Here is a 57671-nt window from a genome sequence, read left to right as displayed (position 1 = left end):
CAAATGTCGCGAACGCAGTACCCGTTCCCAAAACTACTAAACTGACAATTGCGAGGACAATCTTGTTAAAGCTTAGTTTTGCGGATAACAGCTTTTTCATATTATTTATCACTATGAAAAACGCCTCCTTCTCCTCCGAGGATTATATAGAGTATCGATCTTGCTGTCAACCCTCACCCACTTCTTTCAAATTTTTCTAATCGTAATCACTATTATGCTAAAAAACTATCAAAAAGTGAAGCAATTCTTGTCGACAAATATATCCTATGAGGAAAAGGAGACTTGTAGAACTTCTTTAAAACCTGTACTTTCGGACAAGCTCCAGCAAAATTCTACAAATTCCTTTAGCGAGAAATGCCGAATATTCTTTTTGCATTGTCGGAAGTTTGTCTAACAAATTCCGCATAATCCATCTCTCTAAGCTCAGCAATTTGCTCTGCTACATATTTCACATAGCTCGGTTCATTCCGTTTTCCTCTAAACGGATGAGGTGTTAAATATGGACAGTCAGTTTCAATCAACAGACGTTCCATTGGTATCTCCGCCGCAACTTCCTTCGGCTTTTTAGCATTTTTAAATGTAACCGGCCCGCCAAATGAAATATAAAAATTCATATCCATGCATTGTTTCGCCACTTCAAGGCTTCCTGTAAAACAATGCATAACGCCGCCCACTTCACTCGCATTTTCCTCCTGCAGAATCTCAACTACATCAGAGGTCGCATCCCGATTATGAATAATTATTGGAAGCTGAACTTCTTTCGCAAGGGCAATCTGCTTGCGGAATACTTCCTTTTGAATTTCCTTCGGAGATTTATCCCAATAATAATCGAGCCCCATCTCACCAATCGCCACTACTTTAGGATGTGATGCAAGCTCTTTAATCCACTGGAGATCTTCATCTTTCATATCAATAGCATCGACTGGATGCCAGCCAACTGCTGCATAAATAAAATCATACTTTTCGGCAAGTTCGATGGCCCGTGTAATGGTCTCTGTGTCAAATCCGACTACAACCGTATGGGTTACTCCTTCTTCCAGCGCTCTTTCAATGACTTCTTCTAAGTCATCTTCGTATTGGATTGCATTTAAATGAGCATGTGTATCAAATAACATGTTTCGACATCCTTTCTATAGGTGTAAACAAAAGAAAAAAGAGGCGTCATTCCCGATTGTTACACGTGAAACACCTCTTTCTTCTCTTTTTTTATTTAATAATTGTACCGTTCGGAAGACTTGAATCGACAGTAGCAAGCGACAAATTGCCTTCTTCTTCGCCAGCCAGGATCATGCCTTGAGACAGTTCTCCGCGCAGTTTTACTGGTTTAAGATTTGTAATGCAGATGACTTTCTTTCCAACAAGCTGTTCAGGCTGATAGCTCTTCGCAATTCCTGATACAACCTGTCTTTTTTCAGAACCAAGATCCAGCTGAAGTTTTAATAAACGATCGGCTTTTTTTACAGGCTCTGCATGGATGACTTCTGCAACACGCATTTCCACTTTCATGAATTCATCAAATGTAATTTCGCCTGATGTGTCTTCTTTTTGTTCTTTCTTTTCTTCCTCGGCTGCTGGTGCAGTTCCCTGCATCTGCTCTTTTATATATTGAACTTCTTCCTCTACTTCTAAACGAGGGAAAATCGGCACTCCTTTAGAAACTTTAACTTCAGACAGCTGCCCAAATTCTGATAAGCTTGCCCACTCTTTTAAGGAAGCGTCCTGAATGCCAAGCTGTTCAAACATCTTGTCGGGTGTTTTCGTAAGAAATGGTTTCAGCAGGATCCCTGAAATGCGAAGCGACTCAGCAAGATGATACATAACTGAACCAAGCTTTTCACGATTTTCCTCATCCTTTGCAAGATTCCATGGCTGTGTTTCATCAATGTATTTATTCGTTCGGCTGATGAATTGCCACAGAGCATTCAAAGCAATAGAAAACTCCATTTTCTCCATCGCTTCTTCGTATTTTACGATGGTATCTTTGCTGAAAGCTGTTAATTCTCCGTCAAACTCTGTTTTAGGTCCGCTGTACGCAGGGATTTCACCGTCAAAATACTTTTGAATCATAGCGATTGTACGGTTCAGCAGGTTTCCAAGGTCATTGGCGAGATCAAAATTAAGTCTTTCGATAAACCCTTCCGGTGTAAAGACGCCGTCTGAACCAAACGGTACCTCTCTTAATAAATAGTAACGAAGAGCATCAAGGCCGTAACGGTCAATCAACGTAACAGGATCTACTACATTCCCTTTTGATTTGGACATTTTTCCGTCCTTCATCAATAGCCATCCATGCGCAAACACTTTTTTCGGCAGCGGCAAATCAAGCGCCATCAGCATAATTGGCCAATAGATGGTGTGGAACCGTACAATTTCTTTTCCTACTAGATGAACATCTGCAGGCCAGTATTTTTTGTACTTTTCATCGTTCTCTGATCCATATCCAAGAGCTGTAATATAATTGGACAGTGCATCAATCCATACATATATAACATGCTTTGGATCTCCAGGCACTTTTACTCCCCAATCAAAAGTCGTCCGTGACACCGCCAAGTCCTCAAGACCTGGTTTAATGAAATTGTTAATCATCTCATTTTTGCGTGATTCCGGCTGAATAAATTCCGGATTCTCTGAGTAATACTGCAGAAGGCGATCTGCATATTTGCTCATCTTGAAGAAGTAGGATTCTTCTTTTACTTTTTCTACCGGGCGTCCGCAATCAGGACAGTTGCCGTTTTCAAGCTGTCTTTCTGTAAAGAATGATTCACACGGTGTACAATACCATCCTTCGTACTGATCTAAATAAATATCCCCTTGCTCAAGAAGCTTTGCAAATACCTTTTCTACAATTTCTTTATGACGGTCTTCTGTTGTACGGATGAAATCATCATAGGAGATATCGAGTTTGCTCCAAATATTTTTAATGCCGCTGACAATGTCATCCACATATTTTTGAGGCGTTACTCCGATTTCTTCTGCCTTGCGCTGGATTTTTTGTCCATGTTCATCTGTACCTGTTAAATACATCACATCAAAACCGCGCATGCGCTTATAACGGGCCATTGCATCACCCGCGACTGTTGTATAAGCATGTCCAATATGTAGTTTTCCGCTTGGATAGTAAATAGGTGTTGTAATATAAAATGACTTTTTGTGACCTTCCATCCGTTTCCCTCCTGGTAATGAAGACTGTCTCTGGGTTAGAGAAGAAAAGCCCCCGCCCCAATGGACGAGAGCGACTAATCATTGTTATTTATACTCTTTATGATACCATCTTAGCCTTTAATATCAAGAAAATATACCTTCTATGGACAAAAAAACAAAGGAGGACAGGAATAATATGAATGGCTCTAGTATGCCAAATGTTTCCTAATCAATAATTCTTGTTGATTCTTGTCGAACAATCGTTATAATTAAATAAACAATATTTTGAATTAATACTATTACATGTATAATTAATAATTTCCTTTTATGAGTTTATTTTCCTTTTATCAGGGGTATATATTCTTATTATGCCTAGTGCATAAGGGTTTAAGAAAAAATCACTTTTTTTGACAAACTATTGGATATTTGAGGATTGACGTTTATTGGAAACACTGTTATGCTTATGAGGATGAAGATTTTGTCGAATAATGACGAAGTTTAAGAAAAAAACATATAGAGAACCTATTTTTGGGAGGAGAACATAAACATGAAATCTACAGGAATCGTACGTAAAGTTGATGAGCTCGGCCGTGTGGTTATTCCTATTGAATTACGACGCACATTAGGAATCGCAGAAAAAGACGCATTAGAAATCTACGTGGATGATGAAAGAATTATCCTTAAAAAATATAAGCCAAACATGACTTGTGCTGTAACTGGCGAAGTATCTGATGATAACTTCACTCTAGGCAACGGAAAATTAGTTTTGAGCCGCGAAGGTGCAGAACAAATCCTTAAAGAAATTCAAAGCAACTTAGTAAAATAATTCCATTCAAAAAGGACCTGACAGCTATTGTCAGGTCCTTTTATTTTTAGAGATAAGAAAGAATAAAAGGAGACTTTCTTATTGATCCACATGATAGGACTGATAAACGTCCCGCTTTGGAATGCTGCGTTCCTTTGCTACCTGCTTGATTGCTTCTTTTGAAGCATACCCTTCACTTACATAGTGGTTGACGTGCTCTTCAAGTGTCATCGAGTCCCACCACTCTTCTTCAGCAACCACGTCATGTTCATCTCGGCCTTCTACAATTAAACAAAACTCGCCGCGAATCTGATTTTCCTCCGACCACTTTACAGCATCGCTTATTGTTCCCCTGACGAATTCCTCAAAGCGTTTTGTCAGCTCTCTTGATAAGCAAATTCTGCGGTTGCCCAATATTTCGCTCATCACCGCCAGGGTCTCCTTCAGCCGGTGCGGAGATTCATAAAAAATCATCGTTTCCGTACGCTTTGATAATTGTTCCAGCTGCTTTTTCTTCTCTTTTTTCTGTCTTTCCAAAAATCCGAAAAAGAAAAATGGCTGCGGGGTAATTCCTGATGCCACCAAAGCTGTAAGGGCTGCATTTGCACCTGGAAGAGGGATTACCTTTCCGTTCTCAGCCAATATTTCGTCTACAAGCTGGCTGCCGGGGTCTGAAATAATCGGCATCCCGGCATCACTTATTAATGCGACGTTTTTTCCCTGCTTCATCAGTTCAAGGATTTTATGGCCGCTTGACTCCTTGTTGTGCTCATGGTAACTGATCAGATGTGTGTCAATTTCAAAGTAGTTGCACAGCTTTTTTGACTCCCGTGTATCCTCAGCGGCAATCACATCAACCTCTTTTAAAATGTTGATTGCCCGAAACGTCATATCTTCTAAATTCCCAATAGGAGTCGGGACCAGGTAAAGGGAACCCCACTCTGTATCTTGATTAAAGCTTTTTTGTTCCTGCATCCGTATCATCCTCTCCCTGCAAAAATCCCCATACCTTTTCCTCATCAGGCACATTCAAAAATTCGTCCTTCTTTTTCCTGGACATCTTTTTAAAGTAATATTCTGCTTTCAGAGCATCACTTTTCGTTTCAAACTGCTTGTTATAAAGCAAAGATACTGGTTTTCTTGCACGGGTGTATTTAGCGCCTTTTCCAGCATTGTGTTTTTGAATGCGGGCCAGAAGATCATTTGTGTAGCCTGCATAATAACTCCCATCCCTGCATTCAAGCACATAAAAGAAATGAGTGCTACTTGTCTCCATATAAAATCTCTTTTACTTCTTTTGTGTATTCATTGGTTTCGTCATATACAAACAAAGGAGGCAGAATCTTTAAATCTGGCTGACCGCCCTTAATTCCTTCTATTAATAAAGTATTCGCTTCTTTTCCCTGTTTTGGGTAAACAAGCTGAATCCGCTTAGGTTCAATTTTATATTTTTTCATAAGCTCAACCATTTCAATTAGTCTTCCCGGACGATGAACAAGTGCTATTTTGGCGCCCATTCTTGCAAGCTGGCTGCTGGCCTTAATGACATCCTCAAGCGTACAGAGAATTTCATGACGTGCAATGGCAAGATGTTCATTTTGATTCATTTCGTCTTTCTTAGGCGTTTTAAAATAAGGAGGATTGCACGTAATCACATCAAACTTCCCGTGGCCGAGTGCTGCCGGCATGTCCTTTAAATCGCCATGGATCATGGTAATCTGATCCTGAAGCTGATTATAGGCAACGCTTTTTTCAGCCATTTGAAACAATCTCTCCTGAATTTCAACTCCTGTAATCATCGCTTTGGACCTTGTAGAAAGCAGCAGCGGCACAACTGCATTCCCTGAACATAAATCAAGGACCCGTCCCTTTTGTATCGGCATATATGCAAATTTTGAAAGAAGAACCGCATCTAATGAAAACGCAAAGACAGACGGACTTTGAATAATCCTTAAATCCTCTGCCAGTAAATAATCGAGACGTTCATCTCCTATTAAATCAACCATCATAAAATCCTTTCTTTTTTGTTAGTATTAACAAAGTATACCTCATCCATAAATTGAAACTTCAATCAGTGGAGTTCTTTTTTCTCCAATGATTGTTAGTTTTTTACTGTTTTCGCATAGATTGTTGTTTTTGATTATAAATGTTGTCCGTTCCTTTCCGCTGCAGGAACTTGCTTTCCGCGGGGAGGGTGGGAGCCTCCTCGGCATGGCTGCACTGCCCCCTATAAATTGGACACTTTATTTACTAAGCAGCTTGCTCAAAACTAGTTCGATAAGACACTGGACTTTTACGTTGTAATCGTGATTTGATTCTCAAATGATTGTAGTAGTGTATATACTCTTCGAGTTCTTTCTTGAAGTGGTCTATACTCTCGAATTGTTGTAAGTACAGAAATTCTGATTTCAATATCCCGAAAAAGTTTTCTATAACGGCGTTGTCGTAACAGTTTCCTTTTCGAGACATGCTTTGAGTAATGTGATTTTCTTTTAATATGTGCTGGTATCGAGGCATTTGATAATGCCAGCCCTGGTCAGAATGAAGTAAGAGTTCGTCGTTTTCGTTCACGCGCTGTAGGCCTTCTATCAACATCGTCTCTACTAAATCAAACGTAGGCCTTGTATTGAGCGTATACGTGATAATCTCGCCATTAAACAGGTCCAGAATAGGGGACAGGTATAATTTCTGTCCAAACAATTTAAATTCCGTGATGTCTGTCACCCACTTCTGATTTGGTTTTTCGGCCTTGAATTTACGATTTAAGATGTTTGGAGCTGTTTTTCCGACCCCGCCCTTATAGGATTTGTACTTCTTCATTCGTACGATGCATTGAAGCCCTATCTCTTTCATAATACGAAGGACTTTCTTCTTGTTAATCATATACCCTTTGGCTTGAAGGACATCTGTGATACGGCGATGGCCAAGGCGTCCTTTGTGCTTACGGTAAATGAAGCGAATTCTCCTTTTCCACTTGCGGTCAGGATCCGGCTGTTTCCATAATTGAACGCGGTGATAGTAGGTGCTTTTCGGCAAATCAGCAATCTTCACCAGTTGGTTAACAGGGAATTCGTGCCTTAGTTCATAGATTACTTGCGTTTTGAGTGTTTTACTGATTCTTTCTGAACTAAGGCTCGCAGCTTTTTTAAATACGCATTCTCCATACGAAGAAGTTCGTTTTCTTTTTTCAGTTCTTCTATAGATGGGTCAGAGGAATTTTCTTTCTTATTCTTTTTCTTTTGATTATGAGATGACATGGCAGATGGCCCCTTTTCCTTTATTTTAAGGGCATCTTCACCACCAATCTCCCACTTTTTCTTCCACCTACGGAGCATACAAGGATCTGGTAGGTGGAAAATGGCCGATGCCTCTCGAATCGAGTAATTCGTTTCATTTGTAAATTGAATTACCCTCAGTTTAAAGGCTGGCGAATAGTTTGTATAGGGAAAGGAGAATGCTTGGTCACCATGATGTTTGAACAGCATCACCCAGTTTCGGAGAACGGAGTGATCGACTCCAACCTCTTTAGCTAATTCTCGATAACTTACTAAACCATTCAAATAACGTTGTACGGCTTGAATTTTTTCTTCTAATGTAAAATTACGCAATTGAAGTACACCTCCTGTTGTTAGATGTGTGTCCAACAATAGGGGTGCACTTCAGGCCTGCGGGGTCTCCCATTTCCCTCTATTTTCCCGCAGGAGTCAAGTTCCTTCCGCTACAATCCACTTATGGTTTAACATCTAGTCTAAAAGCAACAATGTTACGAAAAGAGCCTAGTTTGTTGACTTATTCGCTATGTATTGCCCGTTTATGCAAGATAAAAAAAGCTTTCCCCTAAGCAGGAAAGCCAGTTTATTTCTTATTAAGAAAGGAAAGACAAAACAAGCAGTCTCCATCTTTGCGGACACTTCCATAATGAACATTGCAAATATGGAAGCCTTCCTGATAAAGACGGGCCAGATTGTCGTATCCCTCTCCAATGTCCACAATCTTTGAATCCAGTGCCTGTTTATCTGTATGCTGTTTATTCTGCTTCTTTTTTTCCGCTGCAGCAGTCGCGTTCAGACGCCTGCGAAGGTTATCATTTTCAAGCTGCAAATGATGATTTTCCTCAAGCAGCTCGCCTAAATGATGCTTCAGCTCTCCAAGCTGTCGATACAGAGAGCCGATTTGTTCCTCCATACTGCTTACAGATTCAAAGATCTCTTTTTTATCCACTTGTTCCACCTCATTAATCTGTGGATTTCATTGGAACTGCGCCTTCTTTCATTAATTCTTCCCAAGTAAATTCAACCACGCGGTCTTTTTCTGAAAGTTCAACCTGCAATACCCGTTCCAATATATTTAACCCGACTACTTTTCCGATACCGATTGGAGTCCCGATCGATTCTCCAATATCCGGAAGCTGTTCTTTAGCAGATTCGTACTCATCATTCTCATATTTTAAGCAGCACATTAATCTGCCGCATAACCCTGAGATTTTTGTAGGATTCAGCGAAAGATTCTGATCCTTGGCCATCTTAATGGAAACCGGTTCGAAATCCCCTAAGAAAGTGGAGCAGCACAGCATTCTTCCGCAAGGCCCGATTCCGCCAAGCATTTTGGCCTCATCCCTGACCCCTATTTGCCTTAACTCAATTCGAGTTTTGAAGATGGCAGCGAGATCCTTAACCAATTCCCTGAAATCTACGCGTCCATCAGCGGTGAAGTAAAAAATAACCTTGTTTCTGTCAAACGTATATTCAACATCAACAAGTTTCATATCAAGTCTGTGCTCATTTACTTTTTGCTGACAAACCTCGTAGGCTTCTTTTGCAGCATGATGATTTTCGTCTACAATCAGGCGGTCTTTCTCATCAGCTACACGAAGAACCTTTTTAAGCGGCAAGACTATATCATTCTCGCCAACTTGTTTCTTATGAATCACTACTTTGCCAAACTCTACGCCTCTTACCGTTTCAACAATAACAAAATCGGCGTTTTCTATTTGAAGCCCATTAGGGTCGAAATAATATATTTTACCCGCTTTTTTAAAGCGGACACCCACTACATCGTACAATCTTATCCCTCCTGCAAAGATAAAACCAATTGCTCCATCAGTAATTGTGGACTCACATTCATCTGGAGTCTTTTTTTTGCTTCTAAAATAGAAGTGATTTTTTCAAGGACCATTTGCCTCGATACTTGAATGGCGTGCTGTTCTAACTGTGGAAGCAGATTTTGATAGATAACATGATCCGTATTGCCAATTTGGATGGAAAGAATGTCTTTATATAAATATAAGAGCAAGTCATAGCCCATGTCCTGCTGTTCTTTTTCTGCGAAAAATGGCATCCATTGCGTTTGAACTTGGACAAATGCCTGTCCGTTTCGCTTTGATATCACTTCATACAATTTTATCACTACAAGTCTTGCCTGTGCAAACCAATCATCTCGACTTAATTCGAGTGCTTTTTCAACATTGTTGGTCATTCTTGCTGCAAGCTTAGCAAAATTAGGGGATACCTCCTGCTTTAACAGCTCTTTCTCAATAGCTGAAACAGGCAGCGGCATAAAAGTGAGCGTTTGGCACCTTGATAGGATTGTATTTAAAATTTGATGCACTTGTTCAGTCATCAAAATAGCCATTGTATTGGCATTTGGTTCTTCTAAAAATTTCAGCAGACTGTTGGCAGCATTAGCCGTCATTTTGTCAGCATGCGAAATAATGTACAGTTTTTTGCTTGATTCTACGCCGGTTTTTGTGAATTCTCCCTGAAGATCTTGAATCTGCCACTTTTTGATCGATAACCCGTCCGGTTCCACCAAATGAACATCAGGATGATTGCCGGAATGGATGCGTTTGCAGTTTCTGCATGTCTCACACGGTCTGAAATCTTCGGTATTTTCACAAAAGAAGCTTCTGGCAAGAAGCAAGCTGATTTCTTTTTTCCCTGTCCCTTTTCTTCCTTCAAAAAGGTATGCATGAGCCAGCCGGTTTTTCTCGAGACTGTTGCCCAGCAATTTCAGTACTTTAGGCTGATAATCAGCAAGCTCATTCCAAGTACTCATCGTCATATCTATCACTCTTTACGTATAGAGGTTAATTAAAAGGCCTTTAATTTCACCTATTTTTGCCAGTATGTCGATGGATGACTGATCTTCATTGAGCAGACTTTCCGTCAGTTCAATCAGATGCTGATCCAGTTGTTCTACGGTTATAAGCGAGCGGCTGTTACCGCTATAGTCGAAGCTTCCGGACTGCTTCACTTTCAGCCCGTAGTCAACAGCTTCTTGTACGAATCGTCTGACAAGCGATTTATATCTTGAAAGATCCCGCATATTCCTGGATTTCGCAATACGCCGGCCAGCCTCTTCAACATTTGCCATCAATGTATTCAATTGCTGCAGCTGCAGCCTGGATTCTTGTTTCAGCACCATTTCTGAGAATGGCTTGGATCCGGCTGCTGATGTTTTCTGATTGGCATTTCTCTTATCTAATCCTGTACGAAGCTCTTGATTGATCTTCATTTATTCCCACGCCTTAAAAATGATGGAATTGTTCGATCGGAAGCACAAAGACTGTCGCTCCGCCAACTTCAACTTCAACAGGATAAGGTACATACGAATCTGCATTTCCGCCCATAGGAGATACTGGAGCTACAAGCTGTTCTCTTGATTGACAGTTCTCTTTAATAACGGCCAAGGCTTTCTCAACACGCGCATCTTCCGTACCAATCATGAATGTTGTATTGCCGGACTTTAGAAATCCGCCAGTCGTTGCGAGTTTCGTTGCTCTGAAATTATGTTCAACCAATGCGCTTGAAAGCTTATTGCTGTCCTGATCCTGTACAACCGCAATAATCATTTTCATAGGTATGCCTCCTTATAGTTTAACAGCTTAAACCTGATAAAGCATTGTTTCATTTATGGTAATTGTAACATTCTTGTTACTTATTATATCAGCGTTTACTTTAAATAAGGAATTAAAACTTCCTTTACGTCACGATAGACGTCTTCTAAAGACTGATCAGCATTGATGACTTTTATCCGTTCAGGGAATTTATCGATTAATTGTTTATAGCCCTTTTGAACCTTTAAATGAAAGTCCATCTTCTCTAAATCCAGTCTGTTCACTTCTCTGCTGTCACTGCCATTGATTCTCAATAGTCCGCGCTCAGGCTCTATATCAAAGTATAAAGTTACCTCAGGCATGACACCGTCAATGGCAAACATATTTATAGAATAAACATCATCCACACCAATTTCTCTAGCGTACCCCTGATAAGCCAGGGAACTGTCAATAAACCGGTCACAGATAATCAGTTTTCCCTCACTTAAGGCAGGAATGACTTTCTCGACAATATGCTGGCGTCTTGCAGCTGCATACAGCAAAGCCTCTGTTCTTGAATCCATTTCTGTATTTTCTTTATTTAAAATCACTTCGCGGATTTGCTCAGCAATCCTGATTCCTCCCGGTTCACGGGTGAAGACTGCCTCTATTCCCTTTTCCTTGAATTCCTCTGACAGCATATTCAGAATTGTTGTCTTTCCTGCACCATCAGGTCCTTCAAATGTGATAAAAATCCCTTTCATTACAATCACCTTTTCTTTATATAAACTGCAAGCTTTTCTTCTGTCAGAGCCCTGCTGCCCTGAAACCTCGCACCGCCCTGAATCAGCGCCTGTATTTGGCTGATATGTTCCTTCGTGATTCTTTCTCCCTCCATTAAAAGAGGGATTCCTGGCGGATATGGAATAACAGCATCTCCGCTTAATAAGCCGTCCGCATCTTTAAAAGATACAACCTCTCTACTATACCCATTTAACTGATGATAGGATAGGGGGAGCATACTGATAGGGCTGGTGCCTGTATGTAAAAATAGAGGATTCAGCTCGTTTTTCCCAGTGTAAGTACTGTTTATAGCGGTAAACTCAAAATGAGGGACTATCTTGCTTGAGAGCGGCAAGACGAGCAAAACATTCTGCAGGTCTGCAAGCTCCGTATAGATGCCAGAGGCCTCTAAGTGACTCTGAAGCTCAAAACCGGACATTCCAATAGTTGACTTAATCGTAAGCTTAAGAGGATCAGTACTTGCGTTTCTGTCACTAGAATGAACAATCGAAAGCTCATCTATTTTCTTAATCCTATTTTTAAAAGAATTGATTGCAGATAAAATGGAATCAACTGCTTCTGCAGATCTTAAACCCTGTAAATAGTCTCTTGCCAAGTCCAACGAGGCCATAATTGGATAAGACGGACTGCTGCTCTGTAAAATGGATAAAAAGCGGCCTATACGGCCTGCATTTGCCAATGTGCTTTTCACATGCAAATACGAACCCATTGTCATTGCAGGCAGCGTTTTATGGGCAGATTGAACAACAACATCTGCACCAGCCTCCAATGCTGATTGCGGGAAAGGGTCCCCCAGTATAAAATGGGCCCCGTGCGCTTCATCCACCAAAACAGGGATGTTCTTTTCATGTGCAAGCTTTACTGCCCCATGGAGGTCACACGCAAGTCCGTAATAATTCGGACTCGTTAAAATTAAAGCTGATGCGTCCGGATATTCTTTTATCGCTTCAGCAATGGTTTCCTGCGTCACATAAGAAGGCACCCTCAGTTCTTCATCAAATTTCGGCGCCAGAAACACAGGACGAGCTCCCGCAAGTCTGATTCCATTAATGATGGATTTATGACTGTTCCGCTGGACTAAAACCGGCTTATCTTTCTCACAGCAAGCCATAATCATTGCAATATTTCCTGATGTTGAACCATTGACTAAAAAGAATGTTTTATCTGCCTTATATAGAGCTGCTGCAAGCTCCTGAGCCTCTGCAATCGGACCGCTTGGATCATGAAGATCATCCAGTCCCGTAATCTCAGTCGCATCTAACTTTAATATCTCTTCAAAATCCTCTATTGCTTCTTGAGAAAAAACCTGTCCATATTTATGCCCGGGTACATGAAACGAAACCGGGCGCTTCATCGCATGTTTTTTAAGAGCTGAATACAGCGGAGTCGCCATCTAAACAAAAACCGTCCTTTATGAGGTATTACCGCTATTATATCAGTTGAAGGTCAATAGAAAAAGCCGCCTGACCCGGCAGCTTAAGAATAGAGCGGCGGCGTTTTCACTCTCCGCAGTTTATCAATAAAATATTTATATTTAGGATCTTCTGTTTCGGTCTGAATCATATCAGTCTCACAATCTGTACAAACAAAGCTTGTATAGAGATGAATTCCCTTCACCTTTTCTGTATCACAGATAATACACGTTTCCCCAGCCGGTTTCTTTAAGTCTTCCGAATTCAATGCTCTCCACCTCCATACAAACAGTTTTGCCACAGATCAAAAGTTGTATACAAGATTTCGAATTATCTTACCCTCTCTAATTGTATGATGGTGTTAACAAATCGTGTATGTCTACAAAAAAATATCTGGGCTGAAAGCTTTATAAAGATGAAGGCAGCTAGAAAAGAGCCATTCCCAGACTTTTTTTGATGTAAGCTGGATCAATTTTTGAACTTTCGTCCTAATCCGCAGCTGCCCTTGACCATTCTCTCTTTTTCCATAAAAAAAAGAACAGCATCTCTGCTGTTCTTCTTTTATGCGTGCCTGGCAACGTCCTACTCTCACAGGGGGAAACCCCCAACTACCATCGGCGCTAAAGAGCTTAACTTCCGTGTTCGGCATGGGAACGGGTGTGACCTCTTTGCCATCATCACCAGACAATATGCAACTAGAAAGAGTTATTCTTTCAAAACTAGATAACGTTTGATAACAAGATTCACTTAAATGTTACACTTTATTAGACTGTGGTTAAGTCCTCGAACGATTAGTATCTGTCAGCTCCACACGTCACCGCGCTTCCACCTCAGACCTATCAACCTGATCATCTTTCAGGGTTCTTACTCACTTACGTGATGGGAAATCTCATCTTGAGGGGGGCTTCATGCTTAGATGCTTTCAGCACTTATCCCTTCCGCACATAGCTACCCAGCGATGCCTTTGGCAAGACAACTGGTACACCAGCGGTGCGTCCATCCCGGTCCTCTCGTACTAAGGACAGCTCCTCTCAAATTTCCTGCGCCCACGACGGATAGGGACCGAACTGTCTCACGACGTTCTGAACCCAGCTCGCGTACCGCTTTAATGGGCGAACAGCCCAACCCTTGGGACCGACTACAGCCCCAGGATGCGATGAGCCGACATCGAGGTGCCAAACCTCCCCGTCGATGTGGACTCTTGGGGGAGATAAGCCTGTTATCCCCGGGGTAGCTTTTATCCGTTGAGCGATGGCCCTTCCATGCGGAACCACCGGATCACTAAGCCCGACTTTCGTCCCTGCTCGACTTGTAGGTCTCGCAGTCAAGCTCCCTTGTGCCTTTACACTCTGCGAATGATTTCCAACCATTCTGAGGGAACCTTTGGGCGCCTCCGTTACATTTTAGGAGGCGACCGCCCCAGTCAAACTGCCCACCTGACACTGTCTCCCAGCCCGATCAGGGCTGTGGGTTAGAATTTCAATACAGCAAGGGTAGTATCCCACCAATGCCTCCACCGAAGCTGGCGCTCCGGTTTCCAAGGCTCCTACCTATCCTGTACAAGCTGTACCAAAATTCAATATCAGGCTACAGTAAAGCTCCACGGGGTCTTTCCGTCCTGTCGCGGGTAACCTGCATCTTCACAGGTACTATAATTTCACCGAGTCTCTCGTTGAGACAGTGCCCAGATCGTTACGCCTTTCGTGCGGGTCGGAACTTACCCGACAAGGAATTTCGCTACCTTAGGACCGTTATAGTTACGGCCGCCGTTTACTGGGGCTTCGGTTCAAAGCTTCGCTTGCGCTAACCTCTCCCCTTAACCTTCCAGCACCGGGCAGGCGTCAGCCCCTATACTTCGCCTTGCGGCTTCGCAGAGACCTGTGTTTTTGCTAAACAGTCGCCTGGGCCTATTCACTGCGGCTTTTCAGGGCTATGAACCCTAAAAAGCACCCCTTCTCCCGAAGTTACGGGGTCATTTTGCCGAGTTCCTTAACGAGAGTTCTCTCGCTCACCTTAGGATTCTCTCCTCGCCTACCTGTGTCGGTTTGCGGTACGGGCACCTCTCACCTCGCTAGAGGCTTTTCTTGGCAGTGTGGAATCAGGAACTTCGGTACTAAATTTCCCTCGCCATCACAGCTCAGCCTTATATGAGAAGCGGATTTGCCTACTTCTCAGCCTAACTGCTTGGACGCGCATATCCAACAGCGCGCTTGCCCTATCCTCCTGCGTCCCCCCATTGCTCAAATGGTGAGGAGGTGGTACAGGAATATCAACCTGTTGTCCATCGCCTACGCCTTTCGGCCTCGGCTTAGGTCCCGACTAACCCTGAGCGGACGAGCCTTCCTCAGGAAACCTTAGGCATTCGGTGGAGGGGATTCTCACCCCTCTTTCGCTACTCATACCGGCATTCTCACTTCTAAGCGCTCCACCAGTCCTTACGGTCTAGCTTCAACGCCCTTAGAACGCTCTCCTACCACTGTTCGTAAGAACAGTCCACAGCTTCGGTGATACGTTTAGCCCCGGTACATTTTCGGCGCAGAGTCACTCGACCAGTGAGCTATTACGCACTCTTTAAATGGTGGCTGCTTCTAAGCCAACATCCTGGTTGTCTAAGCAACTCCACATCCTTTTCCACTTAACGTATACTTTGGGACCTTAGCTGGTGGTCTGGGCTGTTTCCCTCTTGACTACGGATCTCATCACTCGCAGTCTGACTCCCAAGGAGCAAGTCTTTGGCATTCGGAGTTTGACTGAATTCGGTAACCCGATGAGGGCCCCTAGTCCAATCAGTGCTCTACCTCCAAGACTCTCATACTTGAGGCTAGCCCTAAAGCTATTTCGGAGAGAACCAGCTATCTCCAGGTTCGATTGGAATTTCTCCGCTACCCACACCTCATCCCCGCACTTTTCAACGTGCGTGGGTTCGGGCCTCCATTCAGTGTTACCTGAACTTCACCCTGGACATGGGTAGATCACCTGGTTTCGGGTCTACGACCACGTACTAAAACGCCCTATTCAGACTCGCTTTCGCTGCGGCTCCGTCTCATCAACTTAACCTTGCACGGGATCGTAACTCGCCGGTTCATTCTACAAAAGGCACGCCATCACCCATTAACGGGCTCTGACTACTTGTAAGCACACGGTTTCAGGATCTTTTCACTCCCCTTCCGGGGTGCTTTTCACCTTTCCCTCACGGTACTGGTTCACTATCGGTCACTAGGGAGTATTTAGCCTTGGGAGATGGTCCTCCCTGCTTCCGACGGGATTTCTCGTGTCCCGCCGTACTCAGGATCCACTCTGGAGGGAACGAAGTTTCGACTACAGGGTTTTTACCTTCTCTGACGGACCTTTCCAGGTCGCTTCATCTACCCCGTTCCTTTGTAACTCCGTATAGAGTGTCCTACAACCCCAAGAGGCAAGCCTCTTGGTTTGGGCTAATTCCGTTTCGCTCGCCGCTACTCGGGAAATCGCATTTGCTTTCTCTTCCTCCGGGTACTTAGATGTTTCAGTTCCCCGGGTCTGCCTTCAATATCCTATGTATTCAGATAAAGATACTGTTCCATTACGAACAGTGGGTTTCCCCATTCGGAAATCTCTGGATCAAAGCTTACTTACAGCTCCCCAAAGCATATCGGTGTTAGTCCCGTCCTTCATCGGCTCCTAGTGCCAAGGCATCCACCGTGCGCCCTTCATAACTTAACCTAAATGGTCAGCCGCATCTAAGATGCGTTTCACATTTCGTTGTTTGTTTAGACATAAATGTCTAGAAAATCACTAATTATGGTAAGCGTAAATCTCAGTGAATTACTTGTTATCAATTACGTTATCTAGTTTTCAAAGAACAACTTCTTGGTGGAGCCTAGCGGGATCGAACCGCTGACCTCCTGCGTGCAAGGCAGGCGCTCTCCCAGCTGAGCTAAGGCCCCATATGAATTTAAGAGATGGTGGGCCTAAATGGACTCGAACCATCGACCTCACGCTTATCAGGCGTGCGCTCTAACCAGCTGAGCTATAGGCCCATCTCATAAGAATGAATAAAAGAATGTTTGTGACGTACAAAAAAGTACGCGCAAATGTTTCTTCGCTTACTCTAAGGTAAACTCACTATTCATTTAGAGGGAACAAAGTTCTCTCAAAACTAAACAAAAACCAAAAGCGCCCTCATATATTCCTTAGAAAGGAGGTGATCCAGCCGCACCTTCCGATACGGCTACCTTGTTACGACTTCACCCCAATCATCTACCCCACCTTAGGCGGCTGGCTCCTTGCGGTTACCCCACCGACTTCGGGTGTTGCAAACTCTCGTGGTGTGACGGGCGGTGTGTACAAGGCCCGGGAACGTATTCACCGCGGCATGCTGATCCGCGATTACTAGCGATTCCAGCTTCATGCAGGCGAGTTGCAGCCTGCAATCCGAACTGAGAATGGTTTTATGGGATTGGCTAAACCTCGCGGTCTCGCAGCCCTTTGTACCATCCATTGTAGCACGTGTGTAGCCCAGGTCATAAGGGGCATGATGATTTGACGTCATCCCCACCTTCCTCCGGTTTGTCACCGGCAGTCACCTTAGAGTGCCCAACTGAATGCTGGCAACTAAGATCAAGGGTTGCGCTCGTTGCGGGACTTAACCCAACATCTCACGACACGAGCTGACGACAACCATGCACCACCTGTCACTTTGTCCCCCGAAGGGGAACCTTCTATCTCTAGAAGTGGCAAAGGATGTCAAGACCTGGTAAGGTTCTTCGCGTTGCTTCGAATTAAACCACATGCTCCACCGCTTGTGCGGGCCCCCGTCAATTCCTTTGAGTTTCAGTCTTGCGACCGTACTCCCCAGGCGGAGTGCTTAATGCGTTAGCTGCAGCACTAAAGGGCGGAAACCCTCTAACACTTAGCACTCATCGTTTACGGCGTGGACTACCAGGGTATCTAATCCTGTTCGCTCCCCACGCTTTCGCGCCTCAGCGTCAGTTACAGACCAGAGAGTCGCCTTCGCCACTGGTGTTCCTCCACATCTCTACGCATTTCACCGCTACACGTGGAATTCCACTCTCCTCTTCTGCACTCAAGTTTCCCAGTTTCCAATGACCCTCCCCGGTTGAGCCGGGGGCTTTCACATCAGACTTAAGAAACCGCCTGCGCGCGCTTTACGCCCAATAATTCCGGACAACGCTTGCCACCTACGTATTACCGCGGCTGCTGGCACGTAGTTAGCCGTGGCTTTCTGGTTAGGTACCGTCAAGGTGCGAGCAGTTACTCTCGCACTTGTTCTTCCCTAACAACAGAGTTTTACGATCCGAAAACCTTCATCACTCACGCGGCGTTGCTCCGTCAGACTTTCGTCCATTGCGGAAGATTCCCTACTGCTGCCTCCCGTAGGAGTCTGGGCCGTGTCTCAGTCCCAGTGTGGCCGATCACCCTCTCAGGTCGGCTACGCATCGTTGCCTTGGTGAGCCATTACCTCACCAACTAGCTAATGCGCCGCGGGCCCATCTGTAAGTGACAGCCGAAACCGTCTTTCCAACTTGAACCATGCGGTTCAAGATACTATCCGGTATTAGCTCCGGTTTCCCGGAGTTATCCCAGTCTTACAGGCAGGTTGCCCACGTGTTACTCACCCGTCCGCCGCTAACCTGCTGGAGCAAGCTCCAACAAGTCCGCTCGACTTGCATGTATTAGGCACGCCGCCAGCGTTCGTCCTGAGCCAGGATCAAACTCTCCGAAGAAAATTTGTGACTCATTTTGTTGCTGACTTCAAAAATTTAAAACGTTTGGTACGCTTTTGGTTTTGTTTAGTTTTCAAAGAACTTTTTTGTGCCGCGTTCTCTCGAAGCGACCCCTTTAATATATCATTTATCACTCTGTTTCGTCAACAACTTTTTTAAAAAGTTTTATGTAACGTCATCAGCGACGTTTATTAATATACCACCCCATCTAAAGGGTGTCAACAAAAAAATTAGAACAAGCGAAACAATCCGCCTGTTCTAAGTTAAGATCACCATTTTTATAATGATTAATGCAGCAACACCCGGCAAACCAAGCAATCCAGAAATACCCGCAGTCGTCAGATTAATGGGGATGTGCAGCCCTATGCTTGTACCAAATGCATTAATGAAGAATAAAAATAATGCACCTATCACAACTTTCACAAGCACTTGACCTGCCCAGCGCATGGATCTGAGCGGTGCGCCCGCAACAAGCAGCAGGATGATGATTCCTCCGAGAATGGAAAAAACGTAGACGGGTTCCATTCCACCACTCACTTTCATTATTACTTTCTAAATATCTATGAAAGCCTGGTGAAAATAGAACAAGCTATTTCTTGCCGATTGTAATATTTCTTTTTTTTGCTTCTCTTAATAAGAAGAAGTATTTAGATTGAGCAACTTTTAATGCATACAGTATTTCAGGAGATGGCTCCACACTTTTATCAACAAGCTGTTTTTGGCGATTCCAATCATCTTTCATATAAATGAGATCATCCACCAGCAGCTGATCATATTCTTTTCTGAGCCAGCCTTTTCTGCGAAAAAACAATGAAACTTCCCCTCTCCGGCCATCCCGATATTAAAGCTCGCGTCTGCCTTCCAGAGCTTTTGATAAAGTTACTTCATCCGCATATTCCAGATCCCCGCCTACAGGAAGGCCATGTGCTATCCGCGTCATTTTAATTCCTGTCGGCTTTAAAAGCCTGGAGATATACATAGCTGTTGCTTCACCCTCAATGTTAGGATTGGTAGCAAGTATGATTTCCTGCACCGTATCGTCCTGAAGTCTTTTCAGCAGTTCAGGAATCTTGATATCCTCAGGTCCGATGCCGTCCATTGGAGAGATTGCACCTTGAAGCACATGATACAGTCCAGAGTATTCTTTCATTTTTTCCATTGCGATGACGTCTTTTGGATCCTGAACGACACAAATGACGGTTTTATCTCTTCTTTGGTCTTCACAGATATAACAGGGATCCTGATCTGTAATATGGCCGCACACAGAACAGTACGTGAGATTTCTTTTGGCATTGACCAAAGCCTTTGCAAAATCCAGTACAACATCTTCTTTCATATTCAGTACAAAAAAAGCCAGACGAACGGCCGTCTTCGGGCCAATTCCTGGCAGTTTCATAAAGCTGTCAATCAGCTTTGATATCGGTTCAGGATAATGCATTCCATTCCTCCTAGAACATGCCTGGCAAGTTCATGCCTTTTGTAAATTTGCCCATTGTATCGTTTGTGAGCTCATCCATTTTCTTCAGAGCATCATTTGTAGCAGCAAGAACTAAATCTTGAAGCATATCGATATCTTCCGGATCTACAACTTCCTCTTTAATGTTTACATCGATGACTTCTTTGTTTCCATTAATCGTAACAGTGACCATTCCGCCGCCAGCTGTTCCTTCGATTGTTTTTTCAGCCAGTTCTTCTTGCGCTTTGGCCATATCTTTCTGCATTTTTTGCATTTGTTTCATCATTTTTTGCATGTTGCCCATTCCGCCACGGTTCATAATAAATCTCCTCCAATATTAATCTTTTATTTCAATGAGATCTGTACCCACTAGTTTTTTTGCTTCAGCTATGAGCGGATCCTCGTCTTCATCATGGGAATCGCCGTCCTCATTCTGACGCTGATCACGTATGTAATCTTCTCTTATTTTACCCCATTCTTGTTCTGGAACGCCAACCATTTCCATGTTTCGTCCCGTTAATTCCAAAAGAATGGCTTCCATATTGCTGCGGACCTGATTGTTGTTGTCCGCTACCATTTTACAATGGATTTCATATTTAAACTTTAACACAAATGCCGTTTCTGATGCAGCTACAGGTTCACTGTCTGTCAGAAGGGCTGCATGTGATACCTTGTTTTGTCTGCGCAAATAATCAAGCAGCTCTCCCCAGCGGCTCTTTATAGCTGCCAGGTTTTGTTTAGTAGCATCTTTCAGAATTTCCTGAATCCTGCCTGCCGGCACTTTGTACCCGCTCCGGACAGCTTTAGGGGCCTTTTGTTCACTTTGCGTGGCTTGCTGTCCGCTGATTGTGATTCCCTGTTTTTTAAGAAGCTCTAATTCATTTGCAAGTTTCTTTACTGTTGCTTCAAGCTCAGTATGATTTTCACTTCCGCCAGGCTGAACAGCTTTTGCCTCATGCTCGGAAAGCTTAACAATTGCCACCTCAAGGAAAATACGGGGATGATTTGTCCATTTCATTTCCTGCTGGCTTTTGTTCAGCACATCAATTGCATGGTAGATGGTACCGGAAGGCATCTGTTTAGATAATTCAACAAACTGTTCATCAACTGTAACCCGCTCTAAAACTTCCTCAAGCTGCGGCGCTGTTTGATACAGCAGCAGATCCCGGTAGTAGTAGATAAAATCTTCTACAAGTTTAGATGCATCCTTTCCCTGATTCATCAGTTCATCTAAAGCCTGCAGAGCACCAGATACATTTTTATTGAACATGGCATGAATTAATTCGCCTATCATCGCCTGTGAGACCGAGCCTGTTATGAGCAGCGCATCGTCTAATGTCACGGTTTCATCACTGAAGGAAATCGCCTGATCAAGCAAACTCAAGGCATCACGCATTCCTCCGTCCGCTGCACTGGCTATGACCTGGAGGGCAGCAGTTTCAGCTTCTATTTCCTGATCTTTAATGATTTCCTGCATTCTCCCGACAATTGCAGCCGCTGTAATTCGTTTGAAATCGAATCTCTGACACCTGGAGATAATGGTCAGCGGGATTTTGTGGGGTTCTGTCGTGGCTAATATAAAGATGACATGCTTAGGCGGTTCTTCAAGCGTTTTTAACAAGGCATTGAAAGCTCCAATTGAGAGCATGTGCACTTCATCAACGATATAAACCTTATATTTCACCGAAGACGGTGCATATTTTACTTTATCGCGTATATCCCGTATTTCATCTACTCCGTTATTTGAAGCAGCATCTATTTCAATCACATCGGAGATGGAACCATCCGTGATGCCAAGGCAGGCAGAACATTCATTGCACGGTTCCGCAACCGGAGCTTTTTCGCAATTGACTGTTTTCGCAAAAATCTTGGCCGCACTCGTTTTTCCTGTTCCTCTTGGTCCGGAAAAAAGATAGGCATGCGAGAATTTTTCTTGCAGCAGGGCATTTTGAAGCGTTCTTGTAATATGTTCTTGACCTACGACATCATGAAATTGCTGCGGCCGCCAAACACGGTATAAAGCCTGGTAACTCACATAACGCCCTCCTTCAAATTCATCTCTTCTATTATACCTTATGGAATTAGTATTTTACAAAGGGGACAACACAGAAAAGCGGAATCGCCCGTTTAGCTCCGACAGACAGATAAGGATCAGCCAGTGAAGGCGCTTTTTGCCTTTGCTGGATGAGCCGTTCTGGCCGAGGAGTTGGGCGATGGAGCTGGACAACAAGAAAAGCGGAACCGACTGGTCAGGCCCGACAGACAGATAAGAATTCACCCGAAAAATCCGGGTTTGACTTTTTGGGTGAATTTGTTCTGGCCGAGGGACTAGGAGGTGGAGCTAGACAACACCGAAAAGCGGAATCGCCCGTTTAGCTCCGACAGACAGATAAGGATCAGCCAGTGAAGGCGCTTTTTGCCAATGCTTGCTGATCCGTTCTGGCCGAGGGGCTAGGAGGTGGAGCTAGACAACAAAGTGCAAAATACTTTCTTATCTTTACAAAATAAAAAACCCACCCTGCAAGAGGATGGGTTGTTCATTATAAATTAAACTGCCGTGCACCTTCCGTCGATTAGTGTCCATAAGCGTTACTTAAGCAGTTAGCTCGGCCCAGGCAACCCTGCGGCACATGAGAGATTCCACTTAATGCTGCTTCCTTCCGGACCTGACATGGTTCATGGATTCCCATTGCGCAGGACCCAGACGTCAACACCACTTACTTAAGGCAGGCCCTACAGACAGCTAACCTCGGGAAAGGGATTCGGCCTCGCTAGAGCGGATTGCGAGTACAGGGCACCGCTACCTCCCCGCTTAGCACGGCAAAATTGATACCTGATTAAGGTGCGCCGTTTAGTACGACGCATAACCTAGTATATAGTCTTTTAGAGAAAAATGCAATATCCAGCTACTGTAAATTTTTTGAAGCAGCCTTTTCAGCTTTTTTCTTTTTTCTTAAATCCCTGAAGAAATCGCTGAGCATATTGCCGCATTCATCTTCAAGGACCCCTTTGGTCACTTCAACCTGGTGATTAAATCTTTTTTCATCCAGAAGATTCATAAGGGTTCCCGCACATCCGGCTTTCGGATCTCGCAGCGCCGTAAACCACTCTTTTCACTCTCGAAAGAACAATTGCCCCCGCGCACATCGGACAAGGCTCAAGGGTTACGTAAAGCGTCGAATCCTCAAGTCTCCACGTACCCGTTGAGGCGCACGCCTGATCAATCGCAATCATTTCCGCATGGGCAATCGACCTTTGCTCACTTTCTCTCAGATTATAGCCGGATCCTACGATTTCATCGTTATGTACGATGACCGCACCGATTGGCACTTCGCCGATTGCCTTTGCTTTTAATGCTTCTTTTATTGCAAGCTCCATGTATACCGTGTCCTTATCCATCATGTACTCCTTATAGATTTATTCATTATGGCACAAGCTAATCTCTGTAAAGGAGAGATGACGCCTTGGATAAAAAAGAGACCTGTGCCCTGCTCATTATAGATATGATAAATAATTTTAAGTTTAAGCATGGTGAAGTGCTGGCTGATGAAGCCAAACAAGTTTCTGAAAATATTTTTTCGTTAAAAAAGAAAATGCAGGCGAAAAAATGTCCAATCATTTATATAAATGATCATTATAAGTTATGGCAGGCTGATTTTCAAAAGATTTCTGAAAAGTGCACAAATGAATTGAGCAGACCCATCATCGAACAGCTCTATCCGGATGATACGGACTTTTTCTTAATCAAGCCCATGCATTCAGCCTTTTATGGAACTGCCTTAAACATGCTTCTCGACAACCTGGAAGTGGATCATCTTATTTTGACCGGGATAGCCGGAAATATCTGTGTTCTTTTTTCAGCCAATGATGCCTATATGCGGGGATATAAACTGTCCGTTCCGTCTGACTGCATTGCTTCAAATGACAAACAAGATAATGAATATGCTCTGCGCATGATGAAAAATGTCCTTCAGGCAGATATAGGCGATTCCCGCCAAATAAAAATATAACATGCTGACGCTCGTTCCTTCATAAGATGTAACAGAGAGATTATGACGAATGAGTGAGGGGAATCAATATGCAGATACATATTGTCCGGGAAGGACAAACTTTATATGGGATAGCCCAAGCTTACAGCACGACCGCTGAAGAGATTATCCGGACAAATGAAATACCAAATCCAGGCCAGCTTGTCATCGGGCAGACAATCGTCATTCCTATAAAAGGACGTTTTTACTGGGTGCAGCCAGGAGATACATTGTGGTCAATCAGCAGGAGATACGGTTCAACTCCAAAGGAATTATCTGAAGTCAACCAAATCTCGATCAACAGTCCGCTTCAAATAGGGTTCAGGCTTTATATTCCCGACCGCCCTAAACAAAAAGCAGAATTCAACGCTTATATTGAACCATCCGGAAATCAGGTAAGTCCTGAACTGGAAGAAAGCGCCCGGGAAGCAGCACCCTATTTAACCTACCTCGGACCGTTCAGCTTCCGCATTCAAAAGGATGGCACTCTAAAAGAGCCGCTCTTAAATGACTTTGCTAATATCGCCAAAAACAATAGAGTCACGTTAATGATGATCGTGACGAATTTAGATGATGAGGGTTTCAGCGACGAAATAGGACGAATCGTTCTTAATAATCAGGATGTCCAGAATAAGCTTCTCAATAACATCGTCGAAACCGCTAAGAAATACGGCTTCCGCGATATCCATTTCGATATGGAATATTTAAGGCCAGTAGACAGAGAAGCCTATAACCGTTTTTTAAGAAAAGCAAAAGCCCGCTTTAAGAAAGAAGGCTGGCTCATTTCTACGGCACTGGCTCCTAAAACAAGTGCAGATCAAAAAGGAAAATGGTACGAAGCGCATGATTATAAAGCACACGGCGAAATTGTCGATTTTGTAGTAGTGATGACCTACGAATGGGGCTATAGCGGCGGACCGCCAATGGCTGTCTCCCCGATCGGACCGGTTCGGGATGTCCTTGAGTACACCCTGACTGAAATACCGGCAAATAAAATCATGATGGGCCAGAATTTATACGGATACGACTGGACCTTGCCGTTTAAGCCTGGGGGAGAATTTGCAAAAGCCATCAGCCCCCAGCAGGCCATCCGTTTGGCAAGTCAGTATAATGTCCCCATTCAATATGATATGAAAGCACAGGCTCCTCACTTCAACTATCGCGATAAGGAAGGAAGAGAGCATGAAGTCTGGTTTGAGGATGCCCGTTCCATACAGGCTAAATTTGATTTAATGAAAGAATTAAAGCTGAGAGGAATGAGCTATTGGAAACTCGGGCTCTCATTCCCGCAAAACTGGTTATTGATTGCAGATAACTTCGACGTTGTAAAAACACCAACTTAAAAAGCAGCCTGATCCGGCTGCTTTTTTTATTATGGCTGTCATCACATAAATTGTTGTTTAGGTGATAAATGTTGTCCGTTCCTTCCGCTACAATCCACTTAAGGTTTTAATCATTTATTCTAAAAGCAACAAAGTTTACGAAAAAAGCCTTTATTTTTCAACCCATGTATACATGTAATCGGCATCTTCTATCTCTTTAGCCTGTTTGACGATTTTAAGCGGACGGAACGTATCAATCATCACTGCAAGCTCAAGTGTTTCTTTTTTCCCGATGCTTGCTTCCGTTTTTCCCGGATGAGGACCATGCGGTATTCCGCTCGGATGAAGCGTGATGGACCCCTGTTTGATCCCTTTTCGGCTCATAAAATTTCCTTCTACATAATAAAGCAGTTCATCGCTGTTGACATTACTGTGATAGTAAGGTGCCGGAATTGATTCAGGATGATAATCGTACATTCTCGGAACGAAGGAGCAGACAACGAAATTGTGGCCTTCAAATGTTTGATGGACAGGCGGCGGCTGATGAATCCGTCCTGTAATCGGTTCAAAATCCTCGATATTAAAAGCCCACGGATACAAGTAGCCGTCCCACCCCGCTACATCAAAAGGATGGTGGTTAAAGGTATGCTTATGCATATAGCCCCTGGATTTCGTCAGCACTTCAAACTCGCCTCTTGCTTCAAACGTCAGCAGCTGTTCCGGTCCCCGAAAATCTCTTTCGCAAAACGGACTATTCTCTAAAAGCTGGCCGTATTCATTCCGGTATCGTTTAGGAGTTGTAATCTGGCTGAACGATTCGATAAAAAGGAACTTTGTTTCCGCTTCAGGAACAACACGATAGATCGTGCCGATTGGGATGTTAATGTAATCTCCCGGACGATAAGTGATGACGCCAAACATCGTCTCAATCGTTCCATTCCCAAAATGAACAAAAAGCAATTCATCTCCATCACCATTCCGGTAATAGGATTCCATCGGTTTTTCTGCAAGAACTGTGCCTATTAAGAGATCGTCATTTCCAAGGATATACTCTCTAGCCTCAAAAGCATCCCCCTTAGATTGCAGGGCGTCTGTAAAGAAATGCCTGTGCTTCAAGGAATCCATCTGTTCATATTCAGGGAGATAGGAATGAAGAAGCTCTGATTTCGCAACCTCTGTAGGCATGTAGTGATGATACAGAATGGATTGTGTGCCTGAAAACCCCTTCGTCCCCATAACCTGCTCCCGGTAAAGGCTACCGTCTTCTTTTTTAAATATCGTATGTCTCTTATGCGGGATTTTGCCTAACGCGCGATAATACATGCTCTCACCTGCTTTTAGCTGCAATTTTATTTTTCAGCGAGCCCAGACCTTCTATTGTTAATTCAATCTCATCTCCCGGTCTTAAATATCGATGCACTTCTTCCCCAACCTCTAGAATACACCCGGTTCCAACGGTCCCTGAGCCAATCACTTCCCCTGGATATAAGGTGACACCTGCAGAAGCCCGTTCAATCATTTGAGCAAATGAATAATAGATATCTTTTAAATTCCCTTTTGATATCACGTTTCCATTAACAGCCGCTTTCATCGTCAAATCATACCGATCTCCTGTCTGATGTGGATGAAGTTCCTGTTTTGACACAAGGTATGGTCCAAGCGAGGTCGCGAAATCCTTTCCTTTCGCAGGACCAAGACCTACTTTCATTTCTTCTCTTTGAAGATCACGCGCACTCCAGTCATTCATGATGCAGTACCCAAAAATGTACGCGTCTGCTTCACTTGCCGGGATGTCACGCCCTTCCTTTCCAATAACACAGGCAATCTCAAGTTCATAATCAAGAGCCCTGCAGCCCGGAGGCACTTCAATCCTTTCATCTGGCCCCTTCACTGCCAGGTGATTTGTAAAATAAAACACCGGAAATTGATACCACTCTGGAATGACATCAAGCCCTCTTTTCCGGCGGGCGGTTTTCACATGGTCTTCAAATGCATAAAAATCGCGAATGCTCACAGGCCTTGGAATAGGCGCGGACAGCTTCACCTCTGAAAGCCTGTAAACTCCCTGTTCCTCCTCTTTAAACGGATTCATGGCATGAATAGATGGCAGATATCGTTCATGCTCTGCTAAAAATTCTTGAATCGATTGTGGCAGGAAACCCCGGCTGACAGCATGCATATCAATAACCAGATCATCTCCCTGAAGCCATCCCGCTGCCTGTCTGCCGGACGCGGTTTGAAAAGTCACAAACTTCATTTAGATTTCACCTTCTTATAATCTCAAACGTATCTGTCATTGGTTTTGTATACATGTGTCCGGCAAGACGCCCGATCGGCTTTAAGTGACTAGTAATAATTTTCCCTTCATAGAAAAGAGCATCATCGACATGGATATGCTTCACCTTGCCAATGACAAGACTGCCTGATCCCGCTTTCTCTCCAAAATGCAAGACTTCATGCAGCTCGCATTCCAGGTGAACCAGGCTTTCTTTTACGCGAGGAGGGGCAACTGCCTTGCTTTTTGCCTTCGTCAGCCCGCTTTGAACAAATTCATCCACTTCCGGTTCAAAATCTCCTGCGCAGCAATTCATTTGTTCTGCTATCTGCTCGCTCACAATATTGATGACAAATTCCTTCGTTTTTTCAATATTGATGAGAGTATCTTTTTTAGATCCATCTGTCCCTTTTCTCATAGGAGAGAAGCAAACCATCATCGGTTCTGCTGAGATCGCGGTAAAAAAACTGAACGGAGCCAAGTTTGCCGCTCCTTTTTCATCAATAGTCGACACGAACGCGATAGGCCTTGGCAAGATCGAGCCAATCATTAATTTATAGGCGTCTTTCCAGTGAAGCGACTCGGGCATGACATCCATCTTTATCACCTTGCTTTCAGGAGGATTAAGTGTTTATAAATTACCGCGTCGCTCCTGCTCCCGCTCGATTGATTCAAAAAGCGCTTTAAAGTTGCCGTCCCCGAAACCTTTCGCTCCTTTTCTCTGAATCACTTCTATAAAGACTGTCGGACGGTCGACAATCGGCTTGGTGAAAATCTGCAGCAAATACCCTTCATCGTCACGGTCTACTAAAATATTTAGTTCTTTCAGCTTATCAATCTCTTCATCAATGTCTCCGACACGTTCGCTGAGGGTTTCATAATAAGTCTCAGGCGTATTCAGGAATTCCACACCATTTTTCTTTAAAATAGCAACTGTAGATACAATATCTTCTGTTAATATCGCAAGATGCTGTACACCTGGTCCTTTAAAGAACTCAAGGTACTCCTGAATTTGTGATTTGCGTTTTCCCTCTGCAGGCTCATTAATAGGAAATTTAATCCGCCCTCCATTATGCATAACCTTCGACATAAGAGATGAATATTCTGTGCTGATATCTGAATCTGTAAAATGGCGCATTTCTTTAAAGCCCATTACTTTTTCATAATAAGAAACCCATTCCTGCATACTCTCTACATTTCCGACAACATGGTCGACTCCGATGATTCCTGCTTCTGTATAAGGAATCTTCATTTCAGCCGCTTCAAACCCCGGCATAAATGCACCCTTGTATTCTTTTCTCTCTATTAAAGAATGAATGGTGTCTCCGTATGTACCAATTACGGCTTTTTTAACGGATCCTTGTTCATCCTTCAGCTCAAATGGCGGTGTAATCGCAATAGCTCCTCTAGATACAGCTTCATTGTAAGCCTTTTCAACATTATCCACGACTAAAGCAATGTCTCTGACACCGTCCCCATGCTTCTTGACGAATTCAGCTACGCGTGAGGTATCATTTAAAGAGCCTGTAATAACTAAGCGTACTTTCTGCTGCTGCAGCACATAGGATACAGTTTCCCTGTTCCCTGTCTCAAGTCCTGAATAGGCGACGATTTTAAAACCGAAGGCTGTACAGAAATAGTGAGCCGACTGCTTGGCATTGCCTGAATACATTTCCAGATAATCAACATCTTTCACCGGAAAAAAATCTTCAACCTGACTGTCCATCGCTGCTGTTTCCTCACGCATATAAACCCCTCCATTTTATGAATATTATTACTATTCCGAATACATCATACGGAAAAAGAAGAGATGGAAGCAAGAGTGCTGAGTAAAGCTATAACGCTTTTCTGCAATGATGCAAACCCTAGTGCATCCGCATAAAACCCGTGCAGCTATGAGAGGATAATTGGAAACTTTTCTTTTTTGTAAAAAGCTTACTCTTTTCATATTGTCACTGTGATACAATAAAATTTGTCTGTTTTGATAGATTTTTTTGCGTAGGAGGACCCGTGATGAATGGTATACCGTTTATTACCGTGGAAGGACCGATCGGTGTTGGGAAAACTTCGCTTGCACGAGCGATAGCAGAACACTATCAATTTCATTTGCTGAAAGAGATTGTGGATGAGAATCCGTTTCTCGGCAAATTTTATGAAAACATTGAAGAGTGGAGTTTCCAGACAGAAATGTTCTTCCTGTGTAATCGATATAAACAGCTTGAAGATATTGCACAGTTATTTTTGAAAAAGAGTCAGCCTGTTGTGGCAGATTATCATATTTATAAAAATCTTATTTTCGCAAAGCGCACTCTTAAAAATGAACAATACGATAAATACCTTGATATTTATTCGATTTTAACAAGCGACATGCCAAAGCCGAACTTGATCATTTACTTGAATGCAAGTCTTGATACATTGCTTAACCGCATTGATATGCGCGGAAGGGAGATCGAGAAAAAGATCGATCCCGGCTATTTAAAGCAGTTATCGGAGGATTACGAAGTGGCTATGTCACAATGGGAAAAAGAACACCCATCCATCCCCGTACTGAGATTCAGCGGAGATGAGCTTGATTTTGTACAAAACGAAAAAGATTTAACCTATATATTTAAACGCCTGGATGAATCTTTACATGAAGGAGTTACCAGTAAATGAACTTGAGAGAGAAATACAGCATTCCCCACAACGCCGTTATTACCATTGCGGGAACAGTCGGTGTAGGAAAATCAACGATGACAAATGCCCTTGCAAATGCACTTAATTTCCGCACTTCATTTGAAAAAGTAGATACAAACCCTTATCTTGATAAATTTTATGCGGATTTTGAAAGATGGAGCTTTCATCTGCAAATCTATTTCCTTGCTGAAAGATTCAAAGAGCAAAAGCGGATTTTTGAATACGGCGGAGGCTTTATCCAAGATCGTTCAATATACGAAGACACTGGCATTTTTGCCAAAATGCATTATGAAAAAGGCACGATGACAGAAGTCGATTATGAAACATACACGAATTTATTCGATGCGATGGTCATGACACCATATTTCCCTCATCCTGATCTTTTGATTTATTTAGAAGGCAGCCTTGAGGATATTTTATCCCGCATCAAAGAACGCGGACGTCCGATGGAACAGCAGACTCCAATTGCATATTGGGAAGAGATGCACCGCCGCTATGAGGATTGGATCAATAATTTTAATGCATGCCCTGTTTTGCGCCTGAACATAAACGATTATGACATTATGGCAAACGAAGGATCAATTGAACCGATTGTCGAGCGTGTCGGGCATTTTATAGAGCAGACAAGATTACTTAAAAAATAACCGGTTTTACTCCGGTTATTTTTTTTGCAGTTATTTTTATATTAAGTAAAAAATCCATACAAAAAACCTGCAGCAATGTATGCTGCAGGTTTTATCAATCTCCAATACTTATGCGCTAAACATTGGATTTTATATGTAAGATGGAGGAGGTAGAGGGATTCGAACCCCCGCGGGATTTGACTCCCCTGTCGGTTTTCAAGACCGATCCCTTCAGCCGGACTTGGGTATACCTCCCTGCTGACAAGAATTAATATAACATATTGATTTTGGGCTTGTCAACGATTCTAAAAAACTTTTTCAAAAAAATTTAAGGAAGGGCCAAAACGGATTTTAGCCCCTTCTTGAATGGTTATTATTATCGTGAAATGACTTCTCTATTCCCCATATATGGACGCAATACTTCAGGAATAACAACAGTTCCATCCTCCTTCTGATAATTCTCGAGGATGGCGGCAACTGTTCTGCCAATCGCAAGACCAGATCCGTTCAGTGTATGAACAAATTCAGGTTTTCCTTTAGGCTCACGTCTGAAACGGATTCCTGCGCGACGCGCCTGGAAGGCTTCAAAATTACTGCAAGATGAAATTTCGCGGTATGTTTCCTGGCTCGGTATCCATACTTCAATGTCATATTTCTTTGCAGCCGTAAATCCAAGATCTGCTGTACACATTCTAAGCACACGATAAGGCAGACCCAAAAGCTGAAGAACTTTCTCTGCATGTCCTGTCAGTTTTTCAAGCTCATCATAAGAATCTTCAGGTTTAACAAATTTCACAAGCTCTACTTTATTAAACTGATGCTGACGGATTAATCCTCTAGTATCTCTGCCTGCAGAGCCAGCCTCAGAACGGAAGCAAGAGCTGTAAGCCGCATAATTGACCGGAAGCTGATCGATAGAGAGAATCTCTTCACGGTGCATGTTGGTTACAGGCACTTCAGCTGTAGGAATTAAAAAGTAATCTTCGCCCGCAATTTTAAATGCATCTTCTTCAAATTTAGGCAGCTGGCCTGTTCCAGTCATGCTGTCACGATTTACGATATAAGGAGGCAGCACTTCTGTATAGCCGTGTTCATCGATATGCAAATCAAGCATAAAACTGATCAGCGCACGCTCGAGACGTGCACCTAAGCCGCGGTAGAAAACAAAACGGCTGCCGGTTACTTTACCCGCACGTTCAAAATCTAAGATCCCAAGGTGATCGGCAACATCCCAGTGAGGTTTTGGTTCAAATGAGAATGCAGGGACTCCTCCCCATTCACGGTGAAGAATATTATCGTCTTCCGTTTCGCCTACAGGCACACTTTCATGCGGAATATTTGGAATAGACAGCATTAACGTTTCAAGCTCTGCTTCAACCCGGCGAAGCTCATCGTCCATTTCTTTCACGCGGTCGCCAACTTCACGCATTTCCTTGATTAAATGATCGGCATCTTGTTTTTCACGCTTTAAAACAGCAATTTGCCCTGAAACTTCATTTCGCTTGCTTTTAAAAACTTCTACTTTTGAAATCAGTTCACGGCGTTTTTGATCAAGCTCCTCGAACTTGCTGAAGTCCCCTAAATCCTCTCCGCGATGAGACAGCTTTTCTTTTACTTCTTCAAAGTTAGCGCGCAAATATTTAATATCCAGCATGACAAAACTCCTTTTAATGTTTTTTTGCAAATAAAAAACTCCCGTCCCCTGGTAAAGGGACGGAAGTTATATCCGCGTTGCCACCCTAATTGAAGGCAGATTGCCTTCCTCTTAAGCAGGATAACGGCCTGTACCGGAAATGTCTACTCTCCGAAGATTTCAACATCTCATTCAAGGATGGATTCACAAGGATCTAACACCGATTTTCACCAGCCACCGGCTCTCTAAGAAAGAAGCACTTGCTACTATTTCCTGTCGTCATGTTTTTCATGTTCAATTAAGTAATTCATAATTTACTACAAGTTTGATACGGTTGCAAGGTTTTTATACACTTAATTTCGCTTTTGTATTTTTAACCATGCGCACAAACATCCCAGTCATCCGGTGATCATCTGTTAATTCAGGATGAAACGAACAGCCCAGGAACTGTCCTTGACGTGCTGCAACGATTCTTCCGTTATGTTTAGACAGAATTTCCACGTCTTCTCCAACTTCGACAATATGAGGAGCCCTGATAAACACACCAACGAAATCTTCAGCAACATCCGTAATATTCAGTTCTGCTTCAAAGCTTTCACGCTGACGCCCAAATGAGTTTCTCTCAACGGTAACATCCATTACTCCAAGATGTCCTTCGCTGTAACCCACAATGTTTTTAGCAAGAAGAATTAAGCCTGCACAGGTTCCAAACATCGGCTTTCCCTGCTCAGCGAAAGCTTTCAGCGGACCCATGAACTCATATTTATCAATCAGGCGTCGCATCGTTGTGCTCTCTCCGCCTGGCATAATAAGACCGTCCAATTCATCAAGCTGCTCAGGACGCTTAACAACGACTCCTTCAGCACCGCTTGCCTCTATTGATCGGATATGTTCTCTTACAGCACCTTGAAGGCCTAATACACCAATTTTAAGCATTGTATTCTACTCCTTTATCATTACCAGCCGCGCTCTTGCATTCTGTTCTCAGGAAGCAAAGTTGAGATCTCAATGCCTTTCATTGCTGTTCCAAGTCCCTTTGAAAGACTTGCAATCAATTCATAGTCCTGATAGTGAGTTGTTGCTTCAACGATCGCACGGGCAAATTTTGCAGGGTTTTCTGATTTGAAGATACCTGAACCTACGAATACACCGTCTGCTCCTAATTGCATCATTAGAGCAGCATCTGCCGGAGTTGCAATTCCGCCTGCTGCAAAGTTTACAACCGGAAGGCGTCCCTCATGCTTGATTTGAAGAAGAAGCTCATAAGGCGCGCCTAACAGCTTCGCTTCTGTCATTAATTCATCCGTGCTCATTCCAATGATTCTGCGAACTTGGCCATTTACTTTACGCATGTGGCGAACAGCCTCAACGATATTTCCTGTACCAGGCTCGCCTTTTGTGCGAAGCATAGAAGCTCCCTCAGCAATACGTCTAGTAGCTTCACCTAAATCACGGCATCCGCAAACAAATGGAACTGTATAATCACGTTTATTTAAATGATACTCTTCATCAGCAGGAGTCAATACTTCACTTTCATCAATGTAATCGACACCCATCGCTTCTAATATGCGAGCTTCCACGATGTGGCCAATACGTGCTTTTGCCATAACTGGAACCGTTACAGCTTTCATCACTTCTTCAACAATTGTAGGATCTGCCATACGGGCAACTCCGCCTGCAGCACGAATGTCAGCAGGAACGCGCTCAAGTGCCATTACAGCAACTGCTCCAGCTTCCTCAGCGATCTTTGCTTGCTCTGCATTGACTACGTCCATAATGACGCCGCCTTTTTGCATTTCTGCCATTCCGCGTTTTACACGATCTGTACCTGTGTTATTCATTCTATATCCCCCTCATATTATGTAAAATTTCATTTTGCACATATAGCTTATTCTATCCTAAGTTATTAAAAAATCCTATCAAAATTAAAGGGATTATTAAAACAATTCGCACAAAGAAAAGCGGAGCCGACTGTTTAGCCCCGACAGACAGATAAGAATCCGGCAGTGAAGGCGCTTTTTGCCTTTGCTGACGGATTTGTTCTGACTGAGGGGTTAGGAGGCGGAGCTAGACAATGAGAAAAGTGGAACCGCCCGTTTAGCTCCGACAGACAGATAAGAATCCGGCAGTGAAGGCGCTTTTTGCCTTTGCTGACGGATTTGTTCTGGCCGAGGAGTTGGGCGGTAGAGCTAGACAATAAGAAAAGCGGAACCTCCCGTTTCGCACCTAATATATCAAAATATGAAAAAAGACTTACTCATATTGAGTAAGTCTTCTTTCAATTAAAACCAGCCTGTCACAGTGTCTGTCACCGTTCCCCAAAGACCGCCGAAGAATCCGCCGATTCCTCTCATGGATAAAACAAACCAATTGGCTTTTTCAACACCGCTTTTTGTGACGATATCAACATTAGCATCGCTTTTTTCTTCTAAGAAGCCCAGATTTTGGCCTTTACCTTTGTACTTTACTGTCATATAGCCGATTTTTTCGCCTTTTTTGACAGGAGCCTGTACTTCATTGTCTGCATTGACCTTCTTTTGATCAAAGACGTAGTTTGGCTCATATGATTCTTTTTCACCGTTCTTAACAACAAGGTTAAGAGGCTCTTTTGTTGCTACAGCTACTTCTTTTTCTTTTCCTTTCACAACGGAGAGGTCAGATTTATTTTTGATTTGATAGTTTTCAGGATAAACTTCTTCCATCTTGAAATTGTTATATGCATAATCGATCATTTTTTTCGTTTCTTTAAAACGAGGAGTATGAAGGCTGCCGTCATCACTTGCAGCGTTTAAGACGACAGTAATAACGCGCATGCCGTTTCGTTCAGCAGTTGCTGTAAAAGAAGAACCTGCTGATTTAGTAGAACCTGTTTTTAAACCGTCTACACCTTCTGTTTCAAATAACAAGCCTTTAAGCATCCAGTTCCAGTTATCCATTTTGATAGCATCTTCTGTGCCTTCTCTGAATATTTTTCTTGGAGTACTTGCTGTCTCTAATACTTCTGGATAATCATTTATTAATTTTTGAGAAAGCAGCGCCATATCGCGTGCTGACATTTTATTCTCGGCATCTGCTGTCGTGCCATCAGGATGCATTCCTGCTAGATCTCCATTTTCTAAACCTGTTGAGTTTACAAATTCGAAGTTTTTAAGACCAAGCTCTTTAGCTTTTTCATTCATTAATTTCACGAAATTAGACTCAGATCCTGAAACGATTTCTGCTAAAGCAATAGCTGCTCCGTTTGCAGAATAAATGCTCATTGCTTCATAAAGCTCTTTTACATTGTATGTACCGTCTTTTCGTAATGGGACGTTGGACAGTCCGCGGTTTTGTGAAATTCTATAGACATAATCACTTGGGGTGTATGTTTGATCCCACTTGATTTTCCCTTTATCAACTGCTTCAAGAACTAAATATTCTGTCATGATTTTAGCCATACTTGCAATCGGAAGCAGATCGTCTGCATTTTTCCCGTATAGAATTTTACCTGTAGACGCTTCTACTAAAATTGCACCTTTTGCATTCACTCCAACTGCATCATTTTCTGCCGCAGATGCCTGTGCTGCCGGCAAAATAACTGTTACTGCCAGAACAGCAGCTAACAGCACGGACAGCAAACGCTTAAACTTCATGTTGCTCAAATTCATAACCTCCACCGTTTTTTTATCTATTTTTATATTCAATTATTGACCTGAGTGACAAACAACAAAGTCGATTTTATCACACTATGATCAAAAAAAATAGACAGAGTCTGAGACTCTGTCCTAAAGATTGAACATTGTATTACATTTCAGGTAAATCGACCTAGAAACGCTTATGAAAGCGAATAGTTCGGTGATTCTTTTGTAATTTGTACATCATGAGGATGGCTTTCGCGAAGACCTGCACCCGTCATGCGGACAAACTGTGAATTCTCCCGAAGCTCTTCTAAGTTTGCCGTTCCGCAATATCCCATACCAGAGCGAATACCGCCAACCAGCTGATAAATCGTATCTGAAAGAGGGCCTTTATAAGGAGTTCTGCCTTCAATGCCTTCCGGAACAAATTTCTTGTTATCTTCCTGGAAGTAACGGTCTTTGCTTCCTTTTTCCATCGCGCCAACAGAACCCATGCCTCGGTAGACCTTAAATCGTCTTCCCTGGTAAATTTCTGTTTCTCCCGGGCTTTCTGACGTACCTGCCAAAAGACTGCCAAGCATAACGGCGTGACCGCCTGATGCTAATGCTTTTACGATATCGCCTGAATATTTAATTCCGCCATCTGCGATAATAGTAATGCCTAGCTTGCGTGCTTCCGTCGCACAATCATAAACAGCTGTGATTTGAGGTACACCTACACCTGCTACAACACGGGTTGTACAAATAGAACCAGGTCCGATTCCTACCTTTACGACGTTTGCTCCAGCTTCTGCAAGTTCTCTTGTAGCGGCAGCTGTTGCAACATTCCCTGCAATAATATTCAGATCAGGATATTCGTTTCTGATCGTTCTGACCATATCGATAACGCCCTTTGAGTGGCCATGGGCTGTATCCAGCACAATTGCATCAACGTTAGCCTCAACCAGCTTTTTAACACGAAGCATGGTATCTGCCGTAACGCCTACTGCAGCACCGACAAGCAATCGTCCATGCTCATCTTTTGCTGAATGAGGGAACTCAATTACTTTTTCGATATCTTTAATCGTGATTAATCCTTTTAAAACACCCTGGTCATCAACCAGCGGAAGTTTTTCAATTTTATGCTTTTGCAGAATGCTTTCTGCTTCTTTAAGAGTTGTTCCGACGTCTGCCGTTACTAAGTTTTCTTTTGTCATCACATCAGAGATCTTGATCGAGAAGTCTTGAATAAATCTCATGTCACGATTTGTAATAATGCCTACAAGCTTCTGCTCATCCACATTATTTACTACAGGTACACCTGAAATGCGGTATTTACCCATTAAATGCTCTGCATCAAAAACTTGATGATCCGGAGTTAAAAAGAATGGATTTGTAATAACGCCTCTTTCAGAACGTTTTACCTTATCAACCTGCTCTGCCTGCTGTTCAATCGACATGTTCTTGTGAATGATGCCCATTCCGCCTTGTCTTGCCATCGCAATCGCAAGCTGAGCTTCGGTAACAGTATCCATACCGGCACTAATGATTGGGACATTCAGCTTTAATGTTGGTGTTAAATTCACACTTAAGTTCACGTCTCTTGGAAGAACCTCGGACTTAGCCGGTACAAGCAATACATCATCAAACGTTAAGCCTTCTTTTAAAAATTTACTTTCCCACATCATTAAATCCCCCTCTTAACGGCAAAATATTATTAGTAGATTAACAACTAGCCAACCTACTGTCAAGAACAGGCAAAAGAGTTTAAAAATTTAGAAAAAAGAAAGGGGAGCTGCAAGATGATGAAAACAGCCGTCTGGAACCAGTTAAAATCATATCAATCAACAGAAACGGTCCAAAAATTCCTGGAAAAATGTTATAAAAAAAATCAGCAGCCTTCACCTGCCGAATTATCCTATCAAAACAGCTACCCTTTTGTTTACCACCTAAAGCATGCTGAAAATTTTTATCTTTCATCTGCAAGTGCCGCACTGCCCGTACAGCCAATGCTCCTGTTCTACGGAATGTCACAGCTTATGAAAGCATGTATTTTAACTTTAGATCCTGAATATCCAGCAACTTCATCCGTGCTTGCACATGGAGTCTCAACAAGAAAACGGAAAAAGCAGCAATACCGCTTTTTGCAGGATGAAGTAAAGATACAAAGAAATGGTTTGTTTGCTCACGCAGCGTCTCATTTATTTAAGCTTGAACATGTAGAAAATGATAAGTACTCTATGCAGGAGCTTTTAAAAAGAATACCTGAACTGAGCGATTTATTCAGCAGACATAAAGAGAAAAACGTTCATATTGCATCCCGATATGAAACCAAGCAAATACATATTCCTGTTGAAGCGGCAGCCTCTTATCATATGACACCGGAAAGGCTGCTTGAATACCTGAATTATCATTTTCAATTAAGCGGAGAAAGCTGTTCTGATTACAACATCACATGTCATCTGCCAGATCGCTTCAGCGCTTTCTACAGTCTGCCATTTCTGTACAATGGACAAACAGACGATTATACCTTGCCTGCATCTTTGAACGATCTTAATGGATTGCCTGAATTTATGGCTCATTACTTATTGCTGTATAACTTAAGCATGATCTCAAGATATGAAACCGAGTGGTGGTACGAACTGATGCTAAGCCATTCACAGGACGATTATGTATTCATCGTTCGTTTTCTTGAAGTCACGAAAGAGAAAATACCTCTGTTTGCGCTTGCGTTTTTGAATGAATTGTGGGGAAAAGGGTAAGTGCGTGTTAAGTACTGCTGCACTGGATAGTTCATATCCGTTTGCGGAGAGTATGCTTGTGCAGTTCTTTAAAATAAGCACTTTTTCTGCTTTTTAAAAGAATTGATTTGCCGGGGGCAGTTAGAAATAGAGCCATCTTCCCCAGCTCCATACAAAAAAAGAACAGCATCTCTGCTGTTCTCCTTTATGCGTGCCTGGCAACGTCCTACTCTCACAGGGGGAAACCCCCAACTACCATCGGCGCTAAAGAGCTTAACTTCCGTGTTCGGCATGGGAACGGGTGTGACCTCTTTGCCATCATCACCAGACAATATGCAATTGAAGAAAGAATGTTATTCTTTCAAAACTAAATAACGTTTGATAACAAGATTCACTTAAATGTTACACTTTATTAGACTGTGGTTAAGTCCTCGAACGATTAGTATCTGTCAGCTCCACACGTCACCGCGCTTCCACCTCAGACCTATCAACCTGATCATCTTTCAGGGTTCTTACTCACTTACGTGATGGGAAATCTCATCTTGAGGGGGGCTTCATGCTTAGATGCTTTCAGCACTTATCCCTTCCGCACATAGCTACCCAGCGATGCCTTTGGCAAGACAACTGGTACACCAGCGGTGCGTCCATCCCGGTCCTCTCGTACTAAGGACAGCTCCTCTCAAATTTCCTGCGCCCACGACGGATAGGGACCGAACTGTCTCACGACGTTCTGAACCCAGCTCGCGTACCGCTTTAATGGGCGAACAGCCCAACCCTTGGGACCGACTACAGCCCCAGGATGCGATGAGCCGACATCGAGGTGCCAAACCTCCCCGTCGATGTGGACTCTTGGGGGAGATAAGCCTGTTATCCCCGGGGTAGCTTTTATCCGTTGAGCGATGGCCCTTCCATGCGGAACCACCGGATCACTAAGCCCGACTTTCGTCCCTGCTCGACTTGTAGGTCTCGCAGTCAAGCTCCCTTGTGCCTTTACACTCTGCGAATGATTTCCAACCATTCTGAGGGAACCTTTGGGCGCCTCCGTTACATTTTAGGAGGCGACCGCCCCAGTCAAACTGCCCACCTGACACTGTCTCCCAGCCCGATCAGGGCTGTGGGTTAGAATTTCAATACAGCAAGGGTAGTATCCCACCAATGCCTCCACCGAAGCTGGCGCTCCGGCTTCCAAGGCTCCTACCTATCCTGTACAAGCTGTACCAAAATTCAATATCAGGCTACAGTAAAGCTCCACGGGGTCTTTCCGTCCTGTCGCGGGTAACCTGCATCTTCACAGGTACTATAATTTCACCGAGTCTCTCGTTGAGACAGTGCCCAGATCGTTACGCCTTTCGTGCGGGTCGGAACTTACCCGACAAGGAATTTCGCTACCTTAGGACCGTTATAGTTACGGCCGCCGTTTACTGGGGCTTCGGTTCAAAGCTTCGCTTGCGCTAACCTCTCCCCTTAACCTTCCAGCACCGGGCAGGCGTCAGCCCCTATACTTCGCCTTGCGGCTTCGCAGAGACCTGTGTTTTTGCTAAACAGTCGCCTGGGCCTATTCACTGCGGCTTTTCAGGGCTATGAACCCTAAAAAGCACCCCTTCTCCCGAAGTTACGGGGTCATTTTGCCGAGTTCCTTAACGAGAGTTCTCTCGCTCACCTTAGGATTCTCTCCTCGCCTACCTGTGTCGGTTTGCGGTACGGGCACCTCTCACCTCGCTAGAGGCTTTTCTTGGCAGTGTGGAATCAGGAACTTCGGTACTAAATTTCCCTCGCCATCACAGCTCAGCCTTATATGAGAAGCGGATTTGCCTACTTCTCAGCCTAACTGCTTGGACGCGCATATCCAACAGCGCGCTTGCCCTATCCTCCTGCGTCCCCCCATTGCTCAAATGGTGAGGAGGTGGTACAGGAATATCAACCTGTTGTCCATCGCCTACGCCTTTCGGCCTCGGCTTAGGTCCCGACTAACCCTGAGCGGACGAGCCTTCCTCAGGAAACCTTAGGCATTCGGTGGAGGGGATTCTCACCCCTCTTTCGCTACTCATACCGGCATTCTCACTTCTAAGCGCTCCACCAGTCCTTACGGTCTAGCTTCAACGCCCTTAGAACGCTCTCCTACCACTGTTCGTAAGAACAGTCCACAGCTTCGGTGATACGTTTAGCCCCGGTACATTTTCGGCGCAGAGTCACTCGACCAGTGAGCTATTACGCACTCTTTAAATGGTGGCTGCTTCTAAGCCAACATCCTGGTTGTCTAAGCAACTCCACATCCTTTTCCACTTAACGTATACTTTGGGACCTTAGCTGGTGGTCTGGGCTGTTTCCCTCTTGACTACGGATCTTATCACTCGCAGTCTGACTCCCAAGGAGCGAGTCTTTGGCATTCGGAGTTTGACTGAATTCGGTAACCCGATGAGGGCCCCTAGTCCAATCAGTGCTCTACCTCCAAGACTCTCATACTTGAGGCTAGCCCTAAAGCTATTTCGGAGAGAACCAGCTATCTCCAGGTTCGATTGGAATTTCTCCGCTACCCACACCTCATCCCCGCACTTTTCAACGTGCGTGGGTTCGGGCCTCCATTCAGTGTTACCTGAACTTCACCCTGGACATGGGTAGATCACCTGGTTTCGGGTCTACGACCACGTACTAAAACGCCCTATTCAGACTCGCTTTCGCTGCGGCTCCGTCTCATCAACTTAACCTTGCACGGGATCGTAACTCGCCGGTTCATTCTACAAAAGGCACGCCATCACCCATTAACGGGCTCTGACTACTTGTAAGCACACGGTTTCAGGATCTTTTCACTCCCCTTCCGGGGTGCTTTTCACCTTTCCCTCACGGTACTGGTTCACTATCGGTCACTAGGGAGTATTTAGCCTTGGGAGATGGTCCTCCCTGCTTCCGACGGGATTTCTCGTGTCCCGCCGTACTCAGGATCCACTCTGGAGGGAACGAAGTTTCGACTACAGGGTTTTTACCTTCTCTGACGGACCTTTCCAGGTCGCTTCATCTACCCCGTTCCTTTGTAACTCCGTATAGAGTGTCCTACAACCCCAAGAGGCAAGCCTCTTGGTTTGGGCTAATTCCGTTTCGCTCGCCGCTACTTGGGAAATCGCGTTTGCTTTCTCTTCCTCCGGGTACTTAGATGTTTCAGTTCCCCGGGTCTGCCTTCAATATCCTATGTATTCAGATAAAGATACTGTTCCATTACGAACAGTGGGTTTCCCCATTCGGAAATCTCTGGATCAAAGCTTACTTACAGCTCCCCAAAGCATATCGGTGTTAGTCCCGTCCTTCATCGGCTCCTAGTGCCAAGGCATCCACCGTGCGCCCTTCATAACTTAACCTAAATGGTCAGCCGCATCATTAGATGCGTTTCGCATTTCGTTGTTTGTTCAGACATAAATGTCTGGAAAATCACTAATTATGGTAAGCGTAAATCTCAGTGAATTACTTGTTATCAATTACGTTATCTAGTTTTCAAAGAACAACTTCTTGGTGGAGCCTAGCGGGATCGAACCGCTGACCTCCTGCGTGCAAGGCAGGCGCTCTCCCAGCTGAGCTAAGGCCCCATATGAATTTAAGAGATGGTGGGCCTAAATGGACTCGAACCATCGACCTCACGCTTATCAGGCGTGCGCTCTAACCAGCTGAGCTATAGGCCCATCTCATAAGAATGAATAAAAGAATGTTTGTGACGTACAAAAAAGTACGCGCAAATGTTTCTTCGCTTACTCTAAGGTAAACTCACTATTCATTTAGAGGGAACAAAGTTCTCTCAAAACTAAACAAAAACCAAAAGCGTCCTCATATATTCCTTAGAAAGGAGGTGATCCAGCCGCACCTTCCGATACGGCTACCTTGTTACGACTTCACCCCAATCATCTACCCCACCTTAGGCGGCTGGCTCCTTGCGGTTACCCCACCGACTTCGGGTGTTGCAAACTCTCGTGGTGTGACGGGCGGTGTGTACAAGGCCCGGGAACGTATTCACCGCGGCATGCTGATCCGCGATTACTAGCGATTCCAGCTTCATGCAGGCGAGTTGCAGCCTGCAATCCGAACTGAGAATGGTTTTATGGGATTGGCTAAACCTCGCGGTCTCGCAGCCCTTTGTACCATCCATTGTAGCACGTGTGTAGCCCAGGTCATAAGGGGCATGATGATTTGACGTCATCCCCACCTTCCTCCGGTTTGTCACCGGCAGTCACCTTAGAGTGCCCAACTGAATGCTGGCAACTAAGATCAAGGGTTGCGCTCGTTGCGGGACTTAACCCAACATCTCACGACACGAGCTGACGACAACCATGCACCACCTGTCACTTTGTCCCCCGAAGGGGAACCTTCTATCTCTAGAAGTGGCAAAGGATGTCAAGACCTGGTAAGGTTCTTCGCGTTGCTTCGAATTAAACCACATGCTCCACCGCTTGTGCGGGCCCCCGTCAATTCCTTTGAGTTTCAGTCTTGCGACCGTACTCCCCAGGCGGAGTGCTTAATGCGTTAGCTGCAGCACTAAAGGGCGGAAACCCTCTAACACTTAGCACTCATCGTTTACGGCGTGGACTACCAGGGTATCTAATCCTGTTCGCTCCCCACGCTTTCGCGCCTCAGCGTCAGTTACAGACCAGAGAGTCGCCTTCGCCACTGGTGTTCCTCCACATCTCTACGCATTTCACCGCTACACGTGGAATTCCACTCTCCTCTTCTGCACTCAAGTTTCCCAGTTTCCAATGACCCTCCCCGGTTGAGCCGGGGGCTTTCACATCAGACTTAAGAAACCGCCTGCGCGCGCTTTACGCCCAATAATTCCGGACAACGCTTGCCACCTACGTATTACCGCGGCTGCTGGCACGTAGTTAGCCGTGGCTTTCTGGTTAGGTACCGTCAAGGTGCGAGCAGTTACTCTCGCACTTGTTCTTCCCTAACAACAGAGTTTTACGATCCGAAAACCTTCATCACTCACGCGGCGTTGCTCCGTCAGACTTTCGTCCATTGCGGAAGATTCCCTACTGCTGCCTCCCGTAGGAGTCTGGGCCGTGTCTCAGTCCCAGTGTGGCCGATCACCCTCTCAGGTCGGCTACGCATCGTTGCCTTGGTGAGCCATTACCTCACCAACTAGCTAATGCGCCGCGGGCCCATCTGTAAGTGACAGCCGAAACCGTCTTTCCAACTTGAACCATGCGGTTCAAGATACTATCCGGTATTAGCTCCGGTTTCCCGGAGTTATCCCAGTCTTACAGGCAGGTTGCCCACGTGTTACTCACCCGTCCGCCGCTAACCTGCTGGAGCAAGCTCCAGCAAGTCCGCTCGACTTGCATGTATTAGGCACGCCGCCAGCGTTCGTCCTGAGCCAGGATCAAACTCTCCGAAGAAAATTTGTGACTCAATTTGTTGCTGACTTCAAAAATTTAAAACGTTTGGTACGCTTTTGGTTTTGTTTAGTTTTCAAAGAACTTTTTGTGTCACATTCTCTCGAAGCGACCCTTTCAATATACCATTTCTACCGAGTTTGTGTCAATCATTTTTTAAAAAATAATTTTCTTTAACTGCTTTATGTAGAAGGTTTCTTACTGACTTATAGAATTATATCAGCACCTATTAAAATAAGCAATAAGAAAAGAGCAAAAAGTTTGCTCTTAAATGATTTCTTCTATAAAAAGGTGACTTTGTCCTTTAAGTGCAAGAATTTCCTCAGTTTCTTCTATTTTTACAAGAGGTCTGGTCGGATCTTGATCTTCTATAAATACGATCTCTGCTATTCTGCCGTCTGACAATCTGACAGTTGTTCCTGAACTTAGTTTTAGTAACCCCTTCTTCAATTCGTTCAGTGCCTTCAGATCAAATTTCCCAAACTCATCTTGCATGAGCTGTTCTAAGACTTTAAAAGGCGATTGTTTGCTTCTGTGCAGCCTTTCGGAGACCATCGCCTGATATGCATGAGCGAGAGCCGCTATTTTGCCGAAGGGATGAAGCTGATCAGCCTTTGCTCCTAATGGGTACCCGCTCCCGTCAAGGCGCTCATGATGCTGCAAAACTCCCAGCTTAACAGCCTCTTTTAACGAAACGATATTTTTCAGCATTTTGTAGCTGTGAACAGGATGCTGCTTGATTTCTTTAAACTCTTTGTCTGTTAGAGCTGTCTTTTTAGTCAGAAACCCCTGCTGCTCTACTTTTGTTATGCCGCAGTCACACAGCAGACCCGTCATAGCAACCTGAATCGTATCTCCATAGGAAAAGCCCATACTCTTTCCTAAATAAGCGCTTACTAACCCTGCAGATACTGAGTGGTGGTAAAGATGATCTTCATCTTTTGTATATTTGTAGGTTTTCAATATTTTATCAGGTTCTTTCAGTCCCTGCTCAACAACAGGAATTAATAGATTTCTGATTTTTGAGATATCAACCAATGCGCCGGATTGCCAGTCTAGATACAATTGCTTAAAGGCTTGCACAGCATTTTTATACAGTCCTTCAAAATGGGTGCTCTGATTTGAATTTGTTATTTTTTCAACTGCAGAAGAATCAAGGATTTCCCCAGCAGGTTTATAGGCATTTCCATTTTCAAAGAATGGCTCTACTTCTACTTCATTTATTAAAAAAGCCTGCAGAATTTGCAGAAGATCTTGATTTAAGATGGTTTGGCTGCGCATCAAAGGTTTGTGCGACATTGAAAATACGTCTTTTGACAGTATGCATCCTTCAGACAGCTGATTAATATGGACTCTCACATGAATCCCTCCCATCCATATTATAAACGATTCCATTTAGTAGAAAATGGTTTTTTAAAATAAAAAAAGACATAGCTTAAAGGCTATGTCTTTCATTTGCTTATTCTTCTGTATCCGGTTCACCAGAGGAGTCTTCTACAGAGTCTTCTTCAGTTGAGATTGGTTCTGCAGATGAATCTTCCTTTAATCCTTCTTCATTCTCCAAAAGCTCGGCATCTTCCGGTTCGAGCTCTTCTTTTTCTACAACAGCGACTGTAGCAACGTGTTCTTCATCGCCAAGTTTAATCAGCTTAACACCCTGTGTGTTACGGCCGGTTGTCGAAATACTGTCGATCGCCATCCGGATAAGAACACCGCTTGCTGTAATCAGCATGAGATCCTCTTCTCCTGTAGAAGGCTTAACAGAAATCACTGTGCCATTTTTTTCCGTGACGTTACATGTTTTAATCCCTTTACCGCCGCGGCTTTGAATCCGGTATTCAGCTGCAGGCGTGCGTTTGCCGAATCCATTGCGTGTTACTACAAGGACATCGACATCTTCTTCAAGGATTTCCATTCCGACAACTTCGTCATCAGAATCCAGGGTAATCCCCTTAACACCAGTTGCTGTACGTCCCATTGAGCGGACATCTGTTTCAGGGAAACGAATGAGCATTCCTTTTTTCGTTCCAATCATGATGTGTTTCGTTCCATCTGTTAAACGGACAGAAATAAGTTCATCGTTTTCACGCAGGTTCACTGCGATCAAGCCGCCTTTTCTGATGTTCGCGAATTGTGTCAAAGGAGAACGTTTAGATATTCCTTCTTTTGTTGTGAAGAATAATGACCAATCGTCAACGAATTCAGAAACAGGGATGATGGCATTCACCCATTCGCCTTTTTCTATTTCCAGAAGGTTAATAATCGGAAGTCCTTTAGCTGTTCTTCCGTACTCTGGAATTTCATACCCTTTTGCACGGTAAACCTTCCCTTTATTCGTAAAGAAAAGAATCGTGTCATGAGTAGATGTTGTTAGAAGGTGTTCTACGAAATCATCCTCATTCGTACCCATACCCTGAATCCCTCTGCCTCCGCGGCGCTGGCTGCGGTACGTTGAAATTGGCAGTCTTTTAATATAGCCGTTGTGAGTAAGAGTAATAACGATATTTTCAACAGGGATCAGATCTTCATCTTCGATCATTTCAATTCCGCCCGACACAATTTCCGTACGGCGAACATCATTGAAACGCTCCTTGATTTCTTCTAATTCCTCGCGGATAATTTCAAGAACTTTTTCATCGTCAGCCAAGATTGCTTTTAATTCCGCAATCAGCTGCACAAGCCCCTGGTACTCTTCTTCGATTTTCTCTCTTTCAAGTCCTGTTAAACGCTGCAGACGCATATCAAGAATCGCCTGTGCCTGTTTTTCAGATAGAGAGAAGTTATCCATCAAGCCTTGACGCGCAATATCCGTTGTCTGAGAGCTGCGGATCAGGGAGATGACTTCATCCAAGTGATCAAGTGCAATTCTCAAACCTTCTAAAATATGTGCGCGTGCTTCCGCTTTGCGAAGTTCAAACGCTGTACGGCGGCGGATAATAATCTTCTGATGATCCAGATAGTAGACCAGGAACTGTTTAAGGTTCAATACTTGAGGCTGTCCATTTACAAGGGCAAGCATATTGATGCCGAAGCTTGTCTGAAGGGCAGTCTGTTTGTATAGATTGTTTAATAGAACATTTGAATTGGCATCTTTGCGCACTTCAATGACGATGCGCATTCCGTTGCGGTCTGATTCATCCCGCAGATCGGTGATGCCCTCAATCTTCTTGTCACGCACAAGCTCAGCAATTTTTTCAATTAACTTCGCTTTATTTACCTGGTAAGGAAGTTCTCTTACGATGATTACTTCTTTACCTGATGCTTTTTCTTCGATTTCTACCTTAGCGCGGATTGTAATAGAACCTCGCCCTGTTTCGTAGGCTTTGCGAATCCCGCTTCTGCCGATAATCTGACCAGCTGTCGGGAAATCCGGCCCTGGAATGATCTCCATCAGCTCAGGAATGCTTACATCCGGGTCCTTGCTTACAGCCAGTACCCCGTCTATGACTTCTCCCAGCTGATGAGGAGGGATATTTGTTGCCATGCCGACTGCGATACCCGCCGCACCGTTTACCAGCAAGTTAGGGTAACGGGAAGGAAGAACAACCGGTTCACGTTCCGAACCGTCATAGTTGTCCTGATAGTCGATAGTATCTTTATTGATATCGCGGATAAGCTCCATCGCAATTTTGGACATGCGCGCCTCTGTATAACGCATCGCTGCAGCTCCGTCGCCATCGACAGAACCGAAGTTTCCATGTCCATCTACAAGCATATACCGGAAGTTGAAATTTTGAGCCATGCGGACCATTGAATCATAAACGGCACTGTCACCATGCGGGTGATACTTACCGATTACTTCTCCGACGATACGGGCAGATTTCTTAAACGGTTTATCAGATGTCATCCCTAAATCGTTCATTGCATATAAAATACGGCGATGAACAGGCTTTAACCCGTCACGAACATCGGGAAGCGCACGCGAAACGATAACACTCATCGCATAATCCAGGAAAGATGAGCGCATTTCATGACTAATATTTATCTCTTTTACTTGAGGAGTTTTATTTTCTTCCATGTTTGAACCTCCCTAATCTATATAGCTCCAACCAGAAAAGCGGAAGCGCCAAGGCCCGTTTTGACCGGGAATACAGGCGCCGGAGCTTGCCAAAGATGTACATATATTTAAACTTTCTAATCTCATAAAAAAAACGGGAGTTAAAGGTCTCCGGAAACTTTGGATCTTATAAATCTTTGTTGATAAAATATCAAACTGATTATGTATGGCTGTATAAAATTAAATAATAGCCTACTCTCCATTATATCAATAAACCTATGACATTACACGTCAAATTCAGATAAAAATGCGATTCAGCTAAAGAATCCCCGCCTATTGAGGCAGGGATTCTAGTTTTGCGATTCTTTTAATTCCGTATAGATAACCAATCTTTTGTCATGTGTGCGTTCTTGATTAAATGTGCCGGTTTATGTAATGAAGTTAAGTTTGCTTGTTTATGCATAGTGAAAAATTTTGTCAACCGGGGCATTTTTCCGGGGGTGATAAAGAGGCTGAAGAAGCTGTGTCGCCTGCCTCAGCTGTGCTGAGACCCGTCTCGTCTTATCTCCTTCTTTTTCATCCAGCTGTCCTGAAGCTGTACAGGCTGAAAGAATAAGACTGAATAAAAGAAGAGTTTCTATCTATCTCATTAGATGATTTTCTCCTCTCTTACTGAAATTCGGGAAGAAAAAAGGAGGACATCTCTGTCCCCCGTTTCATCCTTCTTAGTTATTGACAGATTTACGGCGAGCGATCATCGCAATCGAAACTGAAGCCAGGATAAATCCAAAAACGCTCCATAAGATTGCACTGTTGTTTGTTTCGCTCATGCCCCCCAAGCCTGTTTTAGGCATTTCAGATGGTTTTTCACCTTCAATTTTTTCAGGGAACTGATCAACAATCGCAGATGACATTGCCTGGCCTACTCCAAACATATGCGTGTATGCCACGTGAATATTTTCATAAGCTGCAGGATAATCTTTGCCTGTATAGCTGTTGAATGCATTCAGCAATTGATCAACATGCTCCTTAAGGCCCGCCTCAAGGTCAGCCGCTTTTAAGCGTCCTTCTGTTGCTGTATCAAGGAATGCTGCTTGTTCTGCACGGTATTCATCTAATTCCGCTTCAGCCTGTTTTTTCCCTTCTTCGTTGTTTTCAGCTGTTGCTGTTACATAATCTACAAAGTATCCGATGTGGCTGCTCCATATTTCTTTAAATTGTGCAGCACCTTCAGCCCCGTAAACAGATTCAACTGCTGCTGTTAAATCATCTGTATTTTCATTTAATGCTCCTGCTGCTGCTTCGAAGTCTTTTGCTCCGTCAATTCCTTTTTGCATAGTTAGTGCTGCAAGTGCTGCATGCTCAGAGAATGCTTGGTTTAAATTTGCTCTCAAGTCTGCAGCTGGTGTATCCACTGATGTATTTTCAAATTTATCTGGGTACTGATCGGTAATCGCCCATGATAATCCTTTGCCGACTCCGAACATATGGTGCATAGATTCTGTGATGTTGTCATATGCTTTATCATATTCGCCCGTTCTGTAGCTTTCGAAAGCCCAGATTAATTGATCAATATGAACTTTTAATCCTTCTTCAAGATCTTTCGCTTTTAAACGTCCTTCAGTTGCCGTATCAAGGAAGCCTGCTTGCTCAACTCTGTACTCGTCCAGTTCAGCTAATGACTGTTTTTTTCCTTCTTCATTGTTTTCAGCAGTTGCTGTTACATAATCTACAAAGTATCCAATATGGCTGCTCCATATATCTTTAAATTGCGCTCCAGCTTCTTCACCGTAAACAGATGCCACTGCTGCTGATAATTCTTCTGTGTTTTTATTAAGCTGGCCCGCTGCTGCTTCAAAATCCTCTTTGCCGTCAATTCCTTTTTGCATAGCAACAACTGCTAAGTATGCATGTTCTGAGAGGATCGCATCAAGTGATGCACGAAGATCGATAGCAGGGTTAGAAACGTCTGATGAAACCATACCGCCGTGATTGCCTCCATGACCTCCGCCGTGATCTTCAGCGCTCGCTGTGCCAAATGCCGGAATCAGCAGGGAAAAACTGAGGGGTACCGCAATTAGGGCTTTTTTCATCTTCATTTTAAATTCTCTCCTTTTTCCATTTAGTTTATTGGGTATTTACACTTGGACTAACGGAGAGAGTTTTTATATGGATCACATACTATTAAAAATTTTTGAATTTAAAAAGAAAAAACATCCTTTTCGGATGTTTTTCGGCTGATATTAGTAATATGGATAGTACGGATATGGATACGGCGGATAATACGGATACGGATAACCATAGCCATAGCCATATCCAGGTGTTAATAATGCTCCTGTTGCAAGCCCTCCCAAAAATCCAGTTGCAAACGGAAAACCAAATCCAGGTCTCCCAAAACCAAAACCTGGTCTTCCAAAACCAAATCCAGGTCTGCCGAATCCGAATCCCGGTCTGCCGAATGGACGCCGCATGTCATCTTGATGATAAAACTGCTGATTATTCATCTTTACGCCTCCTGCTTAGATAAATTGCCTACTTACTTTAAAAAGATATGCAGGACGAGTTTAAAAGTAGTGGGCTACTTGTGAATTAATAAGCTTGGAGAAAAAGAAAAGGCAAAGCAGTTTTTCTGCTTTGCCTTTTCTTTATGAGTAACTCTGGATTCTTAAATATCCAGATTCTTTACGTATTGTGCATTTCCTTCGATGAAGTTTCGGCGCGGCTCTACTTTGTCACCCATAAGGATGTCAAACGTTTCGTCAGCTTCCATCGCATCTTCTAACGTTACTTGAAGGAATGTTCTTGTATTCGGATCCATCGTTGTTTCCCAAAGCTGCTCAGGGTTCATTTCCCCAAGACCTTTGTAGCGCTGGATGCCCGGTTTTGGAGTAGCCGGCAGTTCCGCCATCAGCTTCTCCATTTCTCTGTCATTGTACGCATATTCAATTCGTTTACCCTGCTGCACTTTATATAAAGGCGGCTGCGCAATGTAGACAAATCCATTTTCAATGATTTGTCGCATATAGCGGTAAAAGAATGTAAGCAGAAGGGTCCGGATATGGGCTCCATCCACGTCAGCATCTGTCATGATGATAATTTTATGATAACGGGCCTTTGAAATATCAAAATCCTCTGCAATCCCTGTTCCGAGAGCGGTAATGATCGTGCGGATCTCGTTATTGGAAAGAATTTTATCCAGACGGGCTTTTTCAACGTTGATGATTTTCCCTCTAAGCGGAAGGATTGCCTGGAAATGACGGTCGCGGCCTTGTTTAGCAGAACCTCCGGCAGAGTCACCCTCAACCACATACAATTCAGAAATAGAAGGGTCTTTAGATGAACAGTCCGCAAGTTTTCCGGGCAGATTTGAAATTTCAAGCGCACTTTTGCGTCGTGTTAATTCACGCGCTTTTTTCGCTGCAAGACGTGCTCTAGAAGCCATTAATCCTTTTTCAAGGATTTTCTTGGCCGTTGAAGGGTTTTCCAGCAAAAACTTCTCAAATCCTTCTGCGAAAAGGTTATCAGTAACAGTTCTCGTTTCAGAGTTGCCTAATTTTGTTTTGGTTTGTCCTTCAAACTGCGGATCAGGATGTTTAACAGAGATAATCGCTGTTATCCCTTCACGCACATCATCACCAGTCAAGTTGGCATCACTCTCTTTAAATGCACCATTTTTACGGGCATAGTCATTAATGACTCGAGTGAGGGCTGTTTTAAATCCAGCTTCATGAGTTCCGCCTTCATACGTATGAATGTTATTGGCAAAAGAATAGATATTGCTTGTATAAGAATCATTGTATTGCAGGGCAACCTCAACTGTAATGCCGTCCTTTTCGCCTTCCATGTAGACAGGCTCTTCATGAATGACTTCACGCGTGCGGTTTAAATGCTCGACATAGGATTTAATTCCGCCTTCGTACAAGTATTCCTTTTTGCGTTTGTTTTCGCGTTTATCTTCAATCGTGATTTTAATATTCCGATTCAAGAAAGCAAGCTCTCTTAACCGATTTGCAAGCGTATCAAAATCATATTCAACCGTTTCAGTAAAGATTTCCGGATCCGGACAGAAGTGAGTTGTCGTCCCTGTCAGTTCACTTTCTCCAATGACTTCCAAATCACCAGCAGGCACTCCGCGCTCAAACTTCTGATAATGGATTTTCCCTTCACGGTAAACAGTAACCTCAAGGACAGTCGAAAGCGCGTTAACTACTGATGCACCTACACCATGCAGTCCGCCGGATACTTTGTATCCTCCGCCGCCGAATTTTCCTCCGGCATGGAGAACGGTCATGATGACCTCAACGGCAGGACGTCCCATTTTTTCATGAATCCCTACTGGAATACCGCGTCCATTGTCTTTTACGGTAATGCTGTTATCTTCTTCAACAATAATGTTGATTTCATCACAGTAACCAGCAAGGGCTTCGTCAATACTGTTATCAACAATTTCCCAAACGAGATGGTGAAGACCTTTTGCTGCTGTTGATCCAATATACATCCCAGGACGTTTCCGGACAGCCTCTAAGCCTTCTAATACTTGTATTTGGTTTTCATCATAAGTTTGCTGTTCGATTTGTTTTTGTTCCATCGCCACTATGATCACCTACACTTTTCTTAAGGGCTTATTAAGAATGATTTTTGAATGGTTCATCCGCAACCATATCTATGTCAAATGTGAATTTTGCGCGTTTTTTCAACGTGCCTGATGCAAGAGGGGAAAAATAGATTTTATCTGTGGTTACAACAATTGATTTTGTCTCTCCGCTCGCAAGCTTGACTGTATGATTCTGATGTTTTTCTAAAAACTCACTGACAATGCCGGATGTTTTTGAAGAATGATGATCAATAATCATGACAACTTCCTTTGAGGGAATCACAAAATTATCTCCCAGGTGAATATACAAGAAAAACCACCTCTTTTCAGCGTGTCAGCCTGCCTTTTGAAACACGGTATGTCGTTGCTTCTTTCAGCGTCTGATGGTCAATGCCTTCAACACTTGTTGTTGTAACAAATGTCTGCACTTTCCCTTGAATCGTATTCAATAAATGAGATTGTCTGTAATCGTCGAGTTCTGATAAAACATCATCAAGCAGCAAAATCGGGTATTCTCCAATTTCCTCATGGATCAATTCGATTTCTGCAAGCTTCAGCGATAGTGCGGTCGTCCGCTGCTGTCCCTGGGAACCGAATGTCTGCACATCACGCCCATTTACAAAAAATAAGAGATCATCTCTGTGTGGACCTGCAAGGGTTGCGCCGCGCTCAATTTCTCTATCTTTTATTTTATCAAACTTCTCTTCATATGCTTCTATCATTTTCGACAAACTTGCCTCTTCTGATACATCGACAGATGCTTTATACTCAATTGTTAACGTTTCAAGCCCTCTGCTTATGCCTGTATGAATCGGCTGGGCCCACTTTTGCAGTTTCTCTATGAACTCAATCCGTTTTAAAATGACCTTTGCGGCAGACTCTGCAAGCTGTGAAGTAAGGACATCAAGCATCGTTCGATCCGTCTGTTTGCGCATCTGCATCTGCTTTAAATACTGATTCCTCTGCAGCATAATTTTTTGAAATCTATTTAAATCATGAAGATAGACAGGTGACACCTGTCCGATTTCCATATCAATAAAACGCCTTCTGATTTGAGGGCTTCCCTTTACGAGATTGAGATCCTCGGGTGCAAACATAATGACATTCATTGCCCCTACATACTGGCTTAATTTCTGCTGTTCAATATGATTCAGCTTCGCTTTTTTCCCTTTTTTCGAGACAACGAGCTGCATGGCGACTGAGCCGCTGTACTTTTCTACTCTGCCTTCTATTTTAGCATATTCCTTGTCCCAATAGATAAGATCTTTGTCATTTGAGGTGCGATGGGACTTTGCCATGGCTAATACATAGATGGCTTCCATCACATTTGTCTTGCCTTGGGCATTCTCCCCTAAAATAACATTGACCTTATTTTCAAACTCTACGGTCAGTTCTTCATAGTTCCTGTAATTCCGCAGCGTTAATTCTTTGATAAACAAATCCGTTCACCAACTTTAGTTTTTGCTCTTTTTGCAAAGAGAGTGATCATTCTATATATGAATGGCCTGCAAGCCTTAGTTTTTCACGATAAAAGAGCCAAAGTCCGGAATTTCAACCGTATCATCAGCAAACAATTTTTTTCCCCGGCGGTTTTCAGGCTCGCCATTTACAAAAATCGCATATTCCTGCAAAAACCATTTAGCCATGCCGCCTGATTGAATAACTTCAGCAAGCTTCAGGAACTGTCCAAGTGTAATGTATTCTGTCTCAATTTTCACTGGCTTAATTGACACTGCAGATCGCCTTCTTTCTTTAAGTCTCCAACAGTTAATTTTACTAAACTTATCCATACTTTCACAACACCTATTTAAACCTTTAATCTCTTCACATTTGCCTTGTTCGTTATCAAGAATAACTGTGTCCGTCTCACGTGAACACAAGGTGGGTATAAGGTCCCGCGAAAGGAAAAGAAAAGCTGCCAGCTTGTGCCAGCAGCTTGTTTAATTAATACGTTCTAACAGGAAGAATTAATTGGAGAATGGAATCGTCTTCCGGAGTGCGGATTAAAAACGGTCTCATTGCACCCGTAAAGCTGATTTTAATTTCCGTTCCTTCAAGTGCTTTTAATGCATCCATCATATATTTTGCACTGAATGAGATTTTTAATTCTTCTCCTGTAATCTCCTGAGTCTGAACTTCCTCAATGACTTTTCCGATTTCCGGAGTGTTTGAAGAAACTTCTACAATACCTTCTTCAAGGGTTGAAAACTTTACTACGTTATTTCTTCCTTCTTTTGCAAGAAGTGATGCCCGGTCGATGGCCTGAAGAAATTCTTTTGTATTAAGGACCATATCTGTTTTGCTCTCAGCAGGAATAAGTCTTGTTGTATCCGGGTAGTTTCCGTCCAATAATCTTGAGAAGAAAAGTAAATTTTCAGCTTTAAAAAGAACTTGGCTTTCTGTAATCACTATTTCAATTTCATCACTTGTGTCTGCAAGAATCTTGCTTAATTCATTTAAGCTTTTTCCCGGAATAACGACATTATAAGAGCTGTCTGTCTCTGTTTCGATTTTTGCTTTGCGGAGCGCCAATCGGTGACTGTCTGTTGCAATACAGATTAACTCTCTATTTTCAAGCTTCCAGTTGACCCCTGTCAAAATAGGACGCGTTTCTGAAGTTGAGACGGAGAATACCGTTTGGCGGATCATTGTTTTTAAAAGATCTGTCGGCACTCTAAAACTATTATGTTCTTCTACTTGCGGCAAATGAGGATACTCTTCTGCATCAAGCCCGTTAAGGTTAAATTCTGCTTTGCCTGAGCGGATGACGGTCATATGGTGGCCAAGAACTTCTATTTCTACCGATTCCTTCGGAAGTTTTTTAACGATTTCACTAAAAAAACGAGCCTGGAGAACAATGCTTCCAGTTTGTTTGATTTCAACGATTTCTTTGCCGTTTTCTTCAGTTGGGATAAACGATTCAATAGAGATGTCAGAATCACTTCCTGTAAGTGTGACACCTTCTTCTGTTGCAACAATTTTAATTCCTGTCAAAATCGGGATGGTTGTTCTTGAAGATACGGCTTTCATCACGTCTTGAACACTTTGAACTAACCGATCTTTTTGGATGACAAATTTCATTTAGGGAAATCCTCCTTTTTTTCGTATGGGAGCATATTTCTTTGAGCCACTTAATATATATATTATTTAAAGAAAAAATAGTAGAAGTACTAGTAGGGCCTGTGGAAATGTGTATAACTCTGTTGACGAAAGGAAACACAGCCTATCCACCTGTGGACAGACTGTGTATGAATCGTGCTTGGTTATTCACATTATCCATATTAATTTTTATAAGTGCAAGCTTTTTTAAGAGCCCTTCAGCATGCTTTCGATCTCTTTTAGCTGTTTAACAAGCTGATCATCAGCCTGAAGCAGCTTAGAAATTTTTTCATGGGCATGAATAACTGTCGTATGATCACGGCCTCCGAATTCTTCGCCAATTTTAGGCAAAGAGGAATCCGTTAATTCTCTTGAAAGATACATGGCAATTTGTCTTGGGAACGCGACTGATTTCGTGCGTTTCTTTGCTTTAAAGTCTTCTAGTTTTACACTGAAATGCTGACCGACCATGCGCTGGATGTCAGCAATCGTGATCATTCTCGGTTTAGAGCTTGGAATAATATCCTTCAGTGCTTCTGCTGCGAGATCGGCATTTATATCCTTATTGATTAAAGATGAATAAGCTACAACTCGAATGAGTGCCCCTTCAAGCTCACGGATATTTGAATCGATTTGATTGGCGATGTAGAGCATAACCTCATTTGGAATATCAAGACCTTCAGCCTTTGCTTTCTTTCTGAGGATGGCAATTCTTGTTTCAAGATCAGGCGGTGTAATATCAGTTATTAAACCCCATTCAAACCTGGAACGAAGACGGTCTTCCAGGGTTGGAATTTCTTTTGGAGGACGGTCGCTTGAGATCACAATTTGCTTGCTTTCTTCATGGAGCGTATTAAACGTATGGAAAAACTCCTCTTGAGTTTGTTCTTTACCTGCAAGAAATTGAATATCATCTATAAGCAGCACGTCGACACTTCGGTATTTATTGCGGAAGTCTTTCGCTTTGTTGTCACGAATACTATTGATAAATTCATTTGTGAACTTTTCTGATGATAAATAAACAACTTTCGCGTTAGGCTTGTGATCAATCACATAATGGCCAATAGCGTGCATTAAATGCGTTTTTCCAAGTCCGACTCCCCCGTAAATGAAAAGCGGATTATACGCCTTCGCGGGTGCTTCGGCTACAGCTAGAGAAGCTGCATGGGCAAAACGGTTTCCTGAACCGATTACGAATGTGTCAAACGTATACTTCGGATTTAGCATATTTTGCGGAAGCTCAATCTGTTCTTCCTCTTTAGTCATCGGCTTTATAGGTGATTTTGGCATAAAATCAGCTTCATTCTGATTTTGGGGAATGATAAATTTTATCAGCAATTCCTCGCCTGTAAGCTCATATATGGTATTGGCAATCAAATGCAGATACCTGGATTCAAGCCAGTCACGCGCAAATTCATTAGGTGCAGTGATTGTTAATGTATCTCCCTTAAGAGCATGGGCTTTAGTGGACTTAAGCCATGTTTCAAAACTGGGCTTGCTCAGCTTTTTTTCAATTTCTGATAAAGCTTTGCTCCATAATTCATCAATATTCTCCAT

The 57671-nt window shown here is 43.4% G+C and carries 45 protein-coding genes, 5 tRNA genes, 6 rRNA genes, 1 other RNA gene, 1 pseudogene and 1 other annotated feature (1 of these 59 running past the window's edge); of the genes and pseudogenes, 6 read left to right on the top strand and 52 right to left on the bottom strand.

The window, feature by feature from the left end:
* The 3 genes from AC3ISE_RS00290 to metG form a co-directional block, all read right to left on the bottom strand.
* Positions 1-112, bottom strand: the 5' end (the start) of a protein-coding gene (locus AC3ISE_RS00290) for a ubiquitin-like domain-containing protein (RefSeq protein ID WP_489222660.1). The gene continues 1118 nt to the left of window position 1, outside the view; only the first 112 of its 1230 coding nucleotides appear in the window; its start codon is at positions 110-112; its stop codon lies beyond the left edge, outside the window.
* A 232-nt stretch (positions 113-344) separates the two neighbouring features.
* Positions 345-1115: a TatD family hydrolase gene (locus tag AC3ISE_RS00285; RefSeq protein ID WP_489222659.1), complete on the bottom strand. Its 771-nt coding sequence runs from the start codon at positions 1113-1115 to the stop codon at positions 345-347.
* Between the two features lie 91 nt (positions 1116-1206).
* On the bottom strand, positions 1207-3162 hold the full coding sequence (gene metG / locus AC3ISE_RS00280) for a methionine--tRNA ligase (protein WP_489222658.1): 1956 nt from the start codon (positions 3160-3162) through the stop codon (positions 1207-1209).
* Between the two features lie 520 nt (positions 3163-3682).
* Here metG and abrB point away from each other — a divergent pair.
* Positions 3683-3967 (top strand): transition state genes transcriptional regulator AbrB, encoded by a 285-nt coding sequence (gene abrB, locus AC3ISE_RS00275; RefSeq protein ID WP_175443492.1) that lies wholly within the window; start codon positions 3683-3685, stop codon positions 3965-3967.
* Positions 3968-4045: 78 nt separating this feature from the next.
* Here the strand turns inward: abrB and rsmI are convergent, their stop codons facing one another.
* From rsmI to tadA, 24 genes and pseudogenes are all read right to left on the bottom strand, one after another.
* Positions 4046-4921, bottom strand: coding sequence for a 16S rRNA (cytidine(1402)-2'-O)-methyltransferase (gene rsmI, locus AC3ISE_RS00270; RefSeq protein WP_489222657.1), 876 nt, complete (start codon positions 4919-4921; stop codon positions 4046-4048).
* Positions 4899-5222, bottom strand: coding sequence for a GIY-YIG nuclease family protein (locus AC3ISE_RS00265; RefSeq protein WP_489222656.1), 324 nt, complete (start codon positions 5220-5222; stop codon positions 4899-4901). The genes rsmI and AC3ISE_RS00265 overlap by 23 nt, the downstream gene beginning before the upstream one ends.
* Positions 5209-5952: a tRNA1(Val) (adenine(37)-N6)-methyltransferase gene (locus tag AC3ISE_RS00260; RefSeq protein ID WP_489224226.1), complete on the bottom strand. Its 744-nt coding sequence runs from the start codon at positions 5950-5952 to the stop codon at positions 5209-5211. Before AC3ISE_RS00260 ends, AC3ISE_RS00265 begins: the two co-directional genes overlap by 14 nt.
* Positions 5953-6196: 244 nt before the next feature.
* Positions 6197-7554 (bottom strand): IS3 family transposase gene (locus AC3ISE_RS00255; protein WP_489221085.1). Its coding sequence is split into 2 segments (ribosomal slippage): positions 6197-7083 and positions 7083-7554, totalling 1359 coding nucleotides; the frame shifts between segments, so codons are not numbered across the junction.
* A 247-nt stretch (positions 7555-7801) separates the two neighbouring features.
* Positions 7802-8167: a DNA replication initiation control protein YabA gene (yabA, locus tag AC3ISE_RS00250; RefSeq protein ID WP_133313854.1), complete on the bottom strand. Its 366-nt coding sequence runs from the start codon at positions 8165-8167 to the stop codon at positions 7802-7804.
* 13 nt (positions 8168-8180) lie between these two features.
* Positions 8181-9008 (bottom strand): competence/sporulation regulator complex protein RicT, encoded by an 828-nt coding sequence (ricT, locus tag AC3ISE_RS00245; RefSeq protein ID WP_133313855.1) that lies wholly within the window; start codon positions 9006-9008, stop codon positions 8181-8183.
* Between the two features lie 2 nt (positions 9009-9010).
* A complete protein-coding gene (gene holB, locus AC3ISE_RS00240; protein ID WP_489224225.1) occupies positions 9011-10000 on the bottom strand; it encodes a DNA polymerase III subunit delta' in 990 nt (329 codons plus the stop codon).
* 18 nt (positions 10001-10018) lie between these two features.
* Positions 10019-10459 (bottom strand): YaaR family protein, encoded by a 441-nt coding sequence (locus AC3ISE_RS00235; protein WP_489222655.1) that lies wholly within the window; start codon positions 10457-10459, stop codon positions 10019-10021.
* Positions 10460-10472: 13 nt separating this feature from the next.
* On the bottom strand, positions 10473-10802 hold the full coding sequence (locus AC3ISE_RS00230) for a cyclic di-AMP receptor DarA (RefSeq protein ID WP_070875703.1): 330 nt from the start codon (positions 10800-10802) through the stop codon (positions 10473-10475).
* A gap of 95 nt (positions 10803-10897) precedes the next feature.
* On the bottom strand, positions 10898-11524 hold the full coding sequence (gene tmk, locus AC3ISE_RS00225) for a dTMP kinase (RefSeq protein WP_489222654.1): 627 nt from the start codon (positions 11522-11524) through the stop codon (positions 10898-10900).
* Positions 11525-11529: 5 nt separating this feature from the next.
* Positions 11530-12957: an aminotransferase class I/II-fold pyridoxal phosphate-dependent enzyme gene (locus AC3ISE_RS00220; protein WP_489222653.1), complete on the bottom strand. Its 1428-nt coding sequence runs from the start codon at positions 12955-12957 to the stop codon at positions 11530-11532.
* Between the two features lie 83 nt (positions 12958-13040).
* Positions 13041-13244: a sigma factor G inhibitor Gin gene (locus AC3ISE_RS00215; RefSeq protein WP_489222652.1), complete on the bottom strand. Its 204-nt coding sequence runs from the start codon at positions 13242-13244 to the stop codon at positions 13041-13043.
* Between the two features lie 301 nt (positions 13245-13545).
* Positions 13546-13661: ribosomal RNA gene (gene rrf, locus AC3ISE_RS00210) — 5S ribosomal RNA — on the bottom strand.
* Between the two features lie 86 nt (positions 13662-13747).
* A 23S ribosomal RNA gene (locus AC3ISE_RS00205) occupies positions 13748-16678 on the bottom strand.
* 148 nt (positions 16679-16826) lie between these two features.
* A tRNA-Ala gene (locus AC3ISE_RS00200) sits at positions 16827-16902 on the bottom strand.
* A gap of 16 nt (positions 16903-16918) precedes the next feature.
* Positions 16919-16995, bottom strand: a tRNA-Ile gene (locus tag AC3ISE_RS00195).
* 157 nt (positions 16996-17152) lie between these two features.
* Positions 17153-18702: ribosomal RNA gene (locus AC3ISE_RS00190) — 16S ribosomal RNA — on the bottom strand.
* Together the 16S, 23S and 5S rRNA genes with 2 tRNA genes alongside form the textbook arrangement of a ribosomal RNA operon.
* A gap of 258 nt (positions 18703-18960) precedes the next feature.
* The gene (locus tag AC3ISE_RS00185; protein ID WP_489222651.1) at positions 18961-19227 is read right to left on the bottom strand and encodes a pro-sigmaK processing inhibitor BofA family protein; all 267 of its coding nucleotides are present in this window, start codon (positions 19225-19227) and stop codon (positions 18961-18963) included.
* 64 nt (positions 19228-19291) lie between these two features.
* Positions 19292-19513, bottom strand: a complete 222-nt coding sequence (locus AC3ISE_RS00180) for a YaaL family protein (protein WP_070875720.1) — start codon at positions 19511-19513, stop codon at positions 19292-19294.
* A 30-nt stretch (positions 19514-19543) separates the two neighbouring features.
* Positions 19544-20140: a recombination mediator RecR gene (gene recR, locus AC3ISE_RS00175; RefSeq protein ID WP_070875719.1), complete on the bottom strand. Its 597-nt coding sequence runs from the start codon at positions 20138-20140 to the stop codon at positions 19544-19546.
* Between the two features lie 10 nt (positions 20141-20150).
* Positions 20151-20477, bottom strand: a complete 327-nt coding sequence (locus AC3ISE_RS00170; protein WP_070875718.1) for a YbaB/EbfC family nucleoid-associated protein — start codon at positions 20475-20477, stop codon at positions 20151-20153.
* A gap of 18 nt (positions 20478-20495) precedes the next feature.
* Positions 20496-22193 (bottom strand): DNA polymerase III subunit gamma/tau, encoded by a 1698-nt coding sequence (dnaX, locus tag AC3ISE_RS00165; protein WP_489222650.1) that lies wholly within the window; start codon positions 22191-22193, stop codon positions 20496-20498.
* Positions 22194-22713: 520 nt separating this feature from the next.
* Positions 22714-22979: signal recognition particle sRNA large type (gene ffs, locus AC3ISE_RS00160), an RNA gene on the bottom strand.
* An 85-nt stretch (positions 22980-23064) separates the two neighbouring features.
* A pseudogene (gene tadA, locus AC3ISE_RS00155) lies at positions 23065-23557 on the bottom strand (tRNA adenosine(34) deaminase TadA).
* Positions 23558-23622: 65 nt separating this feature from the next.
* Between tadA and AC3ISE_RS00150 the strand changes: the two are divergent.
* Positions 23623-24168 (top strand): cysteine hydrolase family protein, encoded by a 546-nt coding sequence (locus AC3ISE_RS00150; protein WP_154319787.1) that lies wholly within the window; start codon positions 23623-23625, stop codon positions 24166-24168.
* Between the two features lie 68 nt (positions 24169-24236).
* Positions 24237-25529, top strand: coding sequence for a glycoside hydrolase family 18 protein (locus tag AC3ISE_RS00145; protein WP_154319788.1), 1293 nt, complete (start codon positions 24237-24239; stop codon positions 25527-25529).
* A gap of 150 nt (positions 25530-25679) precedes the next feature.
* Here the strand turns inward: AC3ISE_RS00145 and AC3ISE_RS00140 are convergent, their stop codons facing one another.
* From AC3ISE_RS00140 to hppD, 4 genes are read right to left on the bottom strand one after another with little or no spacing between them, the layout of a single operon-like run.
* Complete coding sequence (locus AC3ISE_RS00140; RefSeq protein ID WP_489222649.1) at positions 25680-26831, bottom strand: homogentisate 1,2-dioxygenase; 1152 nt, start codon at positions 26829-26831, stop codon at positions 25680-25682.
* A 4-nt stretch (positions 26832-26835) separates the two neighbouring features.
* The gene (locus AC3ISE_RS00135) at positions 26836-27765 is read right to left on the bottom strand and encodes a fumarylacetoacetate hydrolase family protein (RefSeq protein WP_489222648.1); all 930 of its coding nucleotides are present in this window, start codon (positions 27763-27765) and stop codon (positions 26836-26838) included.
* 7 nt (positions 27766-27772) lie between these two features.
* Complete coding sequence (locus tag AC3ISE_RS00130; RefSeq protein WP_489222647.1) at positions 27773-28381, bottom strand: flavin reductase family protein; 609 nt, start codon at positions 28379-28381, stop codon at positions 27773-27775.
* Between the two features lie 33 nt (positions 28382-28414).
* On the bottom strand, positions 28415-29530 hold the full coding sequence (gene hppD / locus AC3ISE_RS00125; RefSeq protein WP_489222646.1) for a 4-hydroxyphenylpyruvate dioxygenase: 1116 nt from the start codon (positions 29528-29530) through the stop codon (positions 28415-28417).
* A 266-nt stretch (positions 29531-29796) separates the two neighbouring features.
* Between hppD and AC3ISE_RS00120 the strand changes: the two genes are divergently transcribed.
* Together AC3ISE_RS00120 and AC3ISE_RS00115 are read left to right on the top strand one after the other, a co-directional pair.
* Positions 29797-30438, top strand: coding sequence for a deoxynucleoside kinase (locus AC3ISE_RS00120; RefSeq protein WP_489222645.1), 642 nt, complete (start codon positions 29797-29799; stop codon positions 30436-30438).
* Positions 30435-31103: a deoxynucleoside kinase gene (locus tag AC3ISE_RS00115; RefSeq protein ID WP_070877760.1), complete on the top strand. Its 669-nt coding sequence runs from the start codon at positions 30435-30437 to the stop codon at positions 31101-31103. Before AC3ISE_RS00120 ends, AC3ISE_RS00115 begins: the two co-directional genes overlap by 4 nt.
* Before the next feature lie 141 nt (positions 31104-31244).
* Here the strand turns inward: AC3ISE_RS00115 and AC3ISE_RS00110 are convergent.
* The 6 genes from AC3ISE_RS00110 to guaB form a co-directional block, all read right to left on the bottom strand.
* A tRNA-Ser gene (locus tag AC3ISE_RS00110) sits at positions 31245-31337 on the bottom strand.
* 121 nt (positions 31338-31458) lie between these two features.
* On the bottom strand, positions 31459-32736 hold the full coding sequence (gene serS / locus AC3ISE_RS00105) for a serine--tRNA ligase (protein WP_489222644.1): 1278 nt from the start codon (positions 32734-32736) through the stop codon (positions 31459-31461).
* Between the two features lie 52 nt (positions 32737-32788).
* Positions 32789-33004, bottom strand: a binding site (T-box leader).
* 56 nt (positions 33005-33060) lie between these two features.
* Positions 33061-33651: a pyridoxal 5'-phosphate synthase glutaminase subunit PdxT gene (gene pdxT / locus AC3ISE_RS00100; RefSeq protein WP_489222643.1), complete on the bottom strand. Its 591-nt coding sequence runs from the start codon at positions 33649-33651 to the stop codon at positions 33061-33063.
* Between the two features lie 20 nt (positions 33652-33671).
* Positions 33672-34556: a pyridoxal 5'-phosphate synthase lyase subunit PdxS gene (gene pdxS / locus AC3ISE_RS00095; protein ID WP_070877763.1), complete on the bottom strand. Its 885-nt coding sequence runs from the start codon at positions 34554-34556 to the stop codon at positions 33672-33674.
* A gap of 441 nt (positions 34557-34997) precedes the next feature.
* A complete protein-coding gene (locus AC3ISE_RS00090; RefSeq protein ID WP_489222642.1) occupies positions 34998-36362 on the bottom strand; it encodes a serine hydrolase in 1365 nt (454 codons plus the stop codon).
* A 167-nt stretch (positions 36363-36529) separates the two neighbouring features.
* Positions 36530-37996 (bottom strand): IMP dehydrogenase, encoded by a 1467-nt coding sequence (gene guaB / locus AC3ISE_RS00085; protein WP_070877765.1) that lies wholly within the window; start codon positions 37994-37996, stop codon positions 36530-36532.
* 117 nt (positions 37997-38113) lie between these two features.
* On the opposite strand from guaB, the gene AC3ISE_RS00080 reads away from it, so the two are divergent.
* Entirely contained in the window at positions 38114-39073 is a 960-nt protein-coding gene (locus AC3ISE_RS00080; RefSeq protein WP_489222641.1) for a YaaC family protein, read from the top strand.
* Positions 39074-39265: 192 nt separating this feature from the next.
* Here the strand turns inward: AC3ISE_RS00080 and rrf (AC3ISE_RS00075) are convergent.
* From rrf (AC3ISE_RS00075) to dnaA, 15 genes are all read right to left on the bottom strand, one after another.
* A 5S ribosomal RNA gene (gene rrf, locus AC3ISE_RS00075) occupies positions 39266-39381 on the bottom strand.
* A gap of 90 nt (positions 39382-39471) precedes the next feature.
* Positions 39472-42402: ribosomal RNA gene (locus AC3ISE_RS00070) — 23S ribosomal RNA — on the bottom strand.
* A gap of 149 nt (positions 42403-42551) precedes the next feature.
* A tRNA-Ala gene (locus AC3ISE_RS00065) sits at positions 42552-42627 on the bottom strand.
* A 16-nt stretch (positions 42628-42643) separates the two neighbouring features.
* Positions 42644-42720 (bottom strand) — tRNA-Ile (locus AC3ISE_RS00060).
* Between the two features lie 157 nt (positions 42721-42877).
* Positions 42878-44427 (bottom strand): 16S ribosomal RNA (locus tag AC3ISE_RS00055).
* A gap of 264 nt (positions 44428-44691) precedes the next feature.
* The gene (locus tag AC3ISE_RS00050; RefSeq protein WP_489222640.1) at positions 44692-45783 is read right to left on the bottom strand and encodes an HD-GYP domain-containing protein; all 1092 of its coding nucleotides are present in this window, start codon (positions 45781-45783) and stop codon (positions 44692-44694) included.
* A 100-nt stretch (positions 45784-45883) separates the two neighbouring features.
* Positions 45884-48442 (bottom strand): DNA gyrase subunit A, encoded by a 2559-nt coding sequence (gyrA, locus tag AC3ISE_RS00045; RefSeq protein ID WP_489222639.1) that lies wholly within the window; start codon positions 48440-48442, stop codon positions 45884-45886.
* 704 nt (positions 48443-49146) lie between these two features.
* Positions 49147-50520 carry a copper amine oxidase gene (locus AC3ISE_RS00040; RefSeq protein ID WP_489222638.1) on the bottom strand — a complete coding sequence of 458 codons (1374 nt, stop codon included), beginning with the start codon at positions 50518-50520 and terminating at the stop codon, positions 49147-49149.
* A gap of 144 nt (positions 50521-50664) precedes the next feature.
* Positions 50665-50925 (bottom strand): spore coat protein, encoded by a 261-nt coding sequence (locus AC3ISE_RS00035; protein ID WP_133313043.1) that lies wholly within the window; start codon positions 50923-50925, stop codon positions 50665-50667.
* Positions 50926-51086: 161 nt separating this feature from the next.
* Positions 51087-53009 carry a DNA topoisomerase (ATP-hydrolyzing) subunit B gene (gyrB, locus tag AC3ISE_RS00030; protein ID WP_070878923.1) on the bottom strand — a complete coding sequence of 641 codons (1923 nt, stop codon included), beginning with the start codon at positions 53007-53009 and terminating at the stop codon, positions 51087-51089.
* 37 nt (positions 53010-53046) lie between these two features.
* Positions 53047-53325, bottom strand: coding sequence for an extracellular matrix regulator RemB (gene remB / locus AC3ISE_RS00025; RefSeq protein WP_133313039.1), 279 nt, complete (start codon positions 53323-53325; stop codon positions 53047-53049).
* Positions 53326-53341: 16 nt separating this feature from the next.
* Positions 53342-54454: a DNA replication/repair protein RecF gene (gene recF / locus AC3ISE_RS00020; protein ID WP_154318358.1), complete on the bottom strand. Its 1113-nt coding sequence runs from the start codon at positions 54452-54454 to the stop codon at positions 53342-53344.
* A 75-nt stretch (positions 54455-54529) separates the two neighbouring features.
* Positions 54530-54742 (bottom strand): S4 domain-containing protein YaaA, encoded by a 213-nt coding sequence (gene yaaA, locus AC3ISE_RS00015; RefSeq protein WP_489224413.1) that lies wholly within the window; start codon positions 54740-54742, stop codon positions 54530-54532.
* 217 nt (positions 54743-54959) lie between these two features.
* A complete protein-coding gene (dnaN, locus tag AC3ISE_RS00010; protein WP_489222637.1) occupies positions 54960-56096 on the bottom strand; it encodes a DNA polymerase III subunit beta in 1137 nt (378 codons plus the stop codon).
* 225 nt (positions 56097-56321) lie between these two features.
* A complete protein-coding gene (gene dnaA / locus AC3ISE_RS00005; protein ID WP_070878919.1) occupies positions 56322-57671 on the bottom strand; it encodes a chromosomal replication initiator protein DnaA in 1350 nt (449 codons plus the stop codon).

The sequence above is a fragment of the Metabacillus sp. KH_069 genome (assembly GCF_057838075.1).
This window is presented reverse-complemented; position numbering and strand designations above follow the sequence as displayed.

Excerpts from the sequence above, each read along its gene's own strand:
- dnaA (WP_070878919.1), bottom strand. The coding sequence starts at position 57,671 with ATGGAGAATATTGATGAATTATGGAGCAAAGCTTTATCAGAAATTGAA.
- AC3ISE_RS00185 (WP_489222651.1), bottom strand. The coding sequence starts at position 19,227 with ATGGAACCCGTCTACGTTTTTTCCATTCTCGGAGGAATCATCATCCTG.
- holB (WP_489224225.1), bottom strand. The coding sequence starts at position 10,000 with ATGAGTACTTGGAATGAGCTTGCTGATTATCAGCCTAAAGTACTGAAA.
- gyrA (WP_489222639.1), bottom strand. The coding sequence starts at position 48,442 with ATGGAAGAAAATAAAACTCCTCAAGTAAAAGAGATAAATATTAGTCAT.
- guaB (WP_070877765.1), bottom strand. The coding sequence starts at position 37,996 with ATGTGGGAAAGTAAATTTTTAAAAGAAGGCTTAACGTTTGATGATGTA.
- AC3ISE_RS00035 (WP_133313043.1), bottom strand. The coding sequence starts at position 50,925 with ATGAATAATCAGCAGTTTTATCATCAAGATGACATGCGGCGTCCATTC.
- AC3ISE_RS00040 (WP_489222638.1), bottom strand. The coding sequence starts at position 50,520 with ATGAAGATGAAAAAAGCCCTAATTGCGGTACCCCTCAGTTTTTCCCTG.
- AC3ISE_RS00285 (WP_489222659.1), bottom strand. The coding sequence starts at position 1,115 with ATGTTATTTGATACACATGCTCATTTAAATGCAATCCAATACGAAGAT.
- AC3ISE_RS00080 (WP_489222641.1), top strand. The coding sequence starts at position 38,114 with ATGATGAAAACAGCCGTCTGGAACCAGTTAAAATCATATCAATCAACA.
- AC3ISE_RS00170 (WP_070875718.1), bottom strand. The coding sequence starts at position 20,477 with ATGAACCGTGGCGGAATGGGCAACATGCAAAAAATGATGAAACAAATG.
- AC3ISE_RS00140 (WP_489222649.1), bottom strand. The coding sequence starts at position 26,831 with ATGTATTATCGCGCGTTAGGCAAAATCCCGCATAAGAGACATACGATA.
- pdxS (WP_070877763.1), bottom strand. The coding sequence starts at position 34,556 with ATGAATAACACAGGTACAGATCGTGTAAAACGCGGAATGGCAGAAATG.
- AC3ISE_RS00235 (WP_489222655.1), bottom strand. The coding sequence starts at position 10,459 with ATGAAGATCAATCAAGAGCTTCGTACAGGATTAGATAAGAGAAATGCC.
- recR (WP_070875719.1), bottom strand. The coding sequence starts at position 20,140 with ATGCATTATCCTGAACCGATATCAAAGCTGATTGACAGCTTTATGAAA.
- pdxT (WP_489222643.1), bottom strand. The coding sequence starts at position 33,651 with ATGCTTAAAATTGGTGTATTAGGCCTTCAAGGTGCTGTAAGAGAACAT.
- AC3ISE_RS00265 (WP_489222656.1), bottom strand. The coding sequence starts at position 5,222 with ATGGAGACAAGTAGCACTCATTTCTTTTATGTGCTTGAATGCAGGGAT.
- dnaN (WP_489222637.1), bottom strand. The coding sequence starts at position 56,096 with ATGAAATTTGTCATCCAAAAAGATCGGTTAGTTCAAAGTGTTCAAGAC.
- AC3ISE_RS00135 (WP_489222648.1), bottom strand. The coding sequence starts at position 27,765 with ATGAAGTTTGTGACTTTTCAAACCGCGTCCGGCAGACAGGCAGCGGGA.
- hppD (WP_489222646.1), bottom strand. The coding sequence starts at position 29,530 with ATGCGTGAGGAAACAGCAGCGATGGACAGTCAGGTTGAAGATTTTTTT.
- serS (WP_489222644.1), bottom strand. The coding sequence starts at position 32,736 with ATGCTGGATATTAAATATTTGCGCGCTAACTTTGAAGAAGTAAAAGAA.
- AC3ISE_RS00130 (WP_489222647.1), bottom strand. The coding sequence starts at position 28,381 with ATGGATGTCATGCCCGAGTCGCTTCACTGGAAAGACGCCTATAAATTA.
- rsmI (WP_489222657.1), bottom strand. The coding sequence starts at position 4,921 with ATGCAGGAACAAAAAAGCTTTAATCAAGATACAGAGTGGGGTTCCCTT.
- metG (WP_489222658.1), bottom strand. The coding sequence starts at position 3,162 with ATGGAAGGTCACAAAAAGTCATTTTATATTACAACACCTATTTACTAT.
- AC3ISE_RS00145 (WP_154319788.1), top strand. The coding sequence starts at position 24,237 with ATGCAGATACATATTGTCCGGGAAGGACAAACTTTATATGGGATAGCC.
- AC3ISE_RS00230 (WP_070875703.1), bottom strand. The coding sequence starts at position 10,802 with ATGAAAATGATTATTGCGGTTGTACAGGATCAGGACAGCAATAAGCTT.
- AC3ISE_RS00220 (WP_489222653.1), bottom strand. The coding sequence starts at position 12,957 with ATGGCGACTCCGCTGTATTCAGCTCTTAAAAAACATGCGATGAAGCGC.
- gyrB (WP_070878923.1), bottom strand. The coding sequence starts at position 53,009 with ATGGAACAAAAACAAATCGAACAGCAAACTTATGATGAAAACCAAATA.
- AC3ISE_RS00090 (WP_489222642.1), bottom strand. The coding sequence starts at position 36,362 with ATGAATTTGAGCAACATGAAGTTTAAGCGTTTGCTGTCCGTGCTGTTA.
- AC3ISE_RS00260 (WP_489224226.1), bottom strand. The coding sequence starts at position 5,952 with ATGGTTGATTTAATAGGAGATGAACGTCTCGATTATTTACTGGCAGAG.
- AC3ISE_RS00115 (WP_070877760.1), top strand. The coding sequence starts at position 30,435 with ATGAACTTGAGAGAGAAATACAGCATTCCCCACAACGCCGTTATTACC.
- tmk (WP_489222654.1), bottom strand. The coding sequence starts at position 11,524 with ATGAAAGGGATTTTTATCACATTTGAAGGACCTGATGGTGCAGGAAAG.
- AC3ISE_RS00120 (WP_489222645.1), top strand. The coding sequence starts at position 29,797 with ATGAATGGTATACCGTTTATTACCGTGGAAGGACCGATCGGTGTTGGG.